Consider the following 55,952-nt stretch of genomic DNA (forward strand, 5'->3'; position numbering starts at 1 on the left):
ATCTAGTACTGGCGGAAATCGCTGAATCGCCGCGCGTCGGCGCACGTCTGGCGGAAACCGCTTCCCGTCCTGTGGAGAGGCTGTGCGACCGGGCCGGAACAATGCCTCGGTAAGTTCTTGCACATCTCGTCCGAAAGCCCTTCCCCCAGCTGAAACACGTGTGATTAGGTGAGCCGCGCCACTTAGGGGAGTGGCGGAAATTGTGCTGGGCCAGGGGTAGGGCCTTGGCGGGCCTGGGGAGGGCACCACCATGCGATCTGTTCGCATGCGCATTCTCGTGACGCTGCTCGTACTCGCCGTCGTGGGTATCGGCGGCTGGCAGTTGCTGCCGTCACAGGAGAACAAGAACAAGACCATCACGGTCGGGACGACGGACGCCGTCACGTCGCTGGACCCGGCCGGCGCCTACGACGCCGGTTCCTGGGCACTGTTCAGCAACGTCTTCCAGTCGCTGCTCACCTTCGAGCCGGACGGTGTCGAGCCGGTCCCGGACGCGGCGAAGAGCTGCGGCTTCCAGGGCAGCGGCCTCAAGACGTACCAGTGCACGCTGCGCGAGGGCATCACGTTCCCGAGCGGACGCAAGATGACCGCCGAGGACGTGAAGTACTCCTTCGACCGGGTCAAGAAGATCGACTCCGATGTCGGCCCGGCGCCCCTGTTCTCCACCCTCGGCTCGGTGACCGCCGACAACGCGACGACGGTCACCTTCCATCTGTCGTCCTCGGACGCCACCTTCCCGCTGAAGGTCGCCACCGGCGCCGGTTCGATCGTCGACAAGGACAAGTACCCGGCCGGCGCCCTGCGCAAGGACTCCGGGGTCGACGGCACCGGCCCGTACACGCTGACGTCCTACACGAAGGACAAGAAGGCCGACCTCGCGCCGTACAAGAGCTACCAGGGCTACCTGAGCGGCACCGGACGCCCCGTCGAGCTGCGGTACTACGCCGACGCGCAAAAGCTCAGCAGCGCCTGGCAGGACAAGGAGGTCGACGTCGCCACGCGGACGCTGCCGCCGAGCATGCAGGCCGAGCTGAACCCGAGCGACCCGAACCAGCGCGTCACCGAGTCCGACAGCCCCGAGACCCGCAACCTCTACCTGAACACCCGCGCGAACTCCCCGCTGCACGACGTGCGCGTGCGCCGCGCCATGGCCTGGCTGGTCAACCGCGAGGAGCTGGCCGCCACGGTGTACAAGGGCACGGTCGACCCGCTGTACTCGCTGATCCCGGCCGGCATCACCGGCCACACCACGTCCTTCTTCGACACCTACCCGACGCAGAGCGTCAAGAAGGCGCGGGAGCTGCTCACCCAGGCCGGGGTGACCCTGCCGGTGCGCTTCACCTTCGGCTACGGCAAGAAGCGCGGCTCCGGTGCGGAGGAGGCCGCGGCGCTGAAGAAGCAGCTGGAGGCGGGCGGCCTGTTCAAGGTGGACGTCCAGGGCTACGAGTGGACCGACTTCCAGAAGCGCTGGGCCGCCGGGAAGATGGACGCGTGGGCGGTCGGCTGGGTGGGCGACTACCCCGACGCGGACACCTTCGGCTCCCCGCTCGTCGGCACCGGCTCCACGTTGAGCACCGGCTACAGCAACAAGGTCGTCGACAGCCTCATCCTGGACAGCCAGCAGTACCCCGACCGCAGCCGGGCGGCCAACGACTTCCGTGACATCCAGGCGGACGTGGCGGCCGACGTGCCGCTGATCCCGCTGTGGCAGCGCAAGGAGTACGTGGTCAGCGTCGAGGACGTCGGCGGCGGCCAGTACCTCACGGACGCCACGGGTGTCTTCCGCCTGTGGCGCCTGAACTGGATCTGATCAGCCGGCCCCGTCCCGCCGCGCCTTGCTGTTCGGATCCGGCAGTGCCTTCGTCATCCCCGGCAGGAAGTCCGTGAACAGTTCATGGACTTCCAGGACCAGCGGGCGCAGCACCCGGAAGCGGGCCAGGGCGACTCCGCGGGCGGTCAGCCGTGCCCCCCGGCGCGCCAGCCGGTAGCTGCGCTCGTAGCCCTCGGTGCGGTCGAACACCCAGTACAGGACCAGACCCATCTGCGAGAGCCACATCAACTCCGGGAGGACGTCCCGCAGTTCGGCCGCCACCTTGGACTTGGAGCCGGCCAGCAGCTCGCGGTGGACGCTGATGGCCTGCTCGCGGGCGTGCTCGCTCTCCGGGGAGAAGGGGCTGAGCGGGCTGTCGGGGTCGGCGGCGTTCTTGAAGAACTGGACCGCGAACTCGTGGTACGGCCTGGCGATGTCCAGCCACGCGGTCAGTACGCCCGCGAGCCGCGCCTCCAGGTCGGTCTCCCGGTCCAGGATCTCCCGGACCGCCACCCGGTGCTCGGCGGCGATCCGGTCGTAGAACCCCTGGATCAGGTGCTCCTTGCCCTCGAAGTAGTAGTAGGCGTTCCCGACGGAGACCCCGGCCTCCTTGGCGATGGCCCGCATCGTCGTCTTGTCGTAGCCGCGCTCCTGGAACAGCCGCATCGCGGTCTCCAGGATCAGCGCGCGGGTCTGCTCGGACTTGGTCTTGGGGTCGGCCTCGGGGCCGTCGTTCTTCGCGGGCACGGGAGGAGCCTAACCAGTGGCGCAGGCACCGTCGGAGCAGGAGGGCGGGTGGTAACTCCAGCCCGTACCGGGGTGGTACGACCACCCGTCCGCACGCCGGTACGTCTGCCCGCCCCACTGTCCGCTCCGCCCCTGCACACCCCGCCACTTCGCGGCCGCCAGCACCGCGCCCCGGGCCAGCCGGGCCCCGGCCGGGGTGCTCAGCTTGTGGGCCAGCGGGCGGTGTTCGCGCAGGGCCCACAGCACGACGATCCAGGCGCGGGAGGCCTGGTAGACCTGTCCCGCGTCACCGATCACGGTGACCTCGTCCAGGGTGGTGGCGTGGTCGAGCCCCGGGAAGCGCCTGCGCGCCTGTGCCGACCCGGCCGGCACCAGCTCCAGCGGCACCAGCTGCGACTGCCGTGCGAGCCAGTCGCGCAGGTGGGTGCAGAGGGCGCACTCGGCGTCGTACAGGACGGTGAGCCCGCGGACCGGGACGCCGGCGGCGCCCCGGTCCGGTGCCGCGGTGGTCACGGCGCTCACGCCCCGACCGTCGGCGGGACCCAGCCCTGCGGCGGCACCGGCGGCTGCTGCTCGCGCTCCATGATCCCGCGCCGCCGGATCTTGTTGAGCACGTACACGTTGCCCAGGTGCATCACGCCGAGCACCAGCAGCACCACGCCCAGCTTGGTCGACAGGGCCTCGAAGATGCCGCGGGTGTCCTCGATCGTCTCGTCCCCGCTCAGGTACAAGGCCACGAACCCCAGGTTGACCAGGTAGAAGCCGACCACCAGGAGGTGGTTGACGGCGTCGGCGAGCTTCTCGTTGCCGTGCAGCACGTCGGCGAGGAAGATCCGGCCGTTGCGGCTGAGCGTGCGGGCCACCCAGATGGTCAGCCCGATGCTGACGACCAGGTAGATGACGTAGGCGATGACGGTGCGGTCCATGCCCCACCCCTTCTTGAACGCGTTCAAAACGCTGACAGGACTGACTGTAGACCTGTTTTTGAACGTGTTCAACTCAAAAGGGGGGGAGGGCCTGGGCCTCAGCCCCTGCGCCCGAGTTCCGCCCGCTTGGTGTAGTCCGTGAAGCCGAGGACGTTTCCCCAGGGGTCGGCAATCTCCACCGTCCAGCCGGTGGCGCCCTGGAACACCTCGTCCAGCGGGGCGATGCCGGCCGCGGCCAGCTTCCGCGCCGCCGCCCGCGCGTCCGGCACCTCCAGCCAGATGTGCGGAGAGGGCCAGGGCGGGGTCCGGTGCCCCAGCGTCTCCTCCAGCTGCAGGAGGATCCCGGGCATCTCGCCCCCGACCCTCAGGAGCGCGAGCCCGCCCTCGTCCCACCGGAACCCCAGGATGAACCCGGCCCGTTCGTAGAAGCCGACGGCCTCATCGAGGTCACCGACGGGCAGCAGCACGTTGTCGAACCCGAGCAGCTCGTACGACTCTTCGTCTGACATGGCGTCACATTAGGGCCGGAGGGTGCCGGAAGCCGTGAAAAACGCCCGAGGGCCCTGCTTCCGGAGGATCGGAAGCAGGGCCCTCGGGCCGGATCGGGACGATCAGTAGCGACGCGTGATCAGCGCACGCTTCACTTCCTGGATCGCCTTCGTGACCTCGATACCGCGCGGGCAGGCGTCCGTGCAGTTGAAGGTCGTGCGGCAGCGCCAGACGCCGTCACGGTCGTTGAGGATCTCCAGGCGCTGCTCGCCCGCCTCGTCACGCGAGTCGAAGATGAAGCGATGCGCGTTGACGATGGCGGCCGGGCCGAAGTACTGGCCGTCGTTCCAGAAGACCGGGCACGAGGACGTGCACGCGGCGCAGAGGATGCACTTCGTCGTGTCGTCGAAGCGCTCGCGGTCCTCGGCGGACTGCAGCCGCTCGCGCGTCGGCTCGTTCGTGTCCTTGGTGACCAGGAACGGCATGACGTCCCGGTACGCCTGGAAGAACGGCTCCATGTCCACGACCAGGTCCTTGAGGACCGTCAGGCCCTTGATGGGCTCGACCGTGATCGGCTTCTCGGGGTTGATGTCCTTGATCAGCGTCTTGCACGCCAGGCGGTTCTTGCCGTTGATCCGCATGGCGTCGGAGCCGCAGATGCCGTGCGCGCAGGAACGGCGGAAGGTGAGGGTGCCGTCGACGTCCCACTTGATCTTGTGAAGACCGTCGAGGACACGCTCCTTCGGGTCGATTTCCAGCTGGAAGTCTTCCCACGTCGCCTCGGCCGAGACCTCCGGGTTGAAGCGGCGGACCCGGAAGGTGACGGTGATGTAGGGAGAGGCCGCGGCCTCCGCCTCCACCTTGTCCAGAACAGGAGTTGCCATCAGTACTTACGCTCCATCGGCTGGTAGCGGGTCTGGACGACCGGCTTGTAGTCGAGACGGACGGTTTCCGAGCCGTCGGCGCCGACCTCGCGGTACGCCATCGTGTGGCGCATGAAGTTGACGTCGTCGCGGTTCGGGTAGTCCTCGCGGTAGTGACCGCCGCGGGACTCCTTGCGGGCCAGGGCAGACACCGCCATGACCTCGGCCAGCTCGAGCAGGTTGCCCAGCTCGATCGCCTCCAGCAGGTCCGTGTTGAACCGCTTGCCCTTGTCCTGGATCGCCACGTTCTTGTAGCGCTCGCGCAGCTCGGCGATCTTCTCGACGGCCGTCTTGATCGTCTGCTCGGTGCGGAACACCATGACGTTGGCGTCCATGGTCTCCTGCAGCTCACGGCGGATCGTGGCCACCCGCTCGTTGCCGGTGGAGTTGCGCAGCTGCTCGATCTGCTCGACGACGAGCGACTCCGGGTTCTCCGGCAGCTCGACGAAGTCGGCCTTCTGGGAGTACTCGGCGGCGGCGATGCCCGCACGGCGGCCGAACACGTTGATGTCCAGCAGCGAGTTGGTGCCCAGGCGGTTGGCGCCGTGCACCGACACACAGGCGACCTCGCCGGCCGCGTACAGACCGGGGACGACGGTGGTGTTGTCCGAGAGGACCTCACCCTCGACGTTCGTCGGGATGCCGCCCATCGCGTAGTGCGCGGTGGGCTGGATCGGGATCGGGTCCGTGTAGGGCTCGATGCCGAGGTAGGTGCGCGCGAACTCCGTGATGTCCGGGAGCTTGGCGTCCAGCTGCTCCGGCGGGAGGTGCGTCAGGTCCAGGTAGACGTGGTCGCCCTCGGGACCGCAGCCGCGGCCCTCACGGATCTCCGTGTAGATGGAGCGGGAGACGACGTCACGGGACGCGAGGTCCTTCATGACGGGCGCGTACTTCTCCATGAAGCGCTCGCCGTCCTTGTTGCGGAGGATGCCGCCCTCACCACGGGCGCCCTCCGTCAGCAGGATGCCCATGCGCCAGATGCCGGTCGGGTGGAACTGGAAGAACTCCATGTCCTCCAGCGGCAGACCCCGGCGGTAGCAGGCCGCCTGGCCGTCACCGGTGAGGGTGTGCGCGTTGGAGGTCACCTTGAAGAACTTGCCGGTGCCGCCGGAGGCGTAGATGACCGCCTTCGCCTGGAAGACGTGGATCTCGCCGGTGGCCAGCTCGTACGCCACCACACCGGAGGACTTCTTGACGCCGTCGACCTCGGTGATCAGCTGGTCCAGGACGTAGAACTCGTTGAAGAACTCCACGCCCTCCTTGACGCAGTTCTGGTACAGCGTCTGGAGGATCATGTGGCCGGTACGGTCCGCGGCGTAGCAGGACCGGCGGACGGGCGCCTCGCCGTGGTTACGGCTGTGACCGCCGAAGCGCCGCTGGTCGATCGTCCCGTCGGGCGTCCGGTTGAACGGCAGGCCCATCTTCTCCAGGTCGAGGACGGCGTCGATGGCCTCCTTCGCCAGGATCTCGGCGGCGTCCTGGTCGACCAGGTAGTCACCGCCCTTGACCGTGTCGAAGGTGTGCCACTCCCAGTTGTCCTCCTCCACGTTGGCCAGCGCGGCGGCCATGCCGCCCTGCGCGGCGCCCGTGTGGGAGCGGGTGGGGTAGAGCTTGGTGAGCACCGCGGTGCGGCTGCGCTTCGTGGACTCGATGGCCGCGCGCATGCCCGCGCCACCGGCGCCGACGATGACGGTGTCGTACTTGTGGATCTTCATGTTTCTCGCAGCCCCGTGCCTAGCGGATGTTCGGGTCGAAGGTGAAGATCACCAGCGTGCCCAGCAGGATGGTGAACACCGTGGCGGTGTAGAGCAGGCCCTTGAGCCACAGCCGGGTGTTCGCGCGCTCCGCGTAGTCATTGATGACCGTGCGCAGGCCGTTCGCGCCGTGCAGCATCGCGAGCCACAGCATCAGCAGGTCCCAGACCTGCCAGAACGGGGAGGCCCAGCGGCCGGCCACGAAGGCGAAGCCGATCTTGGAGACGCCACCGTCCAGCACCAGCTGGATCAGCAGGTGGCCGAGGACGAGGACGACCAGCACGATGCCGGACAGGCGCATGAACAGCCATGCGGCCATCTCGAAGTTGCCCCGGGTCGAGCGCGGGGTCTTCTTGGTGCGCTTGCGCGGCGCCTCGATGAGCGGGGCCGGGTTGTCGACGTCGTAGACGGGGGCGCCCTCGACGGGGCCGACGCCGGACGCGGTGGTTTCAGTCGTGACGGTGTTGTTTGACATCGTGGGCCTCAGCTCCCGAACAGAACACGAGCGGCGTGGCCGAGGACGGGGTAGAGCGCCCCGGCCATGAGGACGACCCAGACACCGACGACGGTCCAGAGCATCTGCTTCTGGTAGCGCGGGCCCTTCGACCAGAAGTCGACGGCGATGACGCGCAGACCGTTGAGCGCGTGGAAGAGGATGGCGGCGACGAGGCCGTACTCCAGCAGCGCGACGATCGGGGTCTTGTACGTGGCTACGACCTTGTCGTAGTCCGCGGGGGAGACACGCACGAGTGCGGTGTCCAGCACGTGAACGAACAGGAAGAAGAAGATGAGGACGCCGGTGACTCGATGAGCCACCCAGGACCACATTCCTTCCCGGCCGCGGTACAGCGTTCCAGCCGGCACGGAAGAACCCTCCGGGAGCGGGGCTTAGGGCCGCGCCGGCTTCACTGTCGGTCGGGCCCGGCCGGGTACGGTCCACCGGCCCTCAGCATCGTATCCATGCGGTGCGCTGCCGCTTACGGGGGGCCTGGCTGTGTGATCAAACTGGCATCGGATGGGCTATTGCCTTGCGGCTAGTGGGGTGGGGTGTCCTGTTATTTGCCGGGTGCGGGTGCGGGTGCGGGTGCGGGTGCGGGTGCGGGTGCGTTGTGGCTGGTCGCGCCCCGCGGCGGAGCCGCTGATGGACACGGCCCCGCGCCCCTTAGGTGAGTTGCCAGCCTGCCTCTTGCAAGGCGTCGGAGTTCCTCTGCCGCCACCAGCCGTTCTTCCTCCGGATCGTTTGTCAATCGTGATCGGATGCCTTCGAGGATGCGGTCCAGAGCTTCTTCGCGGGGACAATCACCCAGATAGATGACGAAAACGTGCCCGAATCGGGCCTCGTAGGCCGCGTGGGCCGCGCTCAGGGCCGTGTGGGCGACGGAGTAGGTGTCCTCCGGCAGCTCCGGGAGCGACTCGCCCGCCAAGGCCTCGGCGAGGTCCCCCGGGGACAGGTCGTACGCCGCCTCGTCCGCCGCTGCCAGGAGGGAGTCCAGGTCGGGGTAGGGGCGGTGGTCGGCCACCCGGCGGGACCAGCGCAGGCAGTGCAGGCAGTGCTGGAGCAGGGCGCGGGCCTCGTCGGCGGAGGCGGCGTTGAAGGTGTCCAGCGGCTTGGGGAGATACGGGAGACGGTGCGCAGGCAGCGTGGGTCCTCGCGTCACATGTGGTGTGGCAGCGGATGCTGTGAAAGGTGTGTCATCACGTTATCGAGAGTGGTCACTGTGTGTCCGCGTGATGCCTGAATTTCACCCGGACGGAAGAGTTTCAGAACGCCTCGGTGACGAATGGACCGGGGATCGGTCGTACGTTGAATGGGTGAGCCAGCACAAGCGTCGTGTCTCGGCGCAGCAGGTGAGGCGTAAGCGGGCGGTCGTGGCCGCCGCGTTCGTCGGGACCGTCGCGCTCGGCGTGGGTGTCGGCGTATGGGCCTCGGCGGACGGGGGCGGCGGGAAGCCGGAGGGGGGCGCGGGGCAGGCGCCGTCGGAGCGTGCGTCCGCCGCATCGTCCAGCCGCGCGGCCACGCCGAGCAGCCCCACGCCCAGCCGCTCCTATCCGCTCTCCCAGGCGCCGCGCACCATACCCGCGGTGCGCTCCCACACCCCGGCGCGCGGTCCCGGATGGCGGCCGCAGCGCGGCGAGCGGGTGGTGGTGAGCGATCCGGAGCTGGCCGACGAGGGCCGGCTGATAGCCGGTGAGCTGGGGCTGGCGTACGCGGGGGAGCAGGACGACGTACGGGCCGGGGATCTGCGGCTGACCCTGGGCAGCGGGGGCGGCAACCCGGAGTCGTACACCATGACCGTCCGCGGGGGGCGGGCCGACATCAGCGGGCCGGCCGACTCGGGGGTCTTCTACGGCACCCGCACCCTCAAGCAGGAGGTGCACGGCGGCGGTACGGCACCGGAGGGCGTCGTACGCGACGAGCCCGCCAAGCCGGTGCGCGGCTTCATGCTGGACATCGCCCGCAAGCCGTTCACCGCGTCCTGGATCGAGGACCGGATACGCGAGCTGGGGGACCTGAAGTTCAACGAGCTGGGTCTGCACTTCTCCGACGACCAGGGCTTCCGGATCGAGTCCGGCAGCCATCCCGAGATCGTCTCCCCGGACCATCTGACCAAGGCGCAGGTCAGGCAGATCGTGGATCTGGCGGCCGCCCGGCACATCACCGTGGTGCCCGAGATCGACTCGCCCGGGCATCTGGGCGCGGTCATCGCCGCCCACCCGGATCTCCAGCTGCGCAACGCGAGCGGAGTGGCGACCAAGGGTGCGGTCGACATCTCCAAGGACGCCTCCGCGAAGATCGTGGACGATCTGCTGAACGAGTACGCCGGGCTCTTCACCGGCAGCCAGTGGCACCTCGGCGGCGACGAGTACCAGGCGCTGACCGTGGCCGACCCGCAGGCCTCCTATCCGCAGCTGGCGGCCGCCGCCCGGCAGAAGTACGGCTCCGGCGGCACCGTCGCCGACCTCGCCACCGGCTGGCTGAACGACCGGGCCGGCACCGTGCGCGCCCACGACCGGACCATGCGGGCCTGGAACGACGGTTTCCTCCGCAACACCTCGGTACAGCCCGCCAAGGACCTCCAGGTCGCCTACTGGACCGGCAAGGAGATCGGCGCCCGGCAGCCGGTGGAGTACCTGAGCGCGGGCCGCAAGGTGCTCAACTACAACGACGAGTTCCTCTACTACGTCCTCGGGCAGCCGCAGACCTTCGTCTACCCGACCGGGCAGCGCATCTACGAGCAGTGGAACCCGCGGGTGCTGCGCGGGACGACCGCCGTTCCGGCGAGCTACGACGGGCAGATACCCGGCGGCTCGTTCGCGGTCTGGTGCGACCTCGCGAACTCCCAGACGCAGGACCAGGTCGCCGCCGGGATCCGGATGCCGCTGCGGGCCACCGTGCAGAAGCTGTGGGACCCGGGCACCCCGGCGCTGTCCTGGGCCGACTTCAGGAAGCTGGCGGACCGGCTGGGCTGAGGGCCGCCCCGGATTCGAGTAGACGTACGAGGGTCGCGAACCGTATGTTCCGGTGTTCGTCGCCGCGCGGACCCGGCTCGGACCGGCTCGGGGGAGCGCCGCGCGCATCCACGTCGCTTCGGGGGAACTCCTTCATGACCTGTGCCCGCTGTCAGCAGTTCGCCGCCGCTCCCGGGGGCACCCTGTGCGCCCAGTGCGCCGTGCCCGCCCCGCCGCTCGCCGCCGCGCCCGGCGCCGCCCTGCGCTCTCCGGTCGGGCTCGGCCGGGCCGCCGCCACGCTGCTCGGTCTGGTCGTCGCCGCCGACCTGTTCGCCGTCGTGGCCGACGTGCTGGAGATGAACGTCACCGGGGACATCGCCGACGGGGTCACCGGCGCCGGGGTGATCCACCGCGCCGACCGTGCCGACCTGCTCTACAACGCCTCCGGTGTCGCCCAGGCGATCGCCCTGCTGGCGACGATGGCCGTGTACCTGTGCTGGTTGTGGCGGGTGCGGGGCAACGCCGAGGTGTTCAACCCCGGCGGGCACAGCAAGGCGCGGGGCTGGACGATCGCCGGCTGGTTCGTCCCGGTCGTGAACCTGTGGTTCCCGCGCCGGGTCACCCTCGACATCTGGGACTCCAGCGCTCCCTGGGCCGAGCGCCCCAGCCATGCGCTGGTCAACTGCTGGTGGGGGGTGTGGATCGTCTCCCTGTTCGCCGACCGGGCCGCCGACACCGAGTACCGGCACGCCGACGCCGCGGCCGAACTGCACGACGCCGCCCGCCAGATGCTGTTCTCCGACGTGATCGACATCGCGGCCGCCTTGCTCGCCGTCCTGGTCGTTCTCAAGATCACCCGGATGCAGCACCAGAGGGCGCTCGCGGGCGCCGTGCCTGCCCCGGCCTTTGGCTGAAAACCCATGGCTGTGACACTCCCGCGCCGTTGCACGCAGTAAGGGGAAGTGCGGGCTCCGTAAAGGCGGCGCCCCGGCGAGGGAGGCTTTCATGAGCCTGGTGGAACTGATCGCGCAGGCCGACGAACGCGGACTGGCCGCCAGCGGGTTGGCTTGTTTGGATCGGTGCGTGCCCCTGCTGGGCGGCGACGACGAGGTGCTGCGCCCGCTGTGGGCGAGCCTCGCCGACGGCTCCGACTGGGCCGTGAGCCTGGACAAGGCGCGCGGCGCGTTCGATCCGGCGGAGCCCGGCGCGGACGAGGCCGCGCTGCTCGCCCGCCGCATGCTGGACGCGGTCCCGGCCGAGCGCACCGCCGACGCGGTACGCGCCTGGGCCGACGCCTGCTCCGTCGCCTCCCTGCGCATCCACCGGCTCCTGGATCCCGCCGTGGACGACAGCGCACCGGCCGACGGCCTTCACGCCGGGCGTACGGGCGGTACCGAGGGCGTGTCCCCGCTGGTCGCCGCCGAGCTGCGGCGCCAGGTCGTCGTCCTGGAACTCCTCGCCGAGCACGGCAAGCACGGCCTGCGCCGCGCCCTGGACGTCACGGTCGAGGGCCGCCGGGTGCTGCGTGCGGTGGTGTCCCGCCGGGCCCGTGGCCGCGGCTGACCGGAATTCAAACCACCCCTGCAGGGCGAGTTCTGTAACCGTCGTGCGGCGGCGGTGGGGCGGTCCTGCGCGGGTTGCGGAAACGGCCCGGATCCGCGTGACGGATACCCGGCCCGGCCCGCTCTTCCCTATGTGACAGCGCAGTACGTGACAGCACAGCAGGAGACCAGGCCGCACGCCGCGGCGAAACCCGTGCGGTGGGCGGCGGACGTGGTGGCGACCATGCGCGAGGGCGCGCGGGTACGGCTCGACTACTCGGCGCAGAGCCTGTGGCGGGTGGACCGCATGATCGAGGAGATACGCCGCGAGGAAGCGCCGTACGCGGCGTGCGAGAACGTGCTGCGCGGCTTCGGCGCCTACGCCGGGGAGGTCATCGTCCGCCAGAGCGGCGCCGAGTGGTGGGCGACCGGCGGCGACCACTGGATCCGCACACCCGACGGCCGGCTGTGGGACCCCATCGAAGAGGCCCGGCGGTGCTTCGGCGGCCACGGCTCACTGCGCCTGCTGTGCCGAGACGCGACAGCCACCGGCTGACCGGCCGACGGGGGACCCCTCACGCGAGCGGACCCCGGCCGACCGGAGCACGGCGCCGCTACGGGGTGAGGGCCGCGTCCGGCCTCGCGCCGGCGACAGCCGCGCTCTCCGCCGGAGGCTGAGCGGTCCGTGCGCACCGCCGTCCGCAGGATGGGCTGCGCGTAGGAGTGGGACATGACGCACAGCGGGCCCTGTGACATTTATGTGAGGCCCGACGCTGATGGCCTTGGAGGGCGTGGACACGGCCGGAGTGTGTCGCCCGGTGAGGCATCCGCCATGCGGTGGCTACGAACTCGGCACGAACGAGGACAGTCTTGGGCAAGGGAGGGGAACCCCGTCGCCTGCAGGCGCGCGACGGGGAGCTGGGCACCGCCGTCGCGCAGGCCCAGGACGGTGACGAGACGGCCTTCGCGGTCGCCTACCGGATCGTGCAGCCGGGCCTGCTCGGCTACCTGCGCGGCCTCGTCGGCGACGACGCGGAGGACGTGGCCTCCGACGCCTGGCTGGAGATAGCCCGCGACCTGGGAAGGTTCAGGGGAGACGGCGCGGGGTTCCGCGGCTGGACCGCGACCATCGCCCGGCACCGGGCCCTGGACCATCTGCGCCGCCAGCGGGTACGGCCCCGGGCGACGGCGCTCGAGCAGGACGTACTCGACCTGCCCGGACCGCACAGCACCTACGAGCAGGCGCTGGAGTCCCTCTCCACCGAGCGTGCCCTGGAACTGGTCCGTGCGCTGCCGCGCGACCAGGCCGAGGCCGTGCTGCTGCGGGTGGTCGTCGGCCTCGACGGCCCCGCCGTCGCCCGCGTCCTCGGCAAGCGCCCCGGCGCGGTCCGCACCGCCGCGTACCGCGGGCTGAAGCGACTCGCCCGCCAACTGGGCCCCCAGGACGCGGCGGACGCAGGTGTGACGGATGGCGGCTCCCGGACGCTGGGGGAGTCGGAATGAACGGCGGCCGCCACCGGCCGTATGCATACAGGAGAACCGGAGGGGCGAGGCCTCCGGCGGATCCGAGCGGCCGAGCGGGCCGGATCGAGGAACGGAACAGCCATGGGTGAACGGCACAGCGGCAACGGGCTGCCCGGCCGCAGGCACGGGCATCCGGGCGGCACCGTCCTGGGACCGGGGCCGGACGGCCAGGACGCCGGGTTCGAGGCGCGGTTCGCCGCCGCGCTGCGCCGGGACGGCATGGCGGACGGCGTCGACCCCGAGGCCGCGCAGCGCGCCGTGGCCGCGTTCCGCGTCGCGCGCGACTCCGGGGCGCACCGGGCGCGGACCCGGCGCCGGGACGACTGGCGGCCCCGAAAGCCGCGCCGCGCACGGTTCTCGGTGAAGACCACGCTCTCGGTGTTCCTCGCGAGCATCGCACTGGGCGGGGTCGCCGTCGCGGCGATCGGCTCGGCCGGACACCAGGGCGGCGGCGACGGCCGGCGGGCACAGCCTTCGGCGAGCACCCCGCAACGCTCGGCCGCCCAGCCGGGCGTCACCGCGCCCGGGGCCGCTCCCGCGGCACGCCCGGACCACCCGGCCACCGCCAAGGACACCCTGGCCCACTGCCGTGCCTACGAGCAGGTCCAGGGCCGTGGCAAGGCGCTGGACGCGACGGCCTGGCAGCGGCTCGTCACGGCCGCAGGCGGCGAGAAGAAGGTCGCGGCCTACTGCGCAGCCCAGTTGCCCCAGACGGGCGGACAAAAGACCGACAAACCCGCCAAGTCGAACAATGGCGGCAAGACCGACAAGGGTGCGAAGACCGGCAAGGGTGCTGCCCCCGACTCGCCGAAGACCGGCGGGAAGAACTGACCTCGGCCGACCGGAAGAACCGACCTCGCCCGACGGGAAGAACCGGCCTCCCGCCCGCGCCGGCGCAGTCGGGGCAACGGCCGGGGCCGCCACCCCCCACAGGAGAGGCCCCGGCCGTCGCGCGACACGGACCGCGCGGCGGCCCGTACCTTCTTCAGCGCCCTGGGTGCGTTTTCTGTCACACCCGCGCGTGTCACGAGTTAGTTGCATCTTCTACCGACCTGGACGGGGAGCGGTTTCACGCCGTAACGTGCCTTTCGCGCCGACCGAAGACAGGCGTAAAGGGAGTGCGGTGCTGGGGGACGACGCGGAGCTGACCACCGCGGTACGTGCGGCACAGAGCGGGGATGAGACCGCGTTCCGTACGGTGTACCGCGCGGTGCATCCGAGACTGCTCGGTTACGTGCGCACGCTGGTAGGTGATCCGGACGCAGAGGACGTCACGTCCGAGGCCTGGCTGCAGATCGCCCGGGACCTCGACCGGTTCAGCGGCGACGCCGACCGCTTTCGCGGCTGGGCCGCCCGGATCGCCCGCAACCGCGCCCTGGACCACATACGGATGCGCGGCCGCCGCCCCGCCGTCGGCGGCGACGAGACCGAACTGACCGGCCGGGCCGCGGAGTCCGACACGGCCGGCGAGGCCATCGAGGCACTGGCCACCAACAGCACCCTCTCGCTCATCGCGCGGCTCCCGCAGGACCAGGCCGAGGCGGTCGTCCTGCGCGTGGTGGTGGGCCTCGACGCCAAGACCGCCGCCGAGACGCTCGGCAAGCGCGCGGGCGCCGTACGCACCGCCGCACACCGCGGCCTGAAACGCCTCGCCGAGCTGCTCGGCGACGATCCGGAATCGGCGGGCGTGCTCGACGCGCTCCCGCCTCAGCGAGAACCGCGCGGTCGCGCGGTGACGTCCGCCACTGTGACGCATACGCGTACGCGGACGCAGAAGGACATGTGATGGCCGACGAGCAGTACAAGTGGCTTACCCAGGAAACGGCGGAACGTCTGCTGCGTGGTGAGTCGCTGGAAGCCGTCGACGCCTCCGGCCGTGACCAGGCGGAACAGCTCGGCAAGGCGCTGGGCGCGCTCTCCGCCGAGGCGGCCTTCGCGACCGGGGAACTCCCCGGCGAGCAGGCCGCGCTGGCCGCTTTCCGTAAGGCCCGCGAGGCGGCCGAGGCCGAGCGCAGTGCCGTCGCGCTCGGCGACGGCACCCCCGCCAGGCGCTCCGGCCGCACCGCACGCGCCTGGGACACGGGCCTGGTCCGCATCGGCGCCCCGGCCCGTACCGGAATCCGCTCCGGCCGCCCGCGCTGGGCCCGTCCGGTGCGCCTCGCGCTCGCCGCGGCGGTGGCCGCGGGCACCCTCGGCGGGGTCGCCATGGCCGCGGGCAGCGGGGTGCTGCCGATGCCGTTCCACCGCGAACCGGGGCCCGAGGCCTCCGTCTCCGCCCAGAACTCCGGCGAGCCGCTCACCTCTCCCTCCCCGCAGTCCACCCCGGGCATCGTCCCCGACCCGGGCACGCCCAGCGCCGGCACCAGCGGGTCCGCCGGCGCAGACCCCTCCCGGAGCGCCGCCGGACGGGACAAGGGCAAGGACAAGGGCGCCAAGCCCGGCTCCGGCGATCCCTCCGGGAACCCCGGCACCTGGTGGAAGGGGGCCGCCGCGGCCTGCCGCGACATCCGGGACGGCAAGGAGCTGGGCGTCGACCGCAGGCGTGTCCTGGAGGGTCTGGCGGGCGGCTCCGCCCGCGTGACCAAGTACTGCAAGTCCGTCCTGGAGACGGACCAGTCCGCCTCCGGCGGCGACGGCGAGAGCGGCGACGGCGGCAAGGACAGCGGAAGCGGCAAGGGCGACGGGAAGGACAAGGGCGACGGCAACGGCCCGGGCGGTGACGACGACGGTCACCCGGGCCGGGGCGGTGACGGCAACGGCAACGGCCACCGGGGCGGTGGCCACGGCGGCCGCCACCGGGACGCCGTCGCCACTCCCGCCCCCTCGGCCCTCGCCCCCCTGAGCCCGGCCCGGGCCACCGCCCCGGCACCCGCGCCGAGCCCGACGTACAGCGCGCTCTGAACTTCCGCATCCCAGCCCCACGCCTCTGACCTGCGCTTTTGCCAGCCGCGAAAATTTTTCGGCGAAGGGTGTGACGTTTTCCGGCCCCGCCACGCAGTACTGAGTGAGCCGACTGGTCATCGGCCGTCGCACTGAGCCGGGGTTCCCCCCGTACCCACGGCTCGTGCACCTGGCGCGGGCGGGACACGTTCCCCCGGTCCCGCCCGCGCCCCGCTTCTTCCTCCGCCACAGCGCCTCACCAGTACACGACGACCTTGTCGCCGTTCCGTACCTGCGCGAACAGCTCCGCGATCGCCGTCTCGTCCCGTACGTTGACGCACCCGTGCGAGGCCCCGGCGTACCCGCGCGCCGCGAAGTCGTAGGAGTAGTGCACCGCCTGGCCGCCGCTGAAGAACATCGCGTACGGCATCGGGGAGTGGTAGAGCGTCGACACATGGTGCCGTGACTTCCAGTAGATGTGGAACACACCCTCGCGGGTGGGGGTGTACTGGGCGCCGAAGCGCACGGACATCGTCTCGGCCGTGCGCCCGTCGATCATCCAGCGCAGCGTCCGGGTGGTCTTGCTGATGCACAGCACCCGGCCGGTCAGACAGCGCGGATCGGGCGCGGCGGCCGGCTGACCGCCCATCAGATACAGCTCCCAGGTGCCCGGCTGGTGCGTCATCGCCAGCAGCCGCTGCCAGGTGACGGTGTCCAGCTCACCGGTCAGCGGCAGCCCGCGCTTGCCCTGGAAGCCCTGGACGGCCTGCTCGGTCAGGTCGTCGTACGTCCCCGTCGGCCCGTCGAACAGCCAGCCGACCTGGCGGAGCCGCGCCTGCGCCTCGCGCACCCCCGAGCCGCTGTCGCCGCGCGACCACAGCACCTGGGGCGCGGGCTGGGTGGGCTCGGCGGGCTCGGCGGCGGGCGGGCCCCCGGCCGTCCGAGTGGGGCCGGGGCTGTCGGCCGTCCGAGTGGGTTCGGGGTCGTGGCTGGACGGCAGCCGGATGTGCACCGGCGCGTGGCCCTTGCCGCCTGTGTCCGGTGGCTGCACGGTGCAGCCGCAGAGCGCGGCGAAGGCGGCGGCCGAGGCGAGTACGGCGGCGGGTCTCCCCGGGATCCTCATGCCGGAGATGCTTCCCCGCGTGACCGCCGCCGAACTACGGGGCATGGTGAGGGGGGATAAAACGTGGATAAAACGCACTGCGGAGGGATCCATGGCGCGCGAGTCGGAGTCGGGGCTGCCGATCGAGCCGGTCTACGGGCCGGCGGACCTGACCGGCTGGGACCCGGCCGGGAAGCTGGGCGAACCGGGGGCGTACCCGTACACCCGCGGGGTGTACCCGACCATGTACACCGGCCGCCCCTGGACCATGCGCCAGTACGCCGGCTTCGGCACGGCGGCCGAGTCCAACGCGCGCTACCGGCAGCTGATCGCCCACGGCACCACCGGTCTGTCCGTCGCCTTCGACCTGCCCACCCAGATGGGCCACGACTCCGACGCGCCCCTCGCCCACGGCGAGGTCGGCAAGGTGGGCGTGGCGATCGACTCGATCGAGGACATGCGCCTGCTCTTCGACGGCATTCCGCTGGACCAGGTCTCGACGTCGATGACGATCAACGCCCCGGCGGCGCTGCTGCTCCTGCTCTACCAGCTGGTGGCGGAGGAGCAGGGCGTACCGGCCGACCGTCTGACGGGCACGATCCAGAACGACGTGCTGAAGGAGTACATCGCCCGGGGCACGTACATCTTCCCGCCGAAGCCGTCGTTGAGGCTGACCGCCGACATCTTCAAGTACTGCACCGCCGAGATCCCGAAGTGGAACACGATCTCGATCTCCGGCTACCACATGGCCGAGGCGGGCGCGTCTCCCGCGCAGGAGATCGCCTTCACCCTCGCCGACGGCATCGAGTACGTCCGTACGGCGGTCGCGGCGGGCATGGACGTGGACGACTTCGCCCCGCGGCTGTCCTTCTTCTTCGTGGCCCGTACGACGCTGCTCGAGGAGGTCGCCAAGTTCCGTGCGGCGAGGAGGATCTGGGCGCGGGTGATGCGGGAGGACTTCGGGGCGAAGAACCCGAAGTCATGGATGCTGCGTTTCCACACGCAGACGGCGGGGGTGGAGCTGACGGCGCAGCAGCCGGAGGTGAACCTGGTCCGCGTCGCAGTCCAGGCGCTGGCGGCGGTGATGGGCGGCACGCAGTCCCTGCACACCAACTCCTTCGACGAAGCCATCGCCCTCCCGACGGACAAGAGCGCGCGGCTGGCTCTGCGGACACAGCAGGTGCTGGCGTACGAGACGGACGTACCGGCGACGGTGGACCCCTTTGCGGGTTCGTACGCCGTCGAGCGGATGACGGACGACGTCGAGGCGGCCGCACTGGACCTGATGCGGAAGGTCGAGGACCTGGGCGGCGCGGAGGCGGCGATCGAGCGGGGCTTCCAGAAGGCCGAGATCGAGCGGAACGCGTACCGCATCGCCCAGGAGACGGACTCCGGGGAGCGGGTGGTGGTGGGCGTGAACCGCTTCCAGCTGGACCAGGAGGAGCCGTACGAGCCGCTGCGGGTGGATCCGGCGATCGAGACGCGGCAGGCGGAGCGTCTGGCCGGGCTGCGGGCCGAGCGGGATCAGAGGGCGGTGGATGCGGCGCTGGATGCGCTGAAGAAGGCGGCCGAGGGGGAGGAGAACGTGCTGTATCCGATGAAGGCGGCGTTGCGGGGGCGGGCGACGGTGGGCGAAGTGTGCGGGGCGTTGCGGGAGGTGTGGGGGGCGTACGTGCCGTCGGATGCATTCTGACCTCGGCGATTACTCCGTGCGAGTGATCCGGGGCGGAAGCGGCACGTGCCCGGTTACTCTCTGGAGAGTGGGCCCCGCAAAGGAGGACGCCATGGCCGTACTGCAACAGGAGCTGAGCCTGAGCGAGGCTGCCGATCAGCTCGCCCGTGCACTGCCTGGCCACCGCGTGGAGATTCTCCAGGGGAGGCTCACTGTGACACCGCCGCCGGATGGCTCGCACGCCCTGTCGCTCACGAAACTGGGCAGGGCGCTGGAACGGGCGGGCATCGAAGGAAGCGGAGTCGACTGGGTCCAGGGCGTGGGGTTGTGGCTGCCGACGTTGCCCGAGGACTTCGCGATTCCTGACCTCTCCATCGTCGACGAGGACTTCCGGGACGCGCACGTCACGAAGAACTTCTATGCCCCCGACGTCTTCCGTCTGGTGGTCGAAGCAACTTCCTCGAACTGGTCCGACGACCTCGGTCCCAAGGTTGAGTGCTACGCCCAAGCCGGCATCCCTGCCTACCTCATCGCTGATCGCAAGCATGGCGAGGTGCTGCTCTACACCGAGCCGTTCGACGGCAGGTACCCGGAGCCCCAACGCTTCAAGCGTGGCCAGAGCGTTCCCGTGCCGAAGTCCGTGGGCGTCCAGGCCGAACTCCCGGTGGACACTCTTCTCGACGGCTAGGTCATAGCCTCAGCGGACGCCGACCCGGGCCAGATACGTGCCGAGCCCCTCCGCCGACCCGCCCGCCCAGCCCACGTATCCGTCCGGACGGACCAGGAAGACACCGGGGCCGTATGACGCCGGGGCGGCCGGGAGCGCGTGCACCCCCGCGACGTGGGCCGGTGCGCCGAGCAGCGTCCAGTGCGGTCCCCGGAACGCGTCGAAGAGCCGTACGCCGTCCACCGTGCCGTCCGGAGCGCGGTCGCCCGCCCGTACCCCCGCCGGGTCGGTGCGCGTCTCCTCGGTCAGAGACGAGTCCGGGTAGCCCAGCCCGAGCTGCACCGTCGCCTTCCCGCGCCGTATCTCCCCGCGGTGCACCCCCGTCGACAGGCCCAGCATGGCCGCGGCATTGGCCCGCCGCTCCTCCTCGTAGGTGTCCAGCAGCGCCTGCGGTGCACCGTCCCGCAGCACCGCGCCCAGCTTCCAGCCCAGGTTGTAGGCGTCCTGGACGCTCGTGTTCAGCCCCTGTCCGCCGGCCGGTGAGTGGACGTGCGCCGCGTCGCCCGCGAGGAAGACCCGGCCCACCCGGAAGCGGTCCGCCAGCGCCGCCCGGGGCCGGAAGTCCGAGGCCCAGCGCAGCTCGGTGACATCGTCCGCGCCCAGGTGCGTATACGCGGCGACCAGCGTGCGGATGCCGTCCAGGGTGAGGTCCGGCCCGGTGCCCTCCGGGAGCTTCCCGGCCAGCTGGAAGTCGTCCGTGCCGGCGAGCGGGCACAGCGCCACGCCGGTGCCGTCGGCCCCCGGGAAGGCGTGCCAGTACTCCCGGTCGAGCCCCTTGACCCGCACGTCCGCCACCAGGAACGGGCTCGGGTCGACCGTCTCCCCGGTCATCCCCACGCCCACCGCCCGCCGTACGGCCGAACGCCCCCCGTCGGCCGCGACCACGTACCTCGCGCGCACCGTCGTACCGTCGGCGAACCGTGCGCTCACGCCCTCCGCGTCCTGCTCCAGGCCCGTCACCTCGCGCCCGAAGGCGACCGTGCCGCCCAGTTCCACCAGCCGCGCGTACAGGATCTCCTGCGTCCGCCACTGCGGGACCATCCACGGCTCGGTGTAGGGCGCACCCTCCTCAGCCGCCACCGCCTCGAACATCGGCTCCTCGCCGACCCGCTCGCCGTCCTTCCAGATCATCCGCGTCGGGTAGGGGCTGCCGGCCGCGCGGATCGCGTCCAGCACGCCGAGGTCCTCGAACACCTCCTGGGTGCGCGGCTGGATCCCCTTGCCGCGCGAACCGGGGAACAGCCCCTGTGCCCGCTCCACGACCAGCGCGTCCACGCCGCGCCGGGCGAGGTCGATGCCGAGGGCGAGTCCGGTGGGACCGGCGCCCACGATCAGGACATCCATCACGATTCTCCTTAACGTCGTTAAGTGCCGTCGGCGACCAGGTTGCCCTTAACGCTGTTAAGCTGTCAAGTGTGAGTACGGAACGACGCGCGCCCCTCGACCGCAAGCGGGTCGCGGACACGGCACTGCGCCTGCTGAACGACGTCGGTCTCGACGGGCTGACCCTGCGCGCCATCGCCAAGGAGCTGGACGTCAAGGCCCCCGCGCTGTACTGGCACTTCAAGGACAAGCAGGCGCTGCTGGACGAGATGGCGACGCAGATGTACCGCCGCATGGTCGCGGGCACCGCGCTCGATCCCGCCGACACCTGGCAGGAGCGGCTGCGCAAGGCCAACCTCGGGCTGCGCGCCGCCCTGCTCGGCTACCGCGACGGCGCCAAGGTCTACAGCGGAGCGCGCTTCACGGGCACGGACCACGCCCGCGAGCTGGAGGCGAACCTGCGCGTCCTCACGGACGCCGGCTTCACCCTCGCCCAGGCGGTCCAGGCAGGCCGGACGGCCTACGCGTACACCATCGGCTTCGTCACCGAGGAACAGGGCGTGCAGCCCCTCCCGGACGAGCGCCGGGAGGGGTACGACATCGGGGAACGCGCCCGGCGCATGGCCGGCTTCCCGCTCGCGGCGGCGGCCGGAGAGCTGCTCTTCGACGGCTACGACAGCCAGTTCGAGGAGGGGCTGGCGCTGGTGATCGCGGGTATCGAGGCGCGCTACGGAGCCGGCTGACGAGTCCCTCGCTTCAGCGCCCTCTTCAGCCGCGGGCCGAACGGCTTCTCCACGAAGCGGTGGATCAGCCACGCCAGCAGCAGCATGCCGAGCACCGTCGTCGCGAGCGTCGGCCACGGCGGCAGGCCCAGGCCCCGGTGCAGCACCCGGATGACGAACCAGCCCAGGTGCTCGTGGACCAGGTAGAACGGGTACGTCAGCGCGCCGGCCGTGGTCAGCCAGGGCCAGTTCGCGCGGCGGGTCCAGCCGAGCGCCACGGCGGCGACGGCCGCGAAGGCGACGGTGACGATCAGGATGACGACGTAGGGGTCACGGTGCGGGTGCGGGCCCCACAGGCCCCGGGTGGCCTCGCTCTGGGCGAGCAGCCAGGACATCGCGACGATGCCCCACGCCAGCAGGTCGCTGCCGAAGCGGTGGATCAGGTACAGCGCCAGACCGCCGACGAAGAAGGGGGCGTACTCGGGCATGACCACCTGGTTCAGCAGGTCGTTGCCCGAGCTGTGGCACAGCACGGCCGCCAGCGTCCAGACGCAGGCGAACAGCACCACCCGGCGGTAGGTCACCCCGCGCAGGACGACGAGCAGCGCGAACAGCACGTAGAACCGCAGCTCGACCCAGAGCGTCCAGCACACCCCGAGGACCCGGGTCGCGCCCATCGGCTGCTGGAGCATCGTCAGGTTGACCAGGAACTCGTCCAGCCGGACCGCGTGGACCACGGCGGGCAGGGCGAGGGACGCCCCCGTGACCAGGACCAGGGCCACCCAGTAGGCGGGGTAGAGGCGTGCGACCCGGGAGCGGAAGAAGTCGCCGAGGGTGCGGCCCCAACTGCTCATGCAGATCACGAAACCGCTGATGACGAAGAAGAACTGCACGCCGAAATTGCCGTAGACGGCCACCCGGTACAGGGTCGGGAAGATGTGGCCCGGGCTCCCGTGCCAGGACGCGGAGACCGGGCCGCCGCGTCCGGCGTAGTGGTAGAGGCAGACCATCAGCGCTGCCACGAGCCGGAGACCGTCCAGGGCGAGCAGGCGGCCCCGGCGCCCGCCGGAGGGGGGCGGGGCGGGGGCCGCCCCGGGTATGGAGGGAGCCGGAGCGGTGGCCAGGGCGGAAGCAGGAGAAGTGTCGGTCATCTCGGTGTCTTCTGTGTAAGTCCCCGGTACGGAGGCATGAGTTCAGCGACGTACGGTCCGGCTCAGACTGCGCGCCTTGCGTGCCACCCGGCGGACCGTGGCGTTGCGCGGGATGAACGCCAGCTGGGCGGGCACCCCGCCGGGCAGGGCCAGCGAGGTCAGACGCTTGCGCTTGAAGTAGCGCAGGGTGCGCTCGTCGAGGTTCTTCGCGAGGTACTGCTCGGTCTCCTCGCGCAGCCTCGGCAGGATCTTCGGCTGCATCGCGAAGCCCACCGCACGCACCAGCGCGCCCAGCGCTTCCACCTCTTTGCCCCGGCGCTGCTCGGTGACCGCGGCCCGGTCGCCCAGCTCCGGCAGCAGCGCGTCGACCACGGTGACCGGGATCCGGTTGCTGTTCTCGTACGGCGTCAGCCGCTCCAGCAGCAGGTCGGTGCCGACCCGGGCGACCGGCAGGCCGTACAGCGCGGAGGCGGTGAGCAGGGCGGTGGAGAAGCAGCCGACGACCAGCGCAGGACGCATCCGCTGGTACAGCACCTCGGCGAGGACGGGCGTGTCGATGACGGTGAGGTCGACCTCGAGCCTCTCCGCCTCCTGCTCCAGGGTGCGGGTGAAGCGGGCCGGGGCGCTGGGGTGCGGCTTGAACACCACCTTGGTGTGCCCGAGCCGAACGGCGCCCTTCAGCATCCGCACATGCAGGTTCTCCTCCTGCTCGGCGGTGAGGATGTCCAGCGCGGAGAGGTACTGGCCGAGCAGCAGCGCGGGCTCCTCGGTCTCCGGCAGGTCGTCGCCGAGGGGCGCGAGTTCGGCCAGCACCTTGGTGAAGGCCGGCGTCGGCACGATCTCGCCGGGTACGTCGAACTCGGTGAGCAGCAGCGGCTTCAGGCCCGGCACCAGGTCGAGGTGGAGCACCCGGTCCACCCGGGTGCCGACCAGCGGGTCGATCTTGTTGCGGGTCGGGCCGTAGCTCATCAGACCGTCGGCGTAGACGGTGACCGGGGCGCCGGTGAAGATCTGGGCGAGCGCGAGGGACGGATTGACCTGGATCGACTCGACGGCCAACTCCACGTCGTCATGGCCGAGTTGCCACTCGTGGCGCAGAAACCGCTCCCACAGGGGCATGTCGTCCACCCGGGGCGCCCAGCCGCCGGGGTGGAAGGGGGAGATCGTCTCGTTGTACGACAGCACGTCGTCGAAGCGGTCGCGCAGCCGCTCGAAGCCCGGCATCTCGTCCAGGCCGGGCGTGGTCTCGGGCGTGACCGCGTTGTTGCAGACCAGCAGGATGCGCCGGTCGGCCGGGCGGAAGCAGCCGGAGTCCAGGGCGGCGGCGAGCGTGGCCGTGCCGTACAGCGTCGACGCCTGGAAGATCTGGGTGGTCACGCGGCGGCTCCCGCGGGGGCGGGACGGCGGCGCAGCCGGCGCAGCTTGCCGGCGCGCTGGAGGTCCATCGAGTCCAGCGCGTCGTCCAGTACGTCCTGCGGCATGCGCCGCAATGCCGCGGCACTCAGGGATTTCAGTTTCTTCGCCACCGCGGGCTCGAACCTTTCGATGGATCCCACATGATGGGAAATGATGGCGCAATACGTACGGACGGCCTTCGGCAGCAGGGCGGCCGCCTCCGGATCCTCGGCGGTTTCCGCGATGACCTGGTCGAACGCGCGAATGAAATCGAGCTGCCGTACATCACCGATCTGGGTGAGTGACGAGGCGACTCCGCGCCGGTAGAAAACACCCAGCAGGCTGACCGCGGCGAAGGATTCCGCCTCCCGGTGCAGCTTCCAGATCCACGGCCGGTCCTCGGCCGTGCGCAGTCCGTCGGTGAAGTGCAGCAGCCCCTTGTCCACCAGCCGCCGGTGGTAGACGCCCGCCCAGGCGTAGGCGTAGTCCACGGAGGTGGACCGGTCGGCGGGCAGGATCGCCTCGCGCGGGTTCAGCACGACGCCCCGGCGGCCGACCGGCAACCGGTGCACGGAGCGGGCCCGCGCGGTGCACTGCACATGGTCGGTGCGCAGGAAGTCGCAGCCGAGCTCGTCCATCGCGGCGACCAGCCGGGGGTAGTAGCCGGGGGCGAGCCAGTCGTCGCCGTCCAGGAAGGTCAGGTATTCGCCCCGTGCCCGGTCGATGCCGGTGTTGCGGGCGGTCGCCAGCCCTCCGTTCTTCTCGTGCCGGACGTGGACCGCGCCCGGCAGCTCGCGCTCCGCGCGCGCGAGAATCTCTGGTGTCCCGTCGCGGGAACAGTCGTCGACGAGAATGAATTCGAAGTCCTCACGCGCGTTCGCCTTCAGGCTCATGAGCGTGTCGGGCGCGTATTGCTGCACGTTGTAGAACGGCACGATGACGGAGAGCTTGACCACGTCAAGGACGTTAGGGGGAAGCCCGTCATGTGTCTTGACGGTCTCCTTGATACCAGGTGAACGACGTATGGCGAAGCTGTGAACCAGGCTATTTCGCGGCCCGATCATGGCCCGATTCGCCATTCGGCGATGTGCTGTTAACCGTTTGTTGTATTCGGGTTGGGCGGATCCTCGGAATGCCTTCCTAGCGTCTTCGGCGTGCCAGCAAGTGCAACGAAGGCCCTGCGGGTAGCCGTCCTCGCGGATTCCGACACCCGGTGGAAGTGGGGCGCGCTCACCGCGCAGCGCGTCACTCCCACGGATGCCGGAATCCGGCTCGACGGCTACCTCCTGCGGGGCCGAGCCACCCCCACCGCCCGCCAGTTGAAGGAAGTCGGCGTCCACGCGGACTCCCTCCGCGAGGTGACCGGCGTCGAGTTCCTGCGCGCCATGGGCGAGCAGTCGTACGACATCCTCGTCCTCGCCCTGGTCGGCGGCGGTGTGCAGGCGATGCTGCACGGGCTCCGGAACGCCTGGGGCTCCGGGAAGCGTCCCGTCGTCGTCACCGGCTACGTCGGCGTCGTCTACGAGAAGCTCGCCGACGGGCTGCTGCTGCGGCACGGCGCGGACCTCGTCCTCGCCAACTCCCGCCACGACGCGGACCGTTTCCGCGCCGTGTACGAGGGAGTCGGCGCCGACGCCTCGGCGGTGACCGAGGTCGCGCTGCCGTTCCTCGGCGGGGAGCCGTACAGCGGCGAAAACGACCCCTACACCGTGGTGTTCGCGGCCCAGCCCTCCGTCCCCGACAGCCGCAAGGACCGCACGTACCTGCTGAACCGGCTGATCGAGCACGCCCGCAGGCACCCCGAACGCGAAGTGCTGCTCAAGCTGCGCTCCAAGCCCGGCGAACACACCACCCACATCGAGGAGCTGCCGTACCAGAAGCTGGTCCAGGGCACGGACGTGCCCGCCAACTTCCGCCTGGTGTATGGCCACATGGGCGAGGTGCTCGACCGCACCGACCTGCTGGTCACGGTCAGCTCCACGGCCGCCCTGGAGGCCCTGCACCGCCGCGTCCCGACGGTCGTCCTGACCGACCTGGGCGTGCGCGAGGTGCTCGGCAACCACCACTTCACCGGCTCCGGGTGCCTCGCCTCCTGGGACCAGCTGGACGCCGGCCACCGCCCCGCGCCGGACGAGGAGTGGGTGGCCCGGCAGGGCGTCGCCGCCGACGGCTCCTACGCCACCGCCTTCGACACGGCCCGCGAGCGCATCGCGGGGCTGCTGGAGCGCCCCGGGGGCCTGCCGCCCCTGAACCCCTACTACACGCCCGAGACCGCGCCCGGCTACCTGCCCGGCATCCTCGCCCGCCACCACCTCGGCCCCGACGGCGCCCCGCTGCCCGGCGCGCCCGCCGCCGACAAGGCGCCCGGACCCGTCCGCCAGATCGTGCGCCGGGCCGCGCGGGGTGCCTACCGGCACGGGGTCCAGCGGGTGGCCCCCGTGATCCGACGGATGGGGGAGCTGTGAGCCGCCTGATCCCTTCTCAAGGAGCAGAACCCATGTCCAACCCGGAAGCGGGTCAAGGCGCTTCGGTGCGCCGAGTGCTCGCGGTGATCCCCGCCCGCGGCGGCTCCAAGGGCGTGCCCGCGAAGAACCTCGCGCCCGTGGGCGGCGTCCCGCTGGTGGCGCGTGCGGTGCGCGAGTGCCGGGCGACCCGTCTGGTGACCGACGTCGTCGTGTCCACCGACGACCAGGCCATCGCGGCCGCCGCACGGGAGGCCGGCGCCGAGGTCGTGCTGCGGCCGGCCGCCATCGCCGGGGACACCGCGACCTCGGAGGCCGCGGTCCTGCACGCCATGGACGCCCACGAGGCGCTGCACGGAGCGGCGGTCGACGCGGTGCTGCTCGTGCAGTGCACCAGCCCGTTCATCGTCCGCGAGGACATCGACGGGGTGGCCGCCGCGGTCGTCGAGAACGGGGCGGACACCGCGGTGACCGTGGCTGCCTTCCACGGCTTCATCTGGCGGGACGCGAGCGACGAGATCAACCCCGGTGAGACGACCGGCGGTTACGGCGTCAACCACGACAAGTCCTTCCGCCCGCGCCGCCAGGACCGCCCCCAGGACCTGCTGGAGACCGGCGCCGCCTACGCGATGGACGCGCCCGGCTTCCGCGAGCACCGGCACCGCTTCTTCGGCCACACCGAGCTGGTCCGCACCGACCCGGCCCGGGTGCTGGAGATCGACGACCCGCACGACCTGGCACGGGCCCGCGCCCTCGCCCCCCTCTTCGACGCGGACCGTCCCGGTTCGCTCCCCGCCTACGACGACATCGACGCCGTAGTCCTCGACTTCGACGGCACCCAGACCGACGACCGGGTGCTGATCGACTCCGACGGACGGGAGTTCGTCTCCGTGCACCGCGGAGACGGACTCGGCATCGCCGCCCTGCGCAAGAGCGGCCTGAAGATGCTGATCCTGTCCACGGAACAGAACCCGGTGGTCGCCGCCCGCGCCCGGAAGCTGAAGCTCCCGGTACTGCACGGCATCGACCGCAAGGACCTCGCCCTCAAGCAGTGGTGCGAGGAGCAGGGCATCGCGCCGGAGCGCGTGCTCTACGTCGGCAACGACGTCAACGACCTCCCGTGCTTCGCCCTCGTCGGCTGGCCCGTGGCGGTCGCGAGCGCCCACGACGTCGTACGCGGCGCCGCACGCGCGGTCACCACGGTCCCCGGCGGTGACGGCGCGATCCGAGAGATCGCCAGCTGGATCCTCGGCCCCTCTCTCGATTCCCTCCCCAAGTAAGGACATCCCCCGTCATGAGCACCAACTCCCGTATCCGCTCCTTCGGTACGCGTGAGGCCGGCCCGGGCCGCCCCGTCTACATCTGCGGCGAGATCGGCATCAACCACAACGGTGAGCTGGAGAACGCGTTCAAGCTGATCGACGTGGCCGCCGAGGCCGGCTGTGACGCCGTGAAGTTCCAGAAGCGCACCCCGGAGATCTGCACCCCGCGCGACCAGTGGGACATCGAGCGCGACACCCCCTGGGGCCGGATGACCTACATCGACTACCGCCACCGCGTGGAGTTCGGCGAGGACGAGTACCGCCAGATCGACGAGTACTGCAAGGAGAAGGGGATCGACTGGTTCGCCTCCCCGTGGGACACCGAGGCCGTCGCCTTCCTGGAGAAGTTCGACGTGCCCGCCCACAAGGTGGCCTCCGCCTCCCTGACCGACGACGAGCTGCTGCGCGCCCTGCGCGGCACCGGCCGCACGATCATCCTCTCCACCGGCATGTCGACCCCGAAGCAGATCCGCCACGCGGTCGAGGTCCTGGGCTCGGACAACATCCTCCTGTGCCACGCCACCTCCACCTACCCGGCCAAGGCCGAGGAGCTGAACCTCCGCGTGATCAACACGCTGGAGATGGAGTACCCGAACGTCCCGATCGGCTACTCCGGCCACGAGACGGGCCTGCAGACCACGCTGGCCGCCGTCGCCCTCGGCGCGACGTTCGTCGAGCGTCACATCACCCTGGACCGCGCCATGTGGGGCTCCGACCAGGCCGCCTCGGTCGAGCCGCAGGGCCTCACGCGCCTGGTCCGCGACATCCGCACCATCGAGGCCTCCCTCGGTGACGGCGTCAAGAAGGTCTACGACTCCGAGCTGGGCCCGATGAAGAAGCTGCGCCGCGTCGCCGGCGTCGTCGCCGAGGCGGAGATCGCGGCGGCGGCGGGCGAGCCGGTCGCGGTCTGAGCGCCTTACTCGCCTTACGTGCCTTACGACGGGACGGTCGTACGACGATGAGCCCCCGCGCCGGTCAGGCCGGCCACCCTGCCCACACGCTCGCCTTCGTGGAGAGCCCGGTACAGCTGCTGAACGTACTGGAGTGGGCTCACCTCCACGGCCTGCGAGGCGCGCCCGAGCCGGCCCGGCCGTCCGTGCCCGCGCAGGCACGGCGGTCGCCGGCCGGCGCCGTGCAGCCGGCCGACGCGGAGCTCACCGTCGTCGTCCTGTCCCCGACCGACCCCATGACCCGGGGCCAGCTGCGCCGCATGGCGGACCTGGCCCGGGACGAGGGGTACCGGGTGCGCTGGGAAGAGGCGCGGGGAGGCACGACCGCACCGTTCCACACGATCGGCGGCCTCGCCGGCTCCCTCCGCCGTGCCGACCGCATCGTCATGGGAGACCCGTTCTCCCGCTACGTACAACTGCTGCTGACCATCACCCGGGCCCGCGACCTGGTCGTCGTGGACGACGGCACCGCGACGATGGAGTTCGTCGCCCAGCTCGCCCGGGGCGAACGCCTGGTCCGCTGGCACCGCAAGGGCGGCCGCCCCGGGGCCAGGGACCTGCTCTTCGCCCCCGTCTCCTCCTCGGCCCGCCGCCGCCTCACGCCGAGCGCCCGCCGCCGCGTCGAGGTCTTCTCCTCCATGCCGGTGACGGAGACCCCCGAGGGGGTCACGGTCACCGCCAACGACTTCGCCTGGACTCGCGCCCGCTTCGGCCCGCCGCGCATCACGAAGAGTGCGGACATGGTGGGAACGTCCTTGGTGGAAACGGGAGTTGTGGACGGCGACCGCTACCTGGAAGCCGTCGGCCGTCTGGCCAGGACCCACGGCGCCACCCGCTACTTCGCCCACCGCCGCGAGAGCGCCGACAAGCTCCACCGGCTGGCCGCGCAGACGGGCCTGGAGATAGTCCGCCCGGACCTGCCCCTGGAACTGATCGCCCGCCGCGGCCCCATCGGCCGTACGATCCTCAGCTTCCCCTCCACGGTCGTCCACACCCTCCCTCTCGCCCTGACCGGAACGGGCGTCCGCGTGGCTGTCTTCGACATCGACCCCACCTGGCTCACGGAGACGGCCTCGCCCCGCGCCCAGGGCTTCCTCTCGGGAGTGACGGGGACGGCACGGGACGTGCATCGGCTGACGGCGGTGAGCCCGGCATAGCCGGTCCGCCCCGCCACGCTGCCGCGCTTGACCGTCGGCACGCGGTTCCTCCTGGATGTCGTCCCCTTCCGCGTTAAGATCCCTGCGCCGCAGACGAGTTGGACGACGGGGGATTCAGTGGACGGCGACGGCATGCCTGCCGGGGCGTTTCAGCCGCTGACCGAGGACGACCCGGAGGCGATCGCCGGGTACCGGATCGCCGCGCGGCTCGGGGCGGGTGGGATGGGGAAGGTCTATCTGTCCCACACGCCGGGCGGACGCCCCGTCGCGATCAAGGTGATCCGGCCGGAGTTCGCCGAAGACCCCGAGTTCCGGCGGCGGTTCGCGCAGGAGGTGCGTGCCGCCGAGCGGGTGCAGGGGCTGTACACGGCTCCGGTGATCGACAGCGACACCGACGGCCCGCAGCCCTGGCTGGCGACCGCCTACGTCCTGGGGCCCACGCTGGCCGCGGCGGTCGCCGAGCACGGGCCGCTGCCCGCCGCCACCGTCCTGCTGCTCACCGCCGGCGTGGCCGAGGCCCTCCAGGCGGTGCACGGTGCGGGCATCGTGCACCGCGACCTGAAGCCGTCCAACGTGCTGCTGGCCGCCGACGGCCCGCGGGTCATCGACTTCGGCATCGCCCGCGCCGCCGACACCACCGCCCTGACCGGCAGCGGGGTCACGGTCGGTACGCCCGCCTTCATGTCGCCGGAACAAGCGGCGGGCCGAGCCGTGGGCCCGCAGTCCGACGTGTTCGCCCTCGGGCAGGTCGCCGCCTTCGCGGCGCTGGGCAGGCCCGCCCACGGGGACGGGCCGTCCCACGCGGTGCTCTACCGGATCGTGCACGAGGAGGCGGACCTTACCGGACTGCCCGCCGGACTGACCGGACTCGTACGCCGGTGCCTGGCCAAGAACCCGGATGAGCGCCCGTCACTCGGCGAGGTCCTCGCCCTGTGCAACGCCGCGTCCGACGCCACGCAGCTGCGCCGCCCCGAGTGCTGGCTGCCGGGCGCGGTGACCACGGGCATCGCCCACCGCTACGCCGCGCCGGTGCCGGCCGGGGCGGCCGAACCCACACCGCCGCAGCACCCGCCGACGGTGCCGGCGCGGCCCCGGTACACGCCGACGCAGCAGGCTCGGCCTGTCCGGCCCGAGTACGCCCCGACGCAGACGGCGCAGCCCGCCCAGCCCGCACACGCGCCGACCCAGTCCATCCGCCCCGCCGGGCGCCGTAGGACCGGTCTGGTCCTCGGCTGTGCGGCCGGTGCCCTCCTGCTGGCCGCCGGTGTCTTCGGTTACCTCGACACGGGCGGGGCATCCGCTGACGGTGGTGAGGGGAAGGAGACCGGCGGCTCCGCAGCAGCCACTGCCAGTGCGGGCTCCGGCGGCCAAAAGACCGGCAGCACGCCCGCGCCCGAGGTCCACAAGAACGTCGACCTGACCGCCGGGTACCACCTCAAGCTCGGCGAGCAGCCCCTCGCGCCGCGCCACGACGGCAGTTTCGAAGACATCTACCTGACCTGCGGCAACACCTGCTTCCTCGACTCCTACAACACGGATCTGGCCCTGCTCGACCAGGGCGAGCAGGGCTCGCTCGACGTGTGCAGGCACGAGACCCGTTTCCTGCGCCAGGGGGACGGGGCCGCCGTGAGCAGCCTGTCCAAGGGCAGGCAGCTCTGCGCGACCACGCAGGACGGCATCATCGCCCTCGTGACCTTCGAGGGGCAGGCGCCCAGCAGCAGTGCCAGCCGGTACGTCACCCTGGACGTCACCGTCTGGCGCGGCGCCGCACCCACGTCGTAGGACCGAGCAGGACCAGCAGGACTGAACGGGCTCAGGCGGGCCGTCGGGCCAGCAGGAAGGCCCGGGGGCGTTTCTCCTCGTCGGCCGGCTCCCGGCGTACCGTCGCCACCAGCTCCAGCCCGGCCTCCGTCAGCAGCTCGGTGACCTGCTCCGGAGTACGCCAGTAGTAGTCCAGGTCGATCTCATGGCCGAAGCGTTCCGCCATATGGAGGTGGCCCGGTTCGGGACCGGACTGGAAGGCGAGCAGGACGGCGCCCCCGGGGACCAGGGTGCGGTGGAACTCGGTGAAGGCGGCCGGGAGGTGGTCGTCCGGTACGTGGATCGTCGAGTACAGGGCCAGGATGCCGCCCAGGGCGGCGTCCGGGAGGTCCAGGGACGTCATCGAACCCACGTGGAAGCGCAGCCGGGGGTGTGCCTCGCGGGCCAGGGCCACCATCGCCGGGGAGACGTCGACACCGAAGACCGGAACGCCCAGGTCGTGCAGGCGGGCGGTGACCTGGCCGGGGCCGCTGCCGAGGTCGGCCACGGGGGCCGGGCTGTTCGCCGTGACCAGTTCGGCGAAGGCGGTGACCAGCTGCCGGTCCAGGGGATGGCACAGGCCGTCCGGGAAGCGGGCCGTGTAGTCCTTGGCGATCGCGTCGTAGGAGGAGCGGGTGGTCTGCAGGAAGTCCGCGGTCGAGTCGCTCACGACCGCGGACCCTACCGGGATCGATCCCGATTCGTGGACAAGTCGAGCGGGACGGTAGCGAGGCGTGGTATCCGTGGAAGGAGCCAAAGGTTTTACCCACCCGAGTCCGCCGCCATGCGTCCGTCGGCCAGCTTTTCTTCCCCTAACGGGCTGAACTTTTGTTGATCGATGGGCAGTTGGCCGGTCGGGCGTCCTACCCTTCAGAGGGTGAACCAATTGATGTCCCGAGAGTCCGAGGCCGATCTCCCCGGGGACCTGCTCCCCGGCGCGCTCAGCGAGTCCCTGTACGCCGAACTCGTAGAGTTCCGCCGCGACTTGCACATGCACCCCGAGCTGGGCAACCAGGAGTTCCGTACCACCGCCGCGATCAAGGAGCGGCTGGAGCTGGCCGGGCTGCGGCCCCGTGTCCTCGCCACCGGAACCGGGCTCATCTGTGACATCGGGCCGGCCCAGGGACAGCGGCCCGCCATCCCGCTCATGGCTCTGCGCGCCGACATCGACGCCCTGCCCATCCCGGACACCAAGACCGACTGCCCGTACCGGTCCACCGTGCCGGACCGCGCCCACGCCTGCGGCCACGACGTGCACACCACCGTGGTGCTCGGCGCCGGGCTCGTCCTCGCCGACCTGCACAGCAAGGGCCTGCTGCCCCGGCCGGTGCGGCTGCTCTTCCAGCCCGCCGAGGAGGTGATGCCCGGCGGCGCCCTCGGTGCCATCAAGGACGGGGTGCTCGACGGCGTCGGCCGGATCCTCGCCGTGCACTGCGACCCCAAGGTCGAGGCCGGCCGGGTCGGGCTGCGGCACGGGCCCATCACCAGCGCCTGCGACCGGCTGGAGGTCGCCCTGGACGGCGCCGGCGGGCACACCGCCCGGCCCCATCTGACCACCGACCTGGTCACGGCCGCCGCCCGCGTCGCCATCGACGTGCCCGCGCTCGTCGCCCGGCGTGTCGACACCCGCGTCGGCCTCGCCCTGACCTGGGGCCGGATCGAGTCGGGCCACGCCCCGAACGTCATCCCGCAGCACGCCGAGCTGTCCGGCACCATCCGCTGCCTGGACCTGGAGGCCTGGCGCGAGGCACCCGACATCGTGCACGCGGCCATCGACGAGGTCGCCACCCTGCACCGGGCCAAGTCGGAGATCACCTACGTGCGGGGCGTGCCGCCCGTCGTCAACGACCGGGAGTCCACCGAGCTGCTGCGCAGGGCGATGGCCGCCCGGCGCGGCCTGCACTCCGTCGAGAGCACCGAGCAGAGCCTCGGCGGCGAGGACTTCTCCTGGTACCTGGAGAACGTGCCCGGCGCCATGGCCCGCCTCGGCGTCCGCGCCCCCGGCGACCGCACGGCCCGCGACCTGCACCAGGGCGACTTCGACGCCGACGAGCACGCCATCACGGTCGGCGTGGAGATGTTCACGGCGGCCGTCATGCTGGACGTGCCGGAGATGTGAGCCGGACCCCCGGAGAGACGAGCCGGACGGCCCCCGTCAGGGCTGTTCGGCTGTCCGGCGCAATACGCATGTAAGCCGTTTGTGCACTGTGTGCGACAACCCGATGGCAGGGGTGGAAGACCGAGTTCAGAAGCTGTTTGCCTCGAATCGATAACGGCTTCGAGAGGGGTGTTTTTCTGACATCTACGCGCGTTACGATGCCGCGAAGCCGACGCCGACGGGGCGTCTCGGCTCGAGCACTGGCATCGTGCTCACATCAAGCGCCGACACGGCGCTCAGGTCAGGTGAAGGAGCCTTCCCGTGCGCCGGGTAGCCAAGCTTTCCGCTGCGTGTATCGCCACCGCAGCTCTCGCCGTGACTGCCACAGCCTGTGGCAGCACCTCCTCCGACAACACCAGCTCGTCGTCGTCCTCCGGCGGCGGCAAGGGTGTCAAGATCGGTCTCGCCTACGACGTCGGCGGCCGTGGTGACCGGTCCTTCAACGACTCCGCCGCGCGCGGTGCCGACAAGGCCAAGACCGAGTTCGGCGGTGACATCAAGGAGCTGACCGCCAAGACCTCCGACACCGAGGCCGACCGCGAGCAGCGCCTGTCGGACCTGGCGGACGCGGGCTACAACCCGATCATCGCCGTCGGTTACGCCTACGCCCCGTCCATGACCAAGGTCGCCGCGAAGTACCCGAAGACCAGCTTCGGCATCGTGGACTCGGTCGTGAACGCGAAGAACGTCGACAGCATCACCTTCACCGAGGAGCAGGGCTCCTACCTGGCCGGTGTCGCCGCGGCGCTGAAGACCAAGAAGGACCACGTCGGCTTCATCGGCGGTGTCGACGTCCCGCTGATCAAGAAGTTCGAGGCGGGCTTCGTCCAGGGCGTCAAGGACACCAACTCGAAGATCAAGGTCGACACCCAGTACCTGAGCCACGGCTCGGACACCTCCGGCTTCGCCAGCCCCGACAAGGGCAAGGAAGCCGCGCAGGGCATGCTGGACAACGGCGCCGACGTCATCTACACGGCGGCCGGCTCCTCCGGCAACGGCGCGATCGAGGCCGTCAACGGCGTCAAGGGCGCCTGGGCCATCGGCGTGGACTCGGACCAGTACAACATCCCCGGTCTGGCCAAGTACAAGAGCTCGATCCTGACCTCGATGGTCAAGAACGTCGACGTCGGTGTCTACGACTTCATCAAGTCCGTGCACGACGGCAAGCCGCTGACCGGCACCAACACCTACTCGCTCGCCAAGAACGGTGTCTCGCTGGCCACCAGCGGTGGCTTCATCGACGACATCCAGTCCAAGCTGGACGCGGCGAAGAAGAAGATTGTCGACGGCTCGATCAAGGTCAAGACCACCCCGTGACCTGACGGGTCCCGTCGGACCTAGGCTCGGCGCGGGGGCGCCTTCCGGAGCCCCCCGCCGAGCCATAACAATGTGTCAACTCTACGCGTGTAGCGTGGAGTTGCCGCGCTAGCGTCGCCGACGCCTGCCCTCCCCTACGCAGCCCCTTTTCCCCGAGGAGAGTGCGCCATCAACGCGTCCAGCCCTCCCGCTGCCGTCGAACTGCGCGGCATCACCAAGCGTTTCCCCGGCGTCGTCGCCAACCGCGACATCGACATCACGGTCCGTACGGGCACCGTCCACGCCCTGTGCGGTGAGAACGGCGCCGGCAAGTCCACCCTGATGAAGATCCTCTACGGCATGCAGCAGCCGGACGAGGGCACCATCACCGTGAACGGCGACCAGGTCACCTTCCACAACCCCGGCGACGCCATCGCCCGCGGCATCGGCATGGTGCACCAGCACTTCATGCTCGCCGACAACCTCACCGTGCTGGAGAACGTCGTCCTCGGCGCGGAGAAGCTGTACGGCATCGGCGGCAAGGCCCGCGCGAAGATCAAGGAGATCTCCGACGCGTACAGCCTGAACGTCCGCCCCGACGTCCTCGTGGAGGAGCTCGGCGTCGCCGACCGCCAGCGCGTGGAGATCCTCAAGGTCCTCTACCGCGGCGCCAAGACCCTCATCCTCGACGAGCCCACCGCGGTGCTCGTGCCGCAGGAGGTCGACGCGCTCTTCGACAACCTGCGCGAGCTGAAGGCCGAGGGCCTCACCGTCATCTTCATCTCCCACAAGCTGGGCGAGGTGCTGTCCGTCGCCGACGAGATCACCGTCATCCGGCGCGGCACCACCGTCGGCACGGTCGAGCCGCGCGGCACCACGCCCAAGCAGCTCGCCGAGCTGATGGTCGGCAGCGAACTGCCCACGCCGGAGACCGAGGAGTCCACCGTCACGGACGTCCCGATGCTGAAGGTCGAGGGCCTGCACCTCAGCCAGACGGACCTCGACGGCATCGAGCGGATCATCCTGGACCAGATCTCCCTCACGATCCACAAGGGCGAGGTCCTCGGCATCGCCGGTGTGGAGGGCAACGGCCAGTCCGAGCTGGTCGAGGCGATCATGGGCATGCGCCACCCGGACGCCGGTGTCGTCACGCTCGACGGCAGCGACATCACCCACACCGCCACCCGTGACCGCCGCGAGGCCGGCATCGGCTACATCCCCGAGGACCGCCACCGCCACGGCCTGCTCCTGGAAGCACCGCTGTGGGAGAACCGCATCCTCGGCCATGTCTCCGAACGGCCCAACTCGCGCGGCGGACTGCTCGACATCAAGGCGGCCCGGGCCGACACCGAGCGCATCGTCGAGGCCTACGACGTCCGCACGCCCGGCATCGAGGTGACCGCCGCCTCGCTGTCCGGCGGCAACCAGCAGAAGCTGATCGTCGGCCGCGAGATGAGCCACAACCCCAAGCTGCTCATCGCCGCCCACCCCACCCGCGGTGTGGACGTCGGCGCGCAGGCCGCGATCTGGGACTACATCCGTGAGGCCCGCCGCGAGGGCCTGGCCGTGCTGCTGATCTCCGCCGACCTGGACGAGCTGATCGGGCTCTCCGACACGCTGCGGGTGATGTACCGCGGCCGCCTGGTCGCCGACGCCGACCCCGCCACGATCACCCCCGAAGAGCTGGGCTCCGCCATGACGGGTGCGGCCACCGGCCACCTGGAGCACACAGAGGACGACGAGCGATGAACAAGCTGACCTCACGGATCGACAAGGAGCGGCTGCTCCTCGGGATCGCGGCGCCGCTGCTGGCGGTCGTCGCCGCGCTCGTCGTCACCACCCTGGTGATCCTCGCCACCGGCAAGAACCCCGGCGCCGCGTTCAGCGACATGGGGACCTACGGCTTCGCCAGCGACAGCCAGGTCTACATCCTGAACAAGGCGACGACGTACTACCTGGCGGGTGTCGCGGTGGCCATCGGCTTCCGCATGAACCTGTTCAACATCGGTGTCGACGGCCAGTACCGCCTCGCCGCGTTCGTCGCCGCGGTCCTCGGCGGCGCGCTCACCGTGCCCGGCTGGATCGCCATCCCGCTGATCATCATCTGCGCCATGGCGACCGGCGCCCTGTGGGCGGCCATCGCCGGCATCCTCAAGGTGACCCGCGGCGTCAGCGAGGTCATCTCGACGATCATGCTGAACTCGATCGCCACCGCGGTCATCGCCTACCTGCTCCAGCCCGGAAAGCTGGGCGAGCTCCAGCAGGGCGGCACCCTCGTCTCGACCAAGCCGCTGCCGTCGTCGTCGTACTTCTTCAGCATCGACACCGGCCCGGCCGGCGTGCTCTGGGGCTTCCTCTTCATCGCCGTGATCGTCGGTGTCGCGTACTGGTTCGTGCTCGGCCGCACCCGGTTCGGCTTCGACCTGCGCACCGTCGGCCAGTCCGAGAGCGCGGCCTCCGCGAGCGGTGTGTCGGTCAAGAAGATGATCGCCACCAGCATGGTCATCTCGGGTGCGGTGGCCGGTCTGATCGGCATGCCGACCCTGCTCAACGACAGCCACCAGTTCAGCAACGACTTCCCGGTCGGCATCGGCTTCACCGGCATCGCCATCGCGCTGCTCGGCCGCAACAGCCCGATCGGCATCGCGCTCGGCGCCCTGCTGTGGGGCTTCCTGGAGCGCACCACCAACCACCTGGAGTTCCAGGGCTACGACAAGGAAATCCTCGGCGTCATCCAGGGCGTCATCGTCCTGTGCGTCGTCATCGCCTACGAGGTCGTACGGCGTTACGGCCTCAAGCGCCAGCAGCAGCGGGTCGGCGCCGAGCTCGCCGCCCAGGCCGCCGCCACGACGAAGAAGCAGGAGGTGGCGTGATGACTGCCACGATGACCGACACGCCGCCGCCCGCGGCACCCAAGGCGGACACGGCGGCCAAGAGTTCGGGCCGCTCGCTCGGCCAGATCCTCATGCTCGTCGCGGGCGCCCTGCTGCTCGTGGCCGCGGTCCGCATGATCACCGGATCCAACCAGCTCGACTCCGCCGGACAGGTCGCCGCCGCGCTCGGCCTCGCCGTGCCGATCGGCCTCGCCGGTCTCGCGGGTCTGTGGTCCGAGCGGGCCGGCGTGGTCAACATCGGCCTCGAGGGCATGATGATCCTCGGCACCTTCGGCGCCGGCTGGGTCGGCTGGCAGTCCAGCCCCTGGCTCGGCCTGCTGTGCGGCATCGGCTTCGGCGTCCTCGGCGGCCTGCTGCACGCCGTCGCGACCGTCACCTTCGGCGTCGACCACATCGTCTCCGGTGTCGCGATCAACCTGCTCGCGCTCGGCACCACCCAGTACCTGGCCAAGCTGTTCTTCGCCGGCGGCAAGGCGGCCGTAGCGGGCGGCAACCCCAAGCAGTCCCCGCCCGCGGACTCGCTGCCGAACGTCACCGTGCCCGGCCTCTCGGACGGCCTCGCCTCGATCGAGAAGCACCACTGGTTCCTGGTCTCCGACCTCGCGGGCATCATCGGCGGGCTGATCACCAACCTGTCCGTGGTGACGATCCTGGCCGCGGTGCTGTTCGTCGGCAGCTGGTGGCTGCTGTGGCGCACCCCGTTCGGTCTGCGGCTGCGCTCCTGCGGTGAGAACCCCACCGCCGCGGAGTCGCTCGGCGTCAACGTCTACAAGTACAAGTACGCGGCCGTGGCCGTCTCCGGCGGCCTCGCCGGACTCGGCGGCGCCTTCCTCGCGCTGGTCACCTCGCACACCTACCTGGAGGGCCAGACCGGCGGACGCGGCTACATCGGCCTCGCGGCCATGATCTTCGGCAACTGGCGGCCCGGCGGGCTGGCGATGGGCGCGGGCCTGTTCGGCTACTCGGACGCGCTGCAGCTGCGCAACGGCGGCGCGACCGTGCACGCGCTGCTGCTCCTGCTCGTCGTCCTGCTCGTGGTCCTCGCCGGCTGGAAGCTGTACCGCACGGCCCTGTGGCAGGGCGGGGTCAGCCTCATCGTGGCCGCACTCGTCCTGGTCTGGTACCTGCTCACGGACGAGGTGCCGAGCGACTTCGTCGGTGCCACGCCGTACGTCGTCACCCTGCTGGTGCTGTCCCTCTCGGCGCAGCGCCTGCGGATGCCCAAGGCGGACGGCATGCGGTACCGGAAGGGACAGGGCAAGTGACCACGGCGTCCGTCGAGTTCGACTGGGAGGCGCTGCGGGTCGAGGCGCGGGAGGCCATGTCCCACGCCTACGCCCCCTACTCGGGCTTCCCGGTCGGCGTGGCGGCCCTGGTCGACGACGGGCGCACGGTCACCGGCTGCAACGTCGAGAACGCCTCCTACGGCCTCGGCCTGTGCGCCGAGTGCGGACTGGTCTCGGAGCTCCAGCGCACCGGCGGCGGCCGGCTCACGCACTTCACCTGCGTGGACGGCACGGGCGGGCTTCTCGTCCCGTGCGGCCGCTGCCGCCAGCTGCTCTACGAGTTCGGCGGCCCCGACCTGCTGCTGGACACCCCCGCGGGCGTCCTCCCGCTCTCCGAGATGCTGCCCCAGGCCTTCGGCCCGGACCATCTCACCAAGTAACTCCCGGCCCCCCTGACCTGCTCAGGGGGGCCGTGCACTTCGCACCTCCCGGAAGGAAGCCATCAGCCATGGCCATGGACGCCATCTCCGTCATCCGCACCAAGCGGGACCGCGGTGAGCTGACCGACGAGCAGATCGACTGGGTCATCGACGCGTACACCCGCGGCGAGGTCGCCGACTACCAGATGGCCGCGCTCAACATGGCGATCCTGCTCAACGGCATGAACCGCCGCGAGATCGCCCGCTGGACCGCGGCCATGATCGCCTCCGGCGAGCGCATGGACTTCTCCTCGCTGTCCCGCCCGACGGCGGACAAGCACTCCACGGGCGGCGTGGGCGACAAGATCACGCTCCCGCTCGCGCCTCTCGTGGCGGCCTGCGGTGCCGCCGTCCCGCAGCTCTCCGGGCGCGGCCTCGGCCACACCGGCGGCACCCTGGACAAGCTGGAGTCGATCCCCGGCTGGCGCGCGCTGCTCTCCAACGAGGAGATGCTGCACGTCCTCGACACCACGGGCGCGGTCATCTGCGCGGCCGGCGACGGCCTCGCCCCCGCCGACAAGAAGCTGTACGCCCTGCGTGACGTCACCGGCACGGTCGAGGCGATCCCCCTGATCGCCTCCTCGATCATGTCGAAGAAGATCGCCGAGGGCACCGGCTCCCTGGTCCTGGACGTGAAGGTGGGCACGGGCGCCTTCATGAAGACGATCGAGGACGCGCGCGAGCTGGCGTCCACGATGGTGGGCCTCGGCACCGACCACGGCGTCAGGACGGTCGCCCTCCTGACGGACATGTCCACCCCCCTCGGCCTCACGGCGGGTAACGCCCTGGAGGTCCGCGAGTCGGTGGAGGTCCTGGCGGGCGGCGGCCCGGCCGACGTCGTGGAACTCACCATCGCCCTGGCCCGCGAGATGCTGGACGCGGCCGGCGTGAAGGACGCGGACCCGGCGAAGGCGCTGGCCGACGGCTCGGCGATGGACGTCTGGCGCCGCATGATCGCGGCCCAGGGCGGTGACCCGGACGCTCCGCTCCCCACGTCGAAGGAGCAGCACGTCATCAAGGCCCCGGCCTCCGGTGTCCTGACCCGCCTCGACGCCTACGACATCGGCATCGCCGCCTGGCGCCTGGGTGCGGGCCGCGCCCGCAAGGAGGACCCGGTGCAGGCGGGCGCGGGTGTGGAGATGCACGCCAAGCCGGGCGACACGGTGACGGCGGGACAGCCCCTCCTGACCCTGCACACGGACACCCCCGAGCGCTTCGAGTACGCGCTCCAGGCGGTGGAGGGTTCTTACGACATCGCTGCCCCGGGGACGGACTTCACGGCGTCGCCGGTGGTGCTGGAACGAATCGCCTGACCTGGGGATCTATCGTTCGGGTGAGCGGGACCGGCGGACCTTCGCCGGTCCCGTTCGGCGTGTTGGACGGGCCCATGGACGTGTTCGAGGGCGACTGCCTCCCGACCGGAAGGAGCGCCGGGCCGGCGCGATGAGTTACGGCCGCCCCGCCGGTCTACCGCACGTGGAGGACAAGACACCCGCTGTGTTCATGCTGGCCGGCCCCGTCACCCGGGACGAGGTGCCGGGGCTGTGCGACGACGTGCGGGCGCTGTTGGAGGTGAGCCGGGCCGGGGTCGTCGTGTGTGACGTGGGCGGGCTCGGGCCTCCGGGGCTCGGGACCGTCGACCTGCTGGCGCGGCTGGAACTGGCCGCCCGTCGGGCCGGCGGGCGGATACGGCTCCGGGCTCCCTGCCCGGGACTACGCGCTCTCCTCGATCTTGCCGGGCTCCGCTTCCAGGTGGAGGGGGAGGCCGAAGAGAGGGAACCAGCGCTGGGTGTCGAGGAAGAAGTGGAACCCGGTCAGTCGGCCGTCTGAGATCTCCAGGACCTGGATCGACCACGGTGTGAAGCCGCCCGCCTCCGGGTCCGGCTTGTACTGGGCGAAGCCCGGCAGCCCGTTGACCTGCACGGGCAGCAGGCGGGAGCCGGCGCAGGCGGCGCCCAGGGTGGTCATGAAGCCGGTGATGTCGTCGTGGCCGGTCAGCCACAGGTCGAACGGCGGCATCGTCATGACGGCGTCCTCGTGCAGCAATGCCGTGAGCGCCGTCATGTCGTAGCCCTCGAAGGCCTTCACATAGCGCTCCAGGAGTTTCTGCTGCTCCTCGTCGAGCGGGTCGGAGACCGCCGCGTCGCCGCCCGCCTGCTCCCGCTCGGCGAGCGTCGCCCGGGCCCGCTGCAACGCGCTGTTGACCGAGGCGACCGTGGTGTCCAGCAGTTCGGCGACCTCGCTCGCCTTCCACGCCAGCACCTCGCGCAGGATCAGCACCGCCCGCTGCTTGGGCGGCAGCTGCTGGAGGGCCGCCATGAACGCCAGCCGGACCGACTCCTTGGCGACGGCCGCCTCCGCCGGGTCCTCGACCGTCGGCAGCACGCGCGCGTCCGGCATCGGCTCCAGCCAGGTGTTGTCCGGGCGGGGGGACAGGGCCGCCTGCGCGAGGGGTGTCGAGTCGGTGAGGTCCATGGGGCGGGCCCGCTTGTTGCCCGCCGTCAGCATGTCCAGACACACGTTCGTCGCGATCCGGTACAGCCACGAGCGCAGGCTGGAGCGGCCCTCGAACGTGTCGTAGCTCCGCCAGGCCCGCACCAGGGTGTCCTGCACCGCGTCCTCGGCCTCGAAGGAGGAACCGAGCATGCGGTAGCAGTACCCGGTCAGCTCGGTCCGGTGCTTCTCCAGTGCGACATCGAGGTCTGCCGTCGCCGTGCCGTTGCCCATCGTCGTCCACCCACCCCTGTGGCCGTTCTGTTCACGCGCCTTGAGCGCCCCAGCACTCCGGAAGCTACCGCAGCCCACTGACAACGGCTCCCTGAGCGCGCAGCAGCCCCCACCCCGCGCCCGCGGGCTGACCCTCAGCACGGGGCCGTCGTGGCTGGTCACGCCCCGCGGCGGAGCCGCTGACGGACACGGCCCCGCGCCGCTGGGGAGTCGCAGTCGCGGCGAAGGTCAGTGCGCCGCCACCGGCGCCCGCCGGGCAGCCACCCGGGCCGCCCGTGAGCCGAGGACCGTGATCGTCACGACGCCGAGGACCGCGAAGATCCCCACGGTGACGGTGCCGGCCCAGCCGCCCGCGTGGAAGGCCATCGCGCCGACCGTGCTGCCGGCGCTGGAGCCGATGTAGTACGCGGACTGGTAGAGCGCGGAGGCCTGGGCGCGGCCGTGGGTGGCCGTCTTGCTGACCGCCGAGGAGGCGACCGCGTGCCCCGCGAAGAAGCCCGCGGTGATCAGCACCAGCCCCAGCAGGACCAGGGGGAGGGAGTCGGCCAGGGACAGGAGCAGGCCCGCCGCCGTCGTGCCGCCCGCCAGGTACAGCGCGCCCCGGCGGCCGAGACGGCCCACCAGGCGGCCCGCCGTCGACGCGGACACCGTACCGACCAGGTACACCAGGAAGATCGAGCCCACGATGCCCTGCGGAAGCGAGAACGGCGCCTCGGTCAGGCGGTAGCCGATCACCGTGTACACGCCGCCGAACACTGTCATGAACAGCGCGCCGATCGCGTACAGGCGGCGCAGCAGCGGGTCGGAGAGGTGGTCGCGGACCGTGCCGAGCAGGACATGCGGACGCAGCGAGCCGGGCTTGAAGTGCTGCGGCGCCGGCAGCAGCAGACGGAACGCCGCCGCGCAGGCCACCGCGATCACACCGATCACCCCGAGCGCGACCCGCCAGCCCCACTCCTGCGCGACCCAGCCGGTGATCACCCGGCCGCTCATCCCGCCGACGCTGTTGCCCGCCACGAACAGCCCGATCGCCGTGACCAGCGCCTTCGGCCGGACCTCCTCGGCCAGATACGCCGTCGCCGACGCCGGAAGACCGGCCAGCGCCGCGCCCTGCACCGCCCGCAGCACCACCAGCGTGCCGATCGACGGCGCGAAGGGCACCAGCAGGCCGACGCCCACCGCGACCGCCAGCGAGGCCGTCATCACCGTACGGCGGCCGAAGCGCTCCGAGAGGGCACTCATCGGCAGCACGAACAGCGCCAGACCGCCGGTCGCGGCCGCCACCGTCCAGCTCGCCTTGCTCGCCGCGACCCCGAACTCCCCGGAGATCAGCGGCAGCAGGGCCTGCGTGGAGTAGAGGAGGGCGAAGGTCGCGACTCCGGCGAGGAAGAGCGCGAAGCTCATCCGGCGGTAGCCGGGCCCGCCCGGCGTCAGGCGGGAGTCGGCATCGGAGGAACGGACGGGCGAGACGGCGTCCACGCTGGTGGACGCCCCGGTACTGGCGGGAGACATGCCTCGAAGCTACGTACGGCCCTGCTCATCCGTCCAATGCATGGATTCGCCATAATCGTTCCCATGGTGCATCAGCAAAGCTCACAGGCTCGACTGTCACCGTCCGGTGACACAGAAGACATGACGGAGATGTCGAAGTTGCTGGCGCCCCGCCTCGCCTACTTCGCCGGCGTCGCCCGCACCGAGCACGTCACCCGGGCCGCCCACGAGATGAACGTCCCCCAGTCGACCCTCTCGCGCGCGATGGCCCGCCTGGAACAGGACCTGGGCGTCGACCTGTTCGCCCGCCACGGCCGCACCGTCTCCCTCACCACCGCCGGCCGCACCTTCCTCGCCTCCGTCGAACGCGCCCTGGCCGAGGTCGAGCGGGCCGCCGAGGAGGTCCGCGCCGACGCCGACCCGGCCACCGGCAAGGTCGCCTTCGGCTTCCTGCACACCATGGGCGCCGAGACCGTACCGGGCCTCCTGCACGCCTTCCGCGCCGACCACCCGCGCATCCGCTTCAGCCTCGTCCAGAACTACGGCGAGGCGATGCTGGAGCGGCTGCGCGCGGGAGAGCTGGACCTCTGCCTCACCTCCCCGGTCCCCGACGCCCCCGACCTCGTCGCCCGCCGCCTCGACGAGCAGAAGCTGCGTCTCGTCGTCCCGGCCGACCACCGCCTGGCCGCCCGGCGCCGTATCCGCCTGGCCGAGGCGTCGGACGAAACGTTCGTCACCCTGGAGCCGGGTTACGGCCTGCGCCGCATCACCGACGACCTCTGCAGACAGGCGGGCTTCCGCCCGAGGGTCGCCTTCGAGGGCGAGGAGGCGGAAACCCTGCGGGGCCTGGTGGCGGCAGGGCTGGGCGTCGCCCTCCTCCCTCCGCCGACCGTGCCCAGGCCAGGAGTCGTGGAGCTGACCGTGACGGCCCCGAAGGCGGCACGAGAAATCGGCGTCGCCTGGCTGGCAGACCGCCCGGACACACCCCCCGTAGCGGCCTTCAAGAAGTTCCTGCTCTCCAGAAGAGGCAATCTCCTGCCCGCCTGAGGGGCGCGGGGAACTGCGCGATCAACCACAGACCACCCGCACACCGAACACAACACCAGGCCCCGAGCTCTACCGTCTGAACGACTTACCGAACCCCGCAGCCAACGGCATCCTCAAACCGATCGGAGGCGGCGCAGCCAACGCATCCTCCACCGGCCGGGACACCGAACACCCGAACAGCGCCCCCATCACGAAGTCCACCGCAAGACACAGCACTTCATCCCGATGCTGATGCAACCCATGGCCATCGGAGTGCACTTCGAACCGGCACACATCCCGATTCACCTTCTTCGCCCGCGCCGCGAGGCGGAACGACAGCTCGGGATCGGCCCGTTCGTCGTTCGTGCCGTGCACGATCAGCACCTGCCGCCCCACCAGCTGCTTCACCGGCTCGGCGGGCGCGGCCACATCCTCCTCCGGCAGCCAAGGGGCGACCGCGACCACCGAGTTGACGGCCTCGTGCCCGCCCGCCCGCAGCGCGGCCCGCCCGCCCATGCCGAGCCCCACCAGGCATACGGGAACATCTCCGTACCGTCGTACGATCTCGTCGGCGGCCCACTCCGCATCCCCCGCCGGATGCGCCTCGCTGCCGTTCCAGCCCCGGTAGCGGTAGTGGACGGTATGGACAGCCAACCCCTCCGTCCGGCCCGCGCGAGCGAACCTGCGGCCCAGGGAGCGGGCGAAGGAGGCCGCCCGGACGAGGGACGGCCTGCGGGCGGACACCTCCTCGCCGCCGGGGAGCAACAGCACCGCTCCGCTCACCGCCGTCGGCTCCGGGCCGACTGCCTTTCCCAGCCTGGCCGTTCGAACCGGCGTCGCTTGCTGTCCCATGACAGAACAGTGTCAGAAGGCGTGGTGTACGAAACCCGTCCGGGCGGTCACCGTTGCGTATCGACGGAAAAGTGCCGTCGCGTCGAGTGGCATACAGCGGGCGCTCTACGCGCGTAGGCGTTAGAGTGCGGAAATGACGAGCCAGACTGCACCGACTGGGACCGTCCCGACGAACGTCCCGACGCCGGACCAGATCCGCCGGGCACCCAAGGTTCTGCTGCACGATCACCTCGACGGCGGGCTCCGCCCCGGAACCGTCGTAGAACTCGCCCGGCAAACGGGCTATTCCCAGCTCCCCGAGACCGACCCCGACAAGCTGGGCATCTGGTTCCGGGAGGCAGCCGACTCCGGCTCGCTGGAACGGTATCTGGAGACCTTCTCGCACACCGTCGGCGTGATGCAGACCCGCGAGGCGCTGATCCGGGTCGCGCGGGAGTGTGCCGAGGACCTCGCCGAGGACGGCGTCGTCTACGCCGAGGTGCGGTACGCGCCCGAGCAGCATCTGGAGGCCGGGCTGAGCCTCGAAGAGGTGGTCGAGGCGGTCAACGAGGGCTTCCGGCAGGGGGAGCGGCTCGCCCGGGAGAACGGCCACCGCATCCGGGTCGGCGCCCTGCTGACCGCCATGCGGCACGCGGCCCGCGCCCTGGAGATCGCCGAACTCGCCAACCGGTACCGCGACCTGGGCGTGGTCGGCTTCGACATCGCCGGCGCCGAGGCCGGCTACCCGCCCACCCGGCACCTGGACGCCTTCGAGTACCTCAAGCGCGAGAACAACCACTTCACCATCCACGCCGGCGAGGCCTTCGGGCTGCCGTCCATCTGGCAGGCGCTGCAGTGGTGCGGCGCGGACCGGCTCGGGCACGGGGTGCGGATCATCGACGACATCGAGGTCCGCGAGGACGGCTCGGTCAAGCTCGGCCGGCTGGCCTCGTACGTCCGGGACAAGCGCATCCCGCTGGAGATGTGCCCCAGCTCCAACCTCCAGACCGGGGCCGCGCCCTCGTACGCCGAGCATCCGATCGGGCTGCTGCGGCGGCTTCACTTCAGGGCGACGGTCAACACGGACAACAGGCTGATGTCGCACACCAGCATGAGCCGGGAATTTGAGCATCTCGTCGATGCGTTCAGTTACACGCTTGACGATCTGCAATGGTTCTCCGTCAATGCGATGAAATCGGCGTTCATTCCTTTCGATGAACGACTCGCGATGATCAATGACGTGGTCAAGCCCGGATATGCAGAGTTGAAATCCGAATGGCTGTTCCGGCAGACCGCTTCCACCAGCGGTTCTTCCGGTTCGGACGGATAGCGGCGGGTCGATCGGCGGCGCGAAATGCGAACGGGTCTTCACAATCCGTCCGCATTTCGGTGTTTGCGGGGGGTGGTACGGCATGTTTACGGTCGAGAACCGCTCAAGCCGCTTTTTATCTCCCCGTCTCCGTATTCAAGGACGCAATTACAATGAAGCAGTCTGCTGTCAAGACCATCGGTGTGGCCGCCCTCGGTGCCGCCTTCGCCGCCATCGGCGCGGGTGCCGCGAACGCGGCCCCGGCCGTCCCGGACGCGACTCAGGCCCTGGGCGCCGTCAAGGCGCTGCCGGCCGAGAACGTCGGCAAGGTGCTGCCGGGCGCCGGCCAGGCGCTCGCCCAGGGGCGGAGTGCCGTCGGTGCCGGGATGGCCGCTGCCCAGCCGGCCGTCGCGAAGGTCCCCGCCAACCCGCCGACCGCGCCGGTCAACGGGCTGATCGGCGGACTGCCGCCGCTGCAGAGCCTGCCCGGACACGGTTCGCCGGTGCAGGGCATTCAGCTCAGCTGACGTCCGCCGCACCACAACGCCGCTGGGGCGCTCCCGGACTGCTCCGGGGCGCCCCAGCGGCGTTGTGGTGCGGACTCACCAGGCGGCGGCCTTGGCCTTGTCCTCCGCCGGCAGCAGGATCCACAGCGCTATGTAGAGCAGGAACTGCGGGCCGGGCAGCAGACAGGACAGCAGGAAGATCACCCGCATCGTCGTCGCGGAGGTGCCGAAGCGCCGTGCCAGCGCTGCGCACACTCCGCCGATCATGCGGCCGTGGGTGGGGCGGGCAAGGGCGGTCATGTCGGCTCCTTCGTGAGCTGCGGTCAAAGGCGGCCCGACCGGCTGCCTCAGCTGCCTTCCACGCTACGGAGACGAAGGGGGCAAAGCGTCGCTCTACGGGGCGATACCGACCCTGGGAATCGTCGGGGTCCGACCCTGAGGGAGGTCCTCCTGGGCGGTGACCTTCCCGGCCGCGAAGGGCTCGCGCTCGGCCCGCCGCCGTAGCCAGGCCCGGCCGGCGGGCACCACGGCCAGGTGGGCCAGGGCCACCCCCACGGTGTTCAGCAGCAGCGAGTCGACGTCCACGACCCTGCCGGGCACACCGGTCTGCAGCAGGGCGATCCCGAGGGAGATCAGGGCGCCCGCGGCCGCCGTACGGATCAGGGAGGCGAGCGGGGAGACGGCGAGCCTGCCGTGCGCCATCGGCAGCAGCACACCCAGCGGCGCGAGCAGGGCCACCCCCTCGCCGAGGGGCCTGGCCGCCTCGGGCCAGCCCAGCGCCAGATCGGCCCGGATGCCGGCCAGCGGGTGCAGATTGGCGGGCATCACCCAGGGCACGTCCAGGGGCCGCAGCATCAGCCAGGCGACGAGCGCGAGATGCGCGACGAGGAGGACACTCCCTGTCACCCGGATGCGGATCTCGGCGCTGCCGCCGATGAAGCCTTGACGCTGCACGCTCCCCAAGACGCACCCGTGTGCACGATCGGTTCCGCATCCGTCACGCGGATGCACATGAGGCGTCCGCCACACGGGCCCGCCACGGCGGCTCAGCCCGCCCTGACCTCGCTGGACGGCGGCTGGGAGCTGCCCGGCCGGCTACGGACGTCGTCGGTGCACTCGTAACGGCGCAGGGGCCCGGAGCCCGGGCCGCCCAGGATCACCGAGCCGTCGCCCTCCGTCGCCGCCGAGTCGGACAGCGTGCACACGAGCTGGGCGAGGGCGTAGGAGGTGAGCCGGGCCGGCCCGCCGCTCAGCCGCAGTGCGTCCTCCGGGTCCTTCGGGCCCGGACCGGTCACGCTCAGGCCGCCCGGCACGTACGTCGCGTAGCCCGCCGCCCGCTCGGCGGGCGAAGGGGACGCGGCGAGCTGGTCCAGCAGACCCTGCGCCACGATGACCCGGTGCCGCGCGTCCGCAGTGCCCTCCGGGACCCGCACGGTGCGGTCGACGGTCACCAGGGACGAGCCGCACAGCAGGAAGACCTGCACCGGCACCCCGTGCGAGGACTGCGTCGACAGGTCGGACCGGGTCAGCGAGCACGGCACCCGGGAGGGCGCCGCGCCGAAGTCCGTCGGCACCTCGGTGGCCCGGATCCCGCACCCGGTGAGCAGCCCGGCGAGGAGGGGCAGCGCCAGCAGGCGCCGTACGGTCCCTGCGGTCATGACCCCTCCTTCCCGGTTTCCCCGGCCTCGTTCTCCTTGGTGCCTTCGCCGTTCTCCTCCGTCAGCCGTGAGGCGTCCCGCGGCAGCCGCAGCGTGAACACCGCTCCGCCGTCCGGGGAGTTGGCGGCGGTGATCTCACCGCCGTGGATGTGGGCGTTCTCCAGCGCGATGGACAGGCCCAGACCGCTGCCCTCGGAGCGCGGCCGGGAGGCGCTGGCCTTGTAGAAGCGGTCGAAGACGTGTGGCAGGACGTCCTCGGGGATGCCGGGCCCGTGGTCGCGCACCGCGATGACCAGATCGTCGCCGTCGATCCGCACCGACACCCGCACCGGCGAGCCGCCGTGCTTGAGCGCGTTGCCGATCAGGTTGGCGAGGATCACGTCCAGGCGGCGCGGGTCGAGCCGGGAGTGGATGCCGCGTTCGGCGTCCAGCTCGACGGCGTCCAGCCAGGCGCGGGCGTCGATGCAGGCGGTGATCTGGTCGGCGAGGTCGACGTCGTCCAGGACCAGACGGGCGGTGCCCGCGTCGAAGCGGGTGACCTCCATCAGGTTCTCGACCAGGGAATTCAGCCGCCGTGTCTCGCTGACCACCAGCCGTACGGCCGGTTCGATCATCGGGTCCATGCTCCCCGACTCCGCCTCCAGCTCCTCCTCCAGCACCTCCGTGACGGCGGTGATGGCGGTCAGCGGGGTGCGCAGCTCGTGCGACATGTCGGCGACGAACCGCCGGGACGCCTCGTCCCGGGCGGCCATGTCGGCGACCCGTTTCTCCAGCGCCTCGGCCGCGTTGTTGAACGTCCGTGACAGATCGGCGAGTTCATCGGTGCCCGACACCCGCAGCCGGGTGTCCAGCCTGCCCTCGCCGAGGCGCCGGGCGGCCACCCCGAGCCGGTGCACCGGCTTCAGCACGGTCGTGGCGGCGGCCTGCGCGAGCAGCGCCGAGCCGATCAGCGCGAGGCCCGTCGCGATCCCCAGCGACCAGGCCAGCGAGTTGAGGTCCTTGGCCTCCGGCTCCAGCGACTTGGAGATGTAGCCCGTCGGGCCGCCGCCGATCAGCCTCGTACCGGCCACCAGATACGGCGTGCCGTGCTGGTCGACCCGCTGCCAGTACAGGTGGTACGGCGACTTGTTGCTGTCGGTCACCTTCTGCCGCTTGTTCACCGCGGCGCGCAGCGACCCCGGCACGTCCTCCATCGAGAAGCCGTTGATGCCGCCCGAATTGCCGTACACCGTCTTGCCGCTCGCGTCCTCGGCGACCAGCAGCACGCTGAACCGCTGGCTGCTGGCGGCCATCTGGCCCGCCGCACGCTGCAGTTCGTCCTGCGAGGGGTGCACAGGCAGCGCACCCGCCCGGTTCTGCATCTCCTGCTGGAAGTCGCGCAGCACCGCGTCCTGGGCGCGGGTGAGCACGGCCTCCCGGTTCAGCCAGTACGCGATGCCCGACGCCGACACCGCGGCGGTGAGCGCGACCAGCCCGAAGACGACGACCAGCCGCAGCCTGAGGCTGGTGAACCTGAGCCGCGACAGATTTCCCTTGCGCCCCGCGGCCCAGCCGCGCAGCCCCCCTCGCGTATCGGTCACTGAGGGGTGTCCAGGCGGTAGCCGACACCACGGACGGTACGGATCAGGGTCGGGGACGAGGGCACGTCCTCCACCTTGGCGCGCAGCCGCTGTACACACGCGTCCACCAGGCGCGAGTCGCCCAGGTAGTCGTGCTCCCAGACCAGCCGCAGCAACTGCTGCCGCGACAGCGCCTGGCCGGGCCGCCGGCTCAGCTCCAGCAGCAGCCTGAGCTCGGTCGGCGTCAGCTGCAGGTCCTCGCCGTTCTTCGTCACGGTCATCGCCGACCGGTCGATGACGAGGCTGCCGAAGGTCGCCGAGTCGCTGGACTCGCGCTCCCCGCGCCGCAGCACGGCCCGGATCCGGGCGTCCAGCACCCGGCCCTGAACCGGCTTGACGACGTAGTCGTCGGCCCCGGACTCCAGCCCGACCACCACGTCGATGTCATCGTTGCGGGCGGTCAGCAGGATGATCGGCAGCTGGTCGGTGCGCCGGATGCGCCGGCACACCTCGAACCCGTCGATGCCGGGCAGCATCACGTCCAGCACGATCAGATCCGGCCGCTGCTCGCGCAGCAGCTTCAGACCGTCCTCACCGCTGGCAGCGGTGGCCACCCGATGACCCTGGCGCGTCAGGGAGAGCTCCAGGGCCGTGCGGATGGCGTCGTCGTCCTCGATCAGCAACAGGGAAGGCACGGGCACATTCTGGCCCATGGACGGCCTCCCGTACGACCTGTGGTCGAGGTGTGGTGTGTACGGCCCTGCCCGCGCCCGCTGGCGCCACCCCCTGTGCCCGGCCTGTGACTCCTCTGGGCCGGACCCCTGTGACAGGTCTGTGACAGTCGGCTGACACGGCCATGAAGGTCGCTCGGCAAGCTTTTCGGCACAGGCAAGCAAGCACCACCGAGCAAGCCGAACACCGGAAGTCCACGACGGGGAGCGCGAGATGAACACGCTGCACAGCATCAGCACCAGCGCAGTGGTCACGCGTCTGCACGACGTACACCGGGGTTCCGAGAAGTCCGGCGCCGTGAGCGGGCGGGGGTGCGCTCGCGGCGCCGGGCGTCAGCACACCGGTTACATGACGGTGGTTGACGCGTACACGGGGGAAACGCACGGGGGATCCGCGTACAGGGAGGACTCGGGGGAGCGCCGTTCGCTGACCGAGGCGGAGTTCACCGCCTACGTCCAGGAGCGCCGCGCCTCCCTGTACGCCACCGCCTACCACCTGACCGGCGACCGCTTCGAGGCCGAGGACCTGCTGCAGAGCGCGCTGTTCTCGACGTACAAGGCGTGGGAGCGGATCAGCGACAAGGCGGCGGTCGGCGGCTACCTGCGCCGCACCATGACCAACCTGCACATCAGCGCCTGGCGGCGCCGCAAGCTCAACGAGTACCCGACCGAGGAACTGCCGGAGACGCCCGGCGAGACGGACGCGATGCGCGGCACCGAGCTGCGCGCGGTCCTGTGGCAGGCGCTGGCCCGGCTGCCCGAACTCCAGCGCACCATGCTGGTCCTGCGTTACTACGAGGGCCGTACGGACCCGGAGATCGCGGAGATCCTCGGCATCAGTGTCGGCACGGTGAAGTCCAGCATCTGGCGGTCGCTCCGCCGGCTGCGTGAGGACGAGGTCCTCAGCTTCGGCCGTGACGAGGAGAACGCCTTCGGCGAACTGGTCGCCTGAAGGCAGGGGGCCGCTGGGGGGTGGCCCTGCGGGGGGAAAACGGGGGACCACGGGGGACCACTGGGGGGTGGGCCCACGGGGAAACACGGGGGAGCGTGAAGAACGGGACTGGAGGGCCGGGGGGTCCATCCAGTCCCGTTTACGTTTCCGTGCGTCCGGTTACGCCGGCGTCTGCTGCCGTACCTGCCGCCCCGCTGCCGCGGCGGCCAGCCGGCTCAGTGCCTCGTCCCGGTCGCAGGGGTGGGCGCCCAGCGAGACCTGGCGGGCCACGATCGAGCGCTCGGCGCGCATCAGCCGCCAGCCGCGGCGGACCAGGAACGGCACCGACTTGCGGCCCTCCTTCAGGTCCCGCAGGAAGCGCCGGCGGAAGGTGGTGAACGGACCACGGCTCAGGCACAGCGCGTCCGCCAGCAGGCCCAGCTCGCGGCAGCGCTCCACGATCTCCGCGGCGAAGACGCCCTCCGCGATGAACAGCGGGGTGCGCCCGATGTGCAGCGTCTCCTCGCCGGTACGGGCGCTCAGCGCGATGTCGTACACCGGCACGGGCGTCGACCCCGAGGCGCAGAGGCGGGCGATGGCCTCCACCGCGACGTCGGTGTCCCACGACCGAGGGTGGTCCCAGTCGATGTCCGAACTCCCGTCCACCAGGGGCAGTGTCGGGTCGTCGCCCTCCTTGTAGAAGTCGTCGAGGCGCAGGACGGGCAGCCCGGAACGGGCGGCGACGAGTGACTTGCCCGAGCCCGAAGGGCCGCAGAGCAGAACGACACGGGCGGGGGACGGGGGATGAATGCTCACGGAACACCAGTTTGACGCATGGCGAGCCTCCTGCCGACCCCGCGGGTCGGCTTTGGAGCGCGCATCACAACTCAATTACTGTTCGTGTCGACCCGATAACTATGCGTACACGAAGGTGGCGTCAGCGATGGCACGACATGTCTCCCCTCATATCCCCGCCGCCCAGCGCGCCTTGGTGGCCCTCGCGGCCGCCGGGGTGGCCCTGGGCGCGGCCGCGCCGACGGCGGCCGCGCACGCCGGCCCGGGCGCCCGGCTGCCCTCGCACCCCGGCTCGGTCCGTCACTTCAGCGGCCCGCTCCCCGGTCTCAAGGCCGGCTCCCTCGTCGCCCCCGGTGACACCGGTGACAAGGGCGTCGTCGGCGACCTCGGCGAATTCACCGGCCCGCTGGCACAGGTGTGGTCGATCGGCGCGGTGCCGGCGGTGGGGTCGGTGGGTGGACTGATGGGCGGCGGCAAGTCCTGAGCCGCACACGAGGAGAGCCGCGCCGCCCCCGGACGGAGGGGCGGCGCGGCTCTCGGCCTGTGGGGTGTCGTCAGTACGACGAGCCGGACGCGCCCAGCGAGCCCGTCGGGTGCCAGACCGTCTTCGTCTCCAGGAACGCCGTCATGCGCTCGGTCCCCGGAGTCGCCGACCAGTTGTCCACAGCCTGTGGACGAAGGACGCGCTTCAGGTTGTCCGCGGCCGCGATCTCCAGCTCCTTCGCCAGCACCTCGTCGGCGCCCGCGAGGTCGATCGCGTTGACGTCCTGGTGCGCGGCCAGCGGCGCCGCGATCTCCGCCGTACGGCCGGACAGGACGTTGACGACACCGCCGGGCAGATCGGAGGTGGCCAGGACCTCACCCAGGGACAGCGCCGGGAGCGGGGACTTCTCGCTCGCGATCACGATCGCCGTGTTGCCGGTCGCGATCACCGGGGCGATCACCGAGACCAGACCGAGGAAGGATGACTCCTGCGGCGCCACTACGGCCACCACGCCGGTCGGCTCGGGGGAGGACAGGTTGAAGAACGGGCCCGCGACCGGGTTCGCGCCGCCGACCACCTGGGAGATCTTGTCGGTCCAGCCCGCGTACCAGACCCAGCGGTCGATCGCGGCGTCGACCTGCGCGGCAGCCTTGGACTTGGACAGCCCCTCCGCGTCGGCCACTTCGCGCACGAACTGCTCGCGACGGCCCTCCAGCATCTCGGCGATGCGGTAGAGGATCTGGCCGCGGTTGTACGCGGTCGCGCCGGACCAGGCGCCGAACGCCTTGCGGGCGGCGACGACCGCGTCACGGGCGTCCTTGCGGGAGGACTGGGGAGCGTTGGCCAGCCAGTTGCCCTTGGAGTCCGTCACCTCGTACACCCGGCCGCTCTCGGAACGCGGGAACTTGCCGCCCACGTACAGCTTGTAGGTCTTGAAGACCGAAAGTCGCAGGTCGGTCTTTTCCGTCTTCTCAGACATCGAGGTACGCCTCCAGGCCGTGGCGGCCGCCCTCGCGGCCGAAGCCCGACTCCTTGTAGCCGCCGAACGGCGACGTGGGGTCGAACTTGTTGAACGTGTTGGACCAGACGACACCGGCGCGCAGCTTGTTCGCGACGGCCAGGATCCGGGAGCCCTTCTCCGTCCAGATACCGGCGGACAGGCCGTACTGGGTGTTGTTGGCCTTGGCTACGGCCTCGTCGGGCGTACGGAAGGTGAGGACCGACAGCACCGGGCCGAAGATCTCGTCGCGGGCGATGGTGTGCGCCTGGGTGACGTTCGTGAAGAGCGTCGGGGCGAACCAGTAGCCGGAGGAGGGGAGCTCACAGGCCGGGGACCAGCGCTCGGCGCCCTCCGCCTCGCCCTGCTCGGTGAGCGCGGTGATCCGGGCCAGCTGCTCGGCGGAGTTGATCGCGCCGATGTCGGTGTTCTTGTCCAGCGGGTCGCCGAGACGCAGGGTCGACAGGCGGCGCTTGAGGGAGTCCAGCAGCTCGTCCTGGATCGACTCCTGGACCAGCAGGCGGCTGCCTGCGCAGCAGACCTGGCCCTGGTTGAAGAAGATGCCCGTGACGATGCCCTCGACGGCCTGGTCGATCGGGGCGTCGTCGAAGACGATGTTGGCGCCCTTGCCGCCCAGTTCGAGGGTGAGCTTCTTGCGGGTGCCGGCGACGGTCCGCGCGATCTCCTTGCCGACGGCCGTGGAGCCGGTGAAGGCGACCTTGTTCACGTCCGGGTGCGAGACGAGGGCGGCGCCCGTGTCGCCGTAGCCCGGAAGGATGTTGACGACACCCTTGGGCAGGCCCGCCTGGCGGCAGATGTCCGCGAAGAAGAGCGCGGAGAGCGGGGTGGTCTCGGCGGGCTTCAGCACCACCGTGTTGCCGGTCGCCAGCGCCGGGGCGATCTTCCACGCCAGCATCAGGAGCGGGAAGTTCCAGGGGATGACCTGGCCCGCGACGCCCAGCGGACGCGGGTTCGCGCCGAAGCCGGCGTGGTCGAGCTTGTCCGCCCAGCCCGCGTAGTAGAAGAA

56 protein-coding genes (1 of these 56 running past the window's edge) are annotated in these 55,952 nt (G+C 70.9%); 30 read left to right on the top strand and 26 right to left on the bottom strand.

Features of this window, described 5'->3' with window-relative positions; genetic code table 11:
* Positions 1 to 265 precede the first annotated feature (265 nt).
* Positions 266 to 1,810 carry an ABC transporter substrate-binding protein gene (locus AQI88_RS22565; RefSeq protein WP_079057730.1) on the top strand — a complete coding sequence of 515 codons (1,545 nt, stop codon included), beginning with the start codon at positions 266 to 268 and terminating at the stop codon, positions 1,808 to 1,810.
* On the opposite strand, the gene AQI88_RS22570 is transcribed toward AQI88_RS22565, so the two are convergent.
* From AQI88_RS22570 to AQI88_RS43380, 9 genes are all read right to left on the bottom strand, one after another.
* The gene (locus AQI88_RS22570; protein WP_067002352.1) at positions 1,811 to 2,557 is read right to left on the bottom strand and encodes a TetR/AcrR family transcriptional regulator; all 747 of its coding nucleotides are present in this window, start codon (positions 2,555 to 2,557) and stop codon (positions 1,811 to 1,813) included. It abuts the gene before it with no gap.
* 9 nt (positions 2,558 to 2,566) lie between these two features.
* Entirely contained in the window at positions 2,567 to 3,079 is a 513-nt protein-coding gene (locus tag AQI88_RS22575) for a thiol-disulfide oxidoreductase DCC family protein (RefSeq protein WP_067002355.1), read from the bottom strand.
* Positions 3,076 to 3,483, bottom strand: coding sequence for a hypothetical protein (locus AQI88_RS22580; RefSeq protein ID WP_067002713.1), 408 nt, complete (start codon positions 3,481 to 3,483; stop codon positions 3,076 to 3,078). The genes AQI88_RS22575 and AQI88_RS22580 overlap by 4 nt, the downstream gene beginning before the upstream one ends.
* A 98-nt stretch (positions 3,484 to 3,581) precedes the next feature.
* A complete protein-coding gene (locus AQI88_RS22585) occupies positions 3,582 to 3,992 on the bottom strand; it encodes a VOC family protein (protein ID WP_067002356.1) in 411 nt (136 codons plus the stop codon).
* A 102-nt stretch (positions 3,993 to 4,094) separates the two neighbouring features.
* Complete coding sequence (locus tag AQI88_RS22590; RefSeq protein ID WP_067002358.1) at positions 4,095 to 4,856, bottom strand: succinate dehydrogenase iron-sulfur subunit; 762 nt, start codon at positions 4,854 to 4,856, stop codon at positions 4,095 to 4,097.
* The gene (gene sdhA, locus AQI88_RS22595) at positions 4,856 to 6,610 is read right to left on the bottom strand and encodes a succinate dehydrogenase flavoprotein subunit (RefSeq protein WP_067002360.1); all 1,755 of its coding nucleotides are present in this window, start codon (positions 6,608 to 6,610) and stop codon (positions 4,856 to 4,858) included. The genes AQI88_RS22590 and sdhA overlap by 1 nt, the downstream gene beginning before the upstream one ends.
* Positions 6,611 to 6,629: 19 nt before the next feature.
* A complete protein-coding gene (locus AQI88_RS22600) occupies positions 6,630 to 7,124 on the bottom strand; it encodes a succinate dehydrogenase hydrophobic membrane anchor subunit (protein WP_067002362.1) in 495 nt (164 codons plus the stop codon).
* 8 nt (positions 7,125 to 7,132) lie between these two features.
* Positions 7,133 to 7,513: a succinate dehydrogenase, cytochrome b556 subunit gene (sdhC, locus tag AQI88_RS22605; RefSeq protein ID WP_079057731.1), complete on the bottom strand. Its 381-nt coding sequence runs from the start codon at positions 7,511 to 7,513 to the stop codon at positions 7,133 to 7,135.
* Between the two features lie 191 nt (positions 7,514 to 7,704).
* Positions 7,705 to 8,307, bottom strand: coding sequence for a 2-oxo-4-hydroxy-4-carboxy-5-ureidoimidazoline decarboxylase (locus AQI88_RS43380; protein ID WP_079057732.1), 603 nt, complete (start codon positions 8,305 to 8,307; stop codon positions 7,705 to 7,707).
* Between the two features lie 154 nt (positions 8,308 to 8,461).
* Here AQI88_RS43380 and AQI88_RS22610 point away from each other — a divergent pair, with 154 nt between their 5' ends.
* The 8 genes from AQI88_RS22610 to AQI88_RS22645 all read left to right on the top strand — a co-directional run bounded on the left by AQI88_RS22610 (position 8,462) and on the right by AQI88_RS22645 (position 16,065).
* A complete protein-coding gene (locus AQI88_RS22610) occupies positions 8,462 to 10,120 on the top strand; it encodes a beta-N-acetylhexosaminidase (RefSeq protein ID WP_398698007.1) in 1,659 nt (552 codons plus the stop codon).
* A gap of 134 nt (positions 10,121 to 10,254) precedes the next feature.
* On the top strand, positions 10,255 to 11,013 hold the full coding sequence (locus tag AQI88_RS22615; protein WP_067002366.1) for a DUF4328 domain-containing protein: 759 nt from the start codon (positions 10,255 to 10,257) through the stop codon (positions 11,011 to 11,013).
* 91 nt (positions 11,014 to 11,104) lie between these two features.
* A complete protein-coding gene (locus AQI88_RS22620) occupies positions 11,105 to 11,662 on the top strand; it encodes a hypothetical protein (protein WP_067002368.1) in 558 nt (185 codons plus the stop codon).
* Positions 11,663 to 11,809: 147 nt separating this feature from the next.
* Complete coding sequence (locus AQI88_RS22625) at positions 11,810 to 12,196, top strand: hypothetical protein (protein ID WP_079057752.1); 387 nt, start codon at positions 11,810 to 11,812, stop codon at positions 12,194 to 12,196.
* Positions 12,197 to 12,510: 314 nt separating this feature from the next.
* Positions 12,511 to 13,143, top strand: a complete 633-nt coding sequence (locus tag AQI88_RS22630) for an RNA polymerase sigma factor (protein ID WP_067002371.1) — start codon at positions 12,511 to 12,513, stop codon at positions 13,141 to 13,143.
* 102 nt (positions 13,144 to 13,245) lie between these two features.
* Complete coding sequence (locus tag AQI88_RS22635) at positions 13,246 to 13,995, top strand: hypothetical protein (RefSeq protein WP_067002372.1); 750 nt, start codon at positions 13,246 to 13,248, stop codon at positions 13,993 to 13,995.
* A gap of 292 nt (positions 13,996 to 14,287) precedes the next feature.
* The gene (locus tag AQI88_RS22640; RefSeq protein WP_067002374.1) at positions 14,288 to 14,950 is read left to right on the top strand and encodes an RNA polymerase sigma factor; all 663 of its coding nucleotides are present in this window, start codon (positions 14,288 to 14,290) and stop codon (positions 14,948 to 14,950) included.
* Positions 14,950 to 16,065 carry a hypothetical protein gene (locus AQI88_RS22645; protein ID WP_067002377.1) on the top strand — a complete coding sequence of 372 codons (1,116 nt, stop codon included), beginning with the start codon at positions 14,950 to 14,952 and terminating at the stop codon, positions 16,063 to 16,065. Before AQI88_RS22640 ends, AQI88_RS22645 begins: the two co-directional genes overlap by 1 nt.
* A 235-nt stretch (positions 16,066 to 16,300) precedes the next feature.
* Here AQI88_RS22645 and AQI88_RS22650 read toward each other — a convergent pair whose 3' ends face one another.
* Positions 16,301 to 17,167 carry a L,D-transpeptidase family protein gene (locus tag AQI88_RS22650; protein ID WP_067002378.1) on the bottom strand — a complete coding sequence of 289 codons (867 nt, stop codon included), beginning with the start codon at positions 17,165 to 17,167 and terminating at the stop codon, positions 16,301 to 16,303.
* A gap of 91 nt (positions 17,168 to 17,258) precedes the next feature.
* Here AQI88_RS22650 and AQI88_RS22655 point away from each other — a divergent pair, with 91 nt between their 5' ends.
* A complete protein-coding gene (locus tag AQI88_RS22655; protein ID WP_067002380.1) occupies positions 17,259 to 18,839 on the top strand; it encodes an acyl-CoA mutase large subunit family protein in 1,581 nt (526 codons plus the stop codon).
* 91 nt (positions 18,840 to 18,930) lie between these two features.
* Entirely contained in the window at positions 18,931 to 19,506 is a 576-nt protein-coding gene (locus tag AQI88_RS22660) for a Uma2 family endonuclease (RefSeq protein ID WP_067002382.1), read from the top strand.
* Positions 19,507 to 19,515: 9 nt separating this feature from the next.
* On the opposite strand, the gene AQI88_RS22665 is transcribed toward AQI88_RS22660, so the two are convergent.
* On the bottom strand, positions 19,516 to 20,895 hold the full coding sequence (locus AQI88_RS22665) for an FAD-dependent oxidoreductase (protein WP_107118636.1): 1,380 nt from the start codon (positions 20,893 to 20,895) through the stop codon (positions 19,516 to 19,518).
* 65 nt (positions 20,896 to 20,960) lie between these two features.
* Here AQI88_RS22665 and AQI88_RS22670 point away from each other — a divergent pair, with 65 nt between their 5' ends.
* Complete coding sequence (locus AQI88_RS22670; RefSeq protein ID WP_067002385.1) at positions 20,961 to 21,611, top strand: TetR/AcrR family transcriptional regulator C-terminal domain-containing protein; 651 nt, start codon at positions 20,961 to 20,963, stop codon at positions 21,609 to 21,611.
* On the opposite strand, the gene AQI88_RS22675 is transcribed toward AQI88_RS22670, so the two are convergent.
* Genes AQI88_RS22675 through AQI88_RS22685 form a run of 3 tightly spaced genes read right to left on the bottom strand, consistent with a single transcriptional unit; the run spans position 21,596 to position 25,092 of the window.
* Positions 21,596 to 22,741, bottom strand: coding sequence for an acyltransferase family protein (locus tag AQI88_RS22675; RefSeq protein WP_208615871.1), 1,146 nt, complete (start codon positions 22,739 to 22,741; stop codon positions 21,596 to 21,598). The genes AQI88_RS22670 and AQI88_RS22675 overlap by 16 nt on opposite strands.
* Before the next feature lie 42 nt (positions 22,742 to 22,783).
* The gene (locus AQI88_RS22680) at positions 22,784 to 24,118 is read right to left on the bottom strand and encodes an alpha-2,8-polysialyltransferase family protein (protein ID WP_067002387.1); all 1,335 of its coding nucleotides are present in this window, start codon (positions 24,116 to 24,118) and stop codon (positions 22,784 to 22,786) included.
* Positions 24,115 to 25,092, bottom strand: a complete 978-nt coding sequence (locus tag AQI88_RS22685; protein WP_067002389.1) for a glycosyltransferase family 2 protein — start codon at positions 25,090 to 25,092, stop codon at positions 24,115 to 24,117. Before AQI88_RS22685 ends, AQI88_RS22680 begins: the two co-directional genes overlap by 4 nt.
* A gap of 198 nt (positions 25,093 to 25,290) precedes the next feature.
* On the opposite strand from AQI88_RS22685, the gene AQI88_RS22690 reads away from it, so the two are divergent.
* The 5 genes from AQI88_RS22690 to AQI88_RS22710 all read left to right on the top strand — a co-directional run bounded on the left by AQI88_RS22690 (position 25,291) and on the right by AQI88_RS22710 (position 31,809).
* Positions 25,291 to 26,601, top strand: a complete 1,311-nt coding sequence (locus AQI88_RS22690; RefSeq protein ID WP_067002391.1) for a DUF6716 putative glycosyltransferase — start codon at positions 25,291 to 25,293, stop codon at positions 26,599 to 26,601.
* Between the two features lie 32 nt (positions 26,602 to 26,633).
* Complete coding sequence (locus AQI88_RS22695) at positions 26,634 to 27,878, top strand: N-acylneuraminate cytidylyltransferase (protein ID WP_067002394.1); 1,245 nt, start codon at positions 26,634 to 26,636, stop codon at positions 27,876 to 27,878.
* A gap of 14 nt (positions 27,879 to 27,892) precedes the next feature.
* Positions 27,893 to 28,831, top strand: coding sequence for an N-acetylneuraminate synthase family protein (locus tag AQI88_RS22700; RefSeq protein WP_067002396.1), 939 nt, complete (start codon positions 27,893 to 27,895; stop codon positions 28,829 to 28,831).
* 47 nt (positions 28,832 to 28,878) lie between these two features.
* Complete coding sequence (locus tag AQI88_RS22705; RefSeq protein ID WP_067002398.1) at positions 28,879 to 30,027, top strand: hypothetical protein; 1,149 nt, start codon at positions 28,879 to 28,881, stop codon at positions 30,025 to 30,027.
* 132 nt (positions 30,028 to 30,159) lie between these two features.
* Positions 30,160 to 31,809: a serine/threonine-protein kinase gene (locus AQI88_RS22710; protein ID WP_067002718.1), complete on the top strand. Its 1,650-nt coding sequence runs from the start codon at positions 30,160 to 30,162 to the stop codon at positions 31,807 to 31,809.
* A 31-nt stretch (positions 31,810 to 31,840) separates the two neighbouring features.
* Here AQI88_RS22710 and AQI88_RS22715 read toward each other — a convergent pair whose 3' ends face one another.
* On the bottom strand, positions 31,841 to 32,497 hold the full coding sequence (locus AQI88_RS22715; protein WP_067002400.1) for a class I SAM-dependent DNA methyltransferase: 657 nt from the start codon (positions 32,495 to 32,497) through the stop codon (positions 31,841 to 31,843).
* A 219-nt stretch (positions 32,498 to 32,716) separates the two neighbouring features.
* Here AQI88_RS22715 and AQI88_RS22720 point away from each other — a divergent pair, with 219 nt between their 5' ends.
* From AQI88_RS22720 to AQI88_RS43385, 8 genes are all read left to right on the top strand, one after another.
* The gene (locus AQI88_RS22720; RefSeq protein WP_067002402.1) at positions 32,717 to 33,946 is read left to right on the top strand and encodes an amidohydrolase; all 1,230 of its coding nucleotides are present in this window, start codon (positions 32,717 to 32,719) and stop codon (positions 33,944 to 33,946) included.
* A 300-nt stretch (positions 33,947 to 34,246) separates the two neighbouring features.
* Positions 34,247 to 35,302, top strand: coding sequence for a BMP family lipoprotein (locus tag AQI88_RS22725; protein WP_067002404.1), 1,056 nt, complete (start codon positions 34,247 to 34,249; stop codon positions 35,300 to 35,302).
* Between the two features lie 201 nt (positions 35,303 to 35,503).
* On the top strand, positions 35,504 to 37,030 hold the full coding sequence (locus AQI88_RS22730; protein ID WP_208615879.1) for an ABC transporter ATP-binding protein: 1,527 nt from the start codon (positions 35,504 to 35,506) through the stop codon (positions 37,028 to 37,030).
* The gene (locus AQI88_RS22735) at positions 37,027 to 38,154 is read left to right on the top strand and encodes an ABC transporter permease (protein WP_067002409.1); all 1,128 of its coding nucleotides are present in this window, start codon (positions 37,027 to 37,029) and stop codon (positions 38,152 to 38,154) included. Before AQI88_RS22730 ends, AQI88_RS22735 begins: the two co-directional genes overlap by 4 nt.
* Positions 38,154 to 39,440 (top strand): ABC transporter permease, encoded by a 1,287-nt coding sequence (locus AQI88_RS22740; RefSeq protein ID WP_067002411.1) that lies wholly within the window; start codon positions 38,154 to 38,156, stop codon positions 39,438 to 39,440. The genes AQI88_RS22735 and AQI88_RS22740 overlap by 1 nt, the downstream gene beginning before the upstream one ends.
* The gene (locus AQI88_RS22745; protein WP_067002413.1) at positions 39,437 to 39,841 is read left to right on the top strand and encodes a cytidine deaminase; all 405 of its coding nucleotides are present in this window, start codon (positions 39,437 to 39,439) and stop codon (positions 39,839 to 39,841) included. The genes AQI88_RS22740 and AQI88_RS22745 overlap by 4 nt, the downstream gene beginning before the upstream one ends.
* Before the next feature lie 68 nt (positions 39,842 to 39,909).
* A complete protein-coding gene (locus AQI88_RS22750) occupies positions 39,910 to 41,193 on the top strand; it encodes a thymidine phosphorylase (protein WP_067002415.1) in 1,284 nt (427 codons plus the stop codon).
* A 130-nt stretch (positions 41,194 to 41,323) separates the two neighbouring features.
* Entirely contained in the window at positions 41,324 to 41,710 is a 387-nt protein-coding gene (locus AQI88_RS43385) for an STAS domain-containing protein (protein ID WP_159050377.1), read from the top strand.
* On the opposite strand, the gene AQI88_RS22755 is transcribed toward AQI88_RS43385, so the two are convergent.
* Positions 41,594 to 42,607: a sigma-70 family RNA polymerase sigma factor gene (locus AQI88_RS22755; protein WP_067002418.1), complete on the bottom strand. Its 1,014-nt coding sequence runs from the start codon at positions 42,605 to 42,607 to the stop codon at positions 41,594 to 41,596. The genes AQI88_RS43385 and AQI88_RS22755 overlap by 117 nt on opposite strands.
* 228 nt (positions 42,608 to 42,835) lie before the next feature.
* Positions 42,836 to 44,119: an MFS transporter gene (locus tag AQI88_RS22760; RefSeq protein ID WP_067002420.1), complete on the bottom strand. Its 1,284-nt coding sequence runs from the start codon at positions 44,117 to 44,119 to the stop codon at positions 42,836 to 42,838.
* 63 nt (positions 44,120 to 44,182) lie between these two features.
* Between AQI88_RS22760 and AQI88_RS22765 the strand changes: the two genes are divergently transcribed.
* A complete protein-coding gene (locus AQI88_RS22765) occupies positions 44,183 to 45,145 on the top strand; it encodes a LysR family transcriptional regulator (protein ID WP_067002422.1) in 963 nt (320 codons plus the stop codon).
* Between the two features lie 69 nt (positions 45,146 to 45,214).
* Here the strand turns inward: AQI88_RS22765 and AQI88_RS22770 are convergent, their stop codons facing one another.
* Entirely contained in the window at positions 45,215 to 45,976 is a 762-nt protein-coding gene (locus AQI88_RS22770; RefSeq protein WP_079057735.1) for an alpha/beta hydrolase, read from the bottom strand.
* A 133-nt stretch (positions 45,977 to 46,109) separates the two neighbouring features.
* Between AQI88_RS22770 and AQI88_RS22775 the strand changes: the two genes are divergently transcribed.
* Both AQI88_RS22775 and AQI88_RS22780 read left to right on the top strand, forming a co-directional pair.
* Positions 46,110 to 47,285 (top strand): adenosine deaminase, encoded by a 1,176-nt coding sequence (locus tag AQI88_RS22775; RefSeq protein WP_067002426.1) that lies wholly within the window; start codon positions 46,110 to 46,112, stop codon positions 47,283 to 47,285.
* Between the two features lie 152 nt (positions 47,286 to 47,437).
* A complete protein-coding gene (locus AQI88_RS22780; RefSeq protein ID WP_067002428.1) occupies positions 47,438 to 47,791 on the top strand; it encodes an ATP-binding protein in 354 nt (117 codons plus the stop codon).
* A gap of 75 nt (positions 47,792 to 47,866) precedes the next feature.
* On the opposite strand, the gene AQI88_RS22785 is transcribed toward AQI88_RS22780, so the two are convergent.
* From AQI88_RS22785 to afsQ1, 5 genes are all read right to left on the bottom strand, one after another.
* Positions 47,867 to 48,070 carry a PspC domain-containing protein gene (locus AQI88_RS22785; protein ID WP_067002430.1) on the bottom strand — a complete coding sequence of 68 codons (204 nt, stop codon included), beginning with the start codon at positions 48,068 to 48,070 and terminating at the stop codon, positions 47,867 to 47,869.
* 93 nt (positions 48,071 to 48,163) lie between these two features.
* Positions 48,164 to 48,724: a VanZ family protein gene (locus tag AQI88_RS22790; RefSeq protein WP_067002432.1), complete on the bottom strand. Its 561-nt coding sequence runs from the start codon at positions 48,722 to 48,724 to the stop codon at positions 48,164 to 48,166.
* A gap of 92 nt (positions 48,725 to 48,816) precedes the next feature.
* Positions 48,817 to 49,428: a hypothetical protein gene (locus AQI88_RS22795; protein WP_067002434.1), complete on the bottom strand. Its 612-nt coding sequence runs from the start codon at positions 49,426 to 49,428 to the stop codon at positions 48,817 to 48,819.
* Positions 49,425 to 51,008 (bottom strand): sensor histidine kinase, encoded by a 1,584-nt coding sequence (locus AQI88_RS22800; RefSeq protein WP_067002436.1) that lies wholly within the window; start codon positions 51,006 to 51,008, stop codon positions 49,425 to 49,427. Before AQI88_RS22800 ends, AQI88_RS22795 begins: the two co-directional genes overlap by 4 nt.
* Entirely contained in the window at positions 51,005 to 51,682 is a 678-nt protein-coding gene (afsQ1, locus tag AQI88_RS22805) for a two-component system response regulator AfsQ1 (RefSeq protein ID WP_159050378.1), read from the bottom strand. Before afsQ1 ends, AQI88_RS22800 begins: the two co-directional genes overlap by 4 nt.
* 250 nt (positions 51,683 to 51,932) lie before the next feature.
* Here afsQ1 and AQI88_RS22810 point away from each other — a divergent pair, with 250 nt between their 5' ends.
* Entirely contained in the window at positions 51,933 to 52,670 is a 738-nt protein-coding gene (locus tag AQI88_RS22810; RefSeq protein ID WP_067002440.1) for a SigE family RNA polymerase sigma factor, read from the top strand.
* A 159-nt stretch (positions 52,671 to 52,829) separates the two neighbouring features.
* Here the strand turns inward: AQI88_RS22810 and AQI88_RS22815 are convergent, their stop codons facing one another.
* The gene (locus AQI88_RS22815) at positions 52,830 to 53,465 is read right to left on the bottom strand and encodes a uridine kinase family protein (RefSeq protein WP_067002441.1); all 636 of its coding nucleotides are present in this window, start codon (positions 53,463 to 53,465) and stop codon (positions 52,830 to 52,832) included.
* A 127-nt stretch (positions 53,466 to 53,592) separates the two neighbouring features.
* Between AQI88_RS22815 and AQI88_RS22820 the strand changes: the two genes are divergently transcribed.
* The gene (locus AQI88_RS22820; protein WP_067002443.1) at positions 53,593 to 53,928 is read left to right on the top strand and encodes a hypothetical protein; all 336 of its coding nucleotides are present in this window, start codon (positions 53,593 to 53,595) and stop codon (positions 53,926 to 53,928) included.
* Positions 53,929 to 53,998: 70 nt separating this feature from the next.
* Here the strand turns inward: AQI88_RS22820 and AQI88_RS22825 are convergent, their stop codons facing one another.
* A complete protein-coding gene (locus tag AQI88_RS22825) occupies positions 53,999 to 54,907 on the bottom strand; it encodes an aldehyde dehydrogenase family protein (RefSeq protein ID WP_067002445.1) in 909 nt (302 codons plus the stop codon).
* Positions 54,900 to 55,952: the 3' portion of an aldehyde dehydrogenase family protein gene (locus tag AQI88_RS22830; RefSeq protein WP_067002447.1), read on the bottom strand. 384 nt of this gene lie beyond the right edge of the window; only the last 1,053 of its 1,437 coding nucleotides appear in the window; its start codon lies off the right edge, out of view; the stop codon is at positions 54,900 to 54,902. Before AQI88_RS22830 ends, AQI88_RS22825 begins: the two co-directional genes overlap by 8 nt.

Origin of the sequence: Streptomyces cellostaticus (assembly GCF_001513965.1) — a bacterium.
Classification (GTDB): Bacteria; Actinomycetota; Actinomycetes; order Streptomycetales; family Streptomycetaceae; genus Streptomyces; species Streptomyces cellostaticus.

Bases quoted from the DNA above. Each gene is read 5' to 3' on its own strand.
- AQI88_RS22565 (WP_079057730.1), top strand. From the start codon at position 266: ATGCGCATTCTCGTGACGCTGCTCGTACTCGCCGTCGTGGGTATCGGC.
- AQI88_RS22580 (WP_067002713.1), bottom strand. From the start codon at position 3,483: ATGGACCGCACCGTCATCGCCTACGTCATCTACCTGGTCGTCAGCATC.
- AQI88_RS22585 (WP_067002356.1), bottom strand. From the start codon at position 3,992: ATGTCAGACGAAGAGTCGTACGAGCTGCTCGGGTTCGACAACGTGCTG.
- AQI88_RS22590 (WP_067002358.1), bottom strand. From the start codon at position 4,856: ATGGCAACTCCTGTTCTGGACAAGGTGGAGGCGGAGGCCGCGGCCTCT.
- sdhA (WP_067002360.1), bottom strand. From the start codon at position 6,610: ATGAAGATCCACAAGTACGACACCGTCATCGTCGGCGCCGGTGGCGCG.
- AQI88_RS22600 (WP_067002362.1), bottom strand. From the start codon at position 7,124: ATGTCAAACAACACCGTCACGACTGAAACCACCGCGTCCGGCGTCGGC.
- AQI88_RS22615 (WP_067002366.1), top strand. From the start codon at position 10,255: ATGACCTGTGCCCGCTGTCAGCAGTTCGCCGCCGCTCCCGGGGGCACC.
- AQI88_RS22620 (WP_067002368.1), top strand. From the start codon at position 11,105: ATGAGCCTGGTGGAACTGATCGCGCAGGCCGACGAACGCGGACTGGCC.
- AQI88_RS22635 (WP_067002372.1), top strand. From the start codon at position 13,246: ATGGGTGAACGGCACAGCGGCAACGGGCTGCCCGGCCGCAGGCACGGG.
- AQI88_RS22645 (WP_067002377.1), top strand. From the start codon at position 14,950: ATGGCCGACGAGCAGTACAAGTGGCTTACCCAGGAAACGGCGGAACGT.
- AQI88_RS22650 (WP_067002378.1), bottom strand. From the start codon at position 17,167: ATGAGGATCCCGGGGAGACCCGCCGCCGTACTCGCCTCGGCCGCCGCC.
- AQI88_RS22655 (WP_067002380.1), top strand. From the start codon at position 17,259: ATGGCGCGCGAGTCGGAGTCGGGGCTGCCGATCGAGCCGGTCTACGGG.
- AQI88_RS22660 (WP_067002382.1), top strand. From the start codon at position 18,931: ATGGCCGTACTGCAACAGGAGCTGAGCCTGAGCGAGGCTGCCGATCAG.
- AQI88_RS22675 (WP_208615871.1), bottom strand. From the start codon at position 22,741: ATGACCGACACTTCTCCTGCTTCCGCCCTGGCCACCGCTCCGGCTCCC.
- AQI88_RS22695 (WP_067002394.1), top strand. From the start codon at position 26,634: ATGTCCAACCCGGAAGCGGGTCAAGGCGCTTCGGTGCGCCGAGTGCTC.
- AQI88_RS22700 (WP_067002396.1), top strand. From the start codon at position 27,893: ATGAGCACCAACTCCCGTATCCGCTCCTTCGGTACGCGTGAGGCCGGC.
- AQI88_RS22705 (WP_067002398.1), top strand. From the start codon at position 28,879: ATGAGCCCCCGCGCCGGTCAGGCCGGCCACCCTGCCCACACGCTCGCC.
- AQI88_RS22710 (WP_067002718.1), top strand. From the start codon at position 30,160: ATGCCTGCCGGGGCGTTTCAGCCGCTGACCGAGGACGACCCGGAGGCG.
- AQI88_RS22720 (WP_067002402.1), top strand. From the start codon at position 32,717: ATGTCCCGAGAGTCCGAGGCCGATCTCCCCGGGGACCTGCTCCCCGGC.
- AQI88_RS22735 (WP_067002409.1), top strand. From the start codon at position 37,027: ATGAACAAGCTGACCTCACGGATCGACAAGGAGCGGCTGCTCCTCGGG.
- AQI88_RS22740 (WP_067002411.1), top strand. From the start codon at position 38,154: ATGACTGCCACGATGACCGACACGCCGCCGCCCGCGGCACCCAAGGCG.
- AQI88_RS22750 (WP_067002415.1), top strand. From the start codon at position 39,910: ATGGCCATGGACGCCATCTCCGTCATCCGCACCAAGCGGGACCGCGGT.
- AQI88_RS43385 (WP_159050377.1), top strand. From the start codon at position 41,324: ATGAGTTACGGCCGCCCCGCCGGTCTACCGCACGTGGAGGACAAGACA.
- AQI88_RS22755 (WP_067002418.1), bottom strand. From the start codon at position 42,607: ATGGGCAACGGCACGGCGACGGCAGACCTCGATGTCGCACTGGAGAAG.
- AQI88_RS22760 (WP_067002420.1), bottom strand. From the start codon at position 44,119: ATGTCTCCCGCCAGTACCGGGGCGTCCACCAGCGTGGACGCCGTCTCG.
- AQI88_RS22765 (WP_067002422.1), top strand. From the start codon at position 44,183: ATGGTGCATCAGCAAAGCTCACAGGCTCGACTGTCACCGTCCGGTGAC.
- AQI88_RS22770 (WP_079057735.1), bottom strand. From the start codon at position 45,976: ATGGGACAGCAAGCGACGCCGGTTCGAACGGCCAGGCTGGGAAAGGCA.
- AQI88_RS22775 (WP_067002426.1), top strand. From the start codon at position 46,110: ATGACGAGCCAGACTGCACCGACTGGGACCGTCCCGACGAACGTCCCG.
- AQI88_RS22780 (WP_067002428.1), top strand. From the start codon at position 47,438: ATGAAGCAGTCTGCTGTCAAGACCATCGGTGTGGCCGCCCTCGGTGCC.
- AQI88_RS22785 (WP_067002430.1), bottom strand. From the start codon at position 48,070: ATGACCGCCCTTGCCCGCCCCACCCACGGCCGCATGATCGGCGGAGTG.
- AQI88_RS22795 (WP_067002434.1), bottom strand. From the start codon at position 49,428: ATGACCGCAGGGACCGTACGGCGCCTGCTGGCGCTGCCCCTCCTCGCC.
- AQI88_RS22810 (WP_067002440.1), top strand. From the start codon at position 51,933: ATGAACACGCTGCACAGCATCAGCACCAGCGCAGTGGTCACGCGTCTG.
- AQI88_RS22820 (WP_067002443.1), top strand. From the start codon at position 53,593: ATGGCACGACATGTCTCCCCTCATATCCCCGCCGCCCAGCGCGCCTTG.
- AQI88_RS22825 (WP_067002445.1), bottom strand. From the start codon at position 54,907: ATGTCTGAGAAGACGGAAAAGACCGACCTGCGACTTTCGGTCTTCAAG.